Annotated in this window: 60 protein-coding genes and 1 tRNA gene (2 of these 61 only partly in view); 16 read left to right on the forward strand and 45 right to left on the reverse strand. The window is 43.1% G+C overall.

From position 1 onward, the window contains the following. Window positions 1-1015: the 5' portion of an MFS transporter gene (locus AC0YOD_RS16755; RefSeq protein ID WP_475800467.1), read on the reverse strand. Its footprint begins 245 nt before the window's first position; the window shows 1015 of its 1260 coding nt (coding positions 1-1015); it begins with the start codon at window positions 1013-1015; its stop codon lies beyond the left edge, outside the window. 248 nt (window positions 1016-1263) lie between these two features. Between AC0YOD_RS16755 and AC0YOD_RS16760 the strand changes: the two genes are divergently transcribed. Beyond that, complete coding sequence (locus AC0YOD_RS16760) at window positions 1264-1869, forward strand: TetR/AcrR family transcriptional regulator (protein ID WP_475800468.1); 606 nt, start codon at window positions 1264-1266, stop codon at window positions 1867-1869. 116 nt (window positions 1870-1985) lie between these two features. Here the strand turns inward: AC0YOD_RS16760 and AC0YOD_RS16765 are convergent, their stop codons facing one another. The 6 genes from AC0YOD_RS16765 to AC0YOD_RS16790 all read right to left on the reverse strand — a co-directional run bounded on the left by AC0YOD_RS16765 (window position 1986) and on the right by AC0YOD_RS16790 (window position 7412). Continuing rightward, window positions 1986-2594 carry a response regulator gene (locus tag AC0YOD_RS16765; RefSeq protein WP_475800469.1) on the reverse strand — a complete coding sequence of 203 codons (609 nt, stop codon included), beginning with the start codon at window positions 2592-2594 and terminating at the stop codon, window positions 1986-1988. After that, window positions 2591-3712, reverse strand: coding sequence for a sensor histidine kinase (locus AC0YOD_RS16770; RefSeq protein WP_475800470.1), 1122 nt, complete (start codon window positions 3710-3712; stop codon window positions 2591-2593). The genes AC0YOD_RS16765 and AC0YOD_RS16770 overlap by 4 nt, the downstream gene beginning before the upstream one ends. A 34-nt stretch (window positions 3713-3746) precedes the next feature. Continuing rightward, on the reverse strand, window positions 3747-4895 hold the full coding sequence (locus tag AC0YOD_RS16775) for a DUF418 domain-containing protein (protein ID WP_475800551.1): 1149 nt from the start codon (window positions 4893-4895) through the stop codon (window positions 3747-3749). Between the two features lie 314 nt (window positions 4896-5209). Next, window positions 5210-5488, reverse strand: a complete 279-nt coding sequence (locus AC0YOD_RS16780; protein ID WP_475800471.1) for an alpha/beta-type small acid-soluble spore protein — start codon at window positions 5486-5488, stop codon at window positions 5210-5212. A gap of 93 nt (window positions 5489-5581) precedes the next feature. Beyond that, on the reverse strand, window positions 5582-6730 hold the full coding sequence (locus AC0YOD_RS16785; RefSeq protein ID WP_475800472.1) for a sensor histidine kinase: 1149 nt from the start codon (window positions 6728-6730) through the stop codon (window positions 5582-5584). Next, a complete protein-coding gene (locus AC0YOD_RS16790) occupies window positions 6723-7412 on the reverse strand; it encodes a response regulator transcription factor (RefSeq protein ID WP_475800473.1) in 690 nt (229 codons plus the stop codon). The genes AC0YOD_RS16785 and AC0YOD_RS16790 overlap by 8 nt, the downstream gene beginning before the upstream one ends. A 164-nt stretch (window positions 7413-7576) precedes the next feature. Between AC0YOD_RS16790 and AC0YOD_RS16795 the strand changes: the two genes are divergently transcribed. The 4 genes from AC0YOD_RS16795 to AC0YOD_RS16810 are packed head-to-tail and all read left to right on the forward strand — an operon-like array spanning window position 7577 to window position 11818. Continuing rightward, on the forward strand, window positions 7577-8458 hold the full coding sequence (locus AC0YOD_RS16795) for a carbohydrate ABC transporter permease (RefSeq protein WP_475800474.1): 882 nt from the start codon (window positions 7577-7579) through the stop codon (window positions 8456-8458). Between the two features lie 14 nt (window positions 8459-8472). Then, window positions 8473-9330, forward strand: a complete 858-nt coding sequence (locus AC0YOD_RS16800; protein ID WP_475800475.1) for a carbohydrate ABC transporter permease — start codon at window positions 8473-8475, stop codon at window positions 9328-9330. Window positions 9331-9340: 10 nt separating this feature from the next. Continuing rightward, window positions 9341-10459 carry an efflux RND transporter periplasmic adaptor subunit gene (locus tag AC0YOD_RS16805; protein ID WP_475800476.1) on the forward strand — a complete coding sequence of 373 codons (1119 nt, stop codon included), beginning with the start codon at window positions 9341-9343 and terminating at the stop codon, window positions 10457-10459. Window positions 10460-10474: 15 nt separating this feature from the next. Further along, on the forward strand, window positions 10475-11818 hold the full coding sequence (locus AC0YOD_RS16810; protein ID WP_475800477.1) for an ABC transporter substrate-binding protein: 1344 nt from the start codon (window positions 10475-10477) through the stop codon (window positions 11816-11818). 409 nt (window positions 11819-12227) lie between these two features. Here the strand turns inward: AC0YOD_RS16810 and AC0YOD_RS16815 are convergent, their stop codons facing one another. Together AC0YOD_RS16815 and AC0YOD_RS16820 are read right to left on the reverse strand one after the other, a co-directional pair. After that, window positions 12228-14042: a discoidin domain-containing protein gene (locus tag AC0YOD_RS16815; RefSeq protein ID WP_475800552.1), complete on the reverse strand. Its 1815-nt coding sequence runs from the start codon at window positions 14040-14042 to the stop codon at window positions 12228-12230. A 488-nt stretch (window positions 14043-14530) separates the two neighbouring features. Then, a complete protein-coding gene (locus tag AC0YOD_RS16820) occupies window positions 14531-16270 on the reverse strand; it encodes an ABC-F family ATP-binding cassette domain-containing protein (RefSeq protein ID WP_475800478.1) in 1740 nt (579 codons plus the stop codon). Between the two features lie 641 nt (window positions 16271-16911). On the opposite strand from AC0YOD_RS16820, the gene AC0YOD_RS16825 reads away from it, so the two are divergent. Then, window positions 16912-18237: an S-layer homology domain-containing protein gene (locus AC0YOD_RS16825; RefSeq protein WP_475800479.1), complete on the forward strand. Its 1326-nt coding sequence runs from the start codon at window positions 16912-16914 to the stop codon at window positions 18235-18237. 386 nt (window positions 18238-18623) lie between these two features. Here AC0YOD_RS16825 and rlmH read toward each other — a convergent pair whose 3' ends face one another. The 3 genes from rlmH to AC0YOD_RS16840 all read right to left on the reverse strand — a co-directional run bounded on the left by rlmH (window position 18624) and on the right by AC0YOD_RS16840 (window position 21042). Next, entirely contained in the window at window positions 18624-19103 is a 480-nt protein-coding gene (gene rlmH / locus AC0YOD_RS16830; protein ID WP_475800480.1) for a 23S rRNA (pseudouridine(1915)-N(3))-methyltransferase RlmH, read from the reverse strand. Between the two features lie 159 nt (window positions 19104-19262). After that, window positions 19263-19430, reverse strand: coding sequence for a CxxH/CxxC protein (locus AC0YOD_RS16835; protein ID WP_063847536.1), 168 nt, complete (start codon window positions 19428-19430; stop codon window positions 19263-19265). A gap of 247 nt (window positions 19431-19677) precedes the next feature. Next, entirely contained in the window at window positions 19678-21042 is a 1365-nt protein-coding gene (locus tag AC0YOD_RS16840; protein ID WP_475800481.1) for a S1C family serine protease, read from the reverse strand. A gap of 155 nt (window positions 21043-21197) precedes the next feature. On the opposite strand from AC0YOD_RS16840, the gene AC0YOD_RS16845 reads away from it, so the two are divergent. Then, entirely contained in the window at window positions 21198-21419 is a 222-nt protein-coding gene (locus AC0YOD_RS16845; protein ID WP_475800482.1) for a hypothetical protein, read from the forward strand. On the opposite strand, the gene AC0YOD_RS16850 is transcribed toward AC0YOD_RS16845, so the two are convergent. From AC0YOD_RS16850 to AC0YOD_RS16915, 14 genes are all read right to left on the reverse strand, one after another. Continuing rightward, window positions 21388-22194 (reverse strand): MBL fold metallo-hydrolase, encoded by an 807-nt coding sequence (locus AC0YOD_RS16850; protein WP_475800483.1) that lies wholly within the window; start codon window positions 22192-22194, stop codon window positions 21388-21390. The two genes, AC0YOD_RS16845 and AC0YOD_RS16850, sit on opposite strands and share 32 nt — an antisense overlap. Window positions 22195-22227: 33 nt before the next feature. After that, window positions 22228-22983, reverse strand: a complete 756-nt coding sequence (yycI, locus tag AC0YOD_RS16855) for a two-component system regulatory protein YycI (protein WP_475800484.1) — start codon at window positions 22981-22983, stop codon at window positions 22228-22230. Between the two features lie 58 nt (window positions 22984-23041). Beyond that, window positions 23042-24436: a YycH family regulatory protein gene (locus AC0YOD_RS16860; RefSeq protein ID WP_475800485.1), complete on the reverse strand. Its 1395-nt coding sequence runs from the start codon at window positions 24434-24436 to the stop codon at window positions 23042-23044. After that, window positions 24433-26283 carry a cell wall metabolism sensor histidine kinase WalK gene (gene walK / locus AC0YOD_RS16865; protein ID WP_475800486.1) on the reverse strand — a complete coding sequence of 617 codons (1851 nt, stop codon included), beginning with the start codon at window positions 26281-26283 and terminating at the stop codon, window positions 24433-24435. The genes AC0YOD_RS16860 and walK overlap by 4 nt, the downstream gene beginning before the upstream one ends. Beyond that, a complete protein-coding gene (gene yycF, locus AC0YOD_RS16870; protein ID WP_475800553.1) occupies window positions 26280-27044 on the reverse strand; it encodes a response regulator YycF in 765 nt (254 codons plus the stop codon). The genes walK and yycF overlap by 4 nt, the downstream gene beginning before the upstream one ends. Before the next feature lie 213 nt (window positions 27045-27257). Continuing rightward, window positions 27258-28832 (reverse strand): peptidoglycan DD-metalloendopeptidase family protein, encoded by a 1575-nt coding sequence (locus AC0YOD_RS16875; RefSeq protein WP_475800487.1) that lies wholly within the window; start codon window positions 28830-28832, stop codon window positions 27258-27260. 140 nt (window positions 28833-28972) lie between these two features. After that, the gene (locus tag AC0YOD_RS16880; protein ID WP_475800488.1) at window positions 28973-29659 is read right to left on the reverse strand and encodes a hypothetical protein; all 687 of its coding nucleotides are present in this window, start codon (window positions 29657-29659) and stop codon (window positions 28973-28975) included. Window positions 29660-29875: 216 nt separating this feature from the next. Further along, window positions 29876-31162 (reverse strand): adenylosuccinate synthase, encoded by a 1287-nt coding sequence (locus AC0YOD_RS16885; protein WP_475800489.1) that lies wholly within the window; start codon window positions 31160-31162, stop codon window positions 29876-29878. 191 nt (window positions 31163-31353) lie between these two features. Continuing rightward, on the reverse strand, window positions 31354-32715 hold the full coding sequence (gene dnaB / locus AC0YOD_RS16890) for a replicative DNA helicase (protein ID WP_475800490.1): 1362 nt from the start codon (window positions 32713-32715) through the stop codon (window positions 31354-31356). Window positions 32716-32834: 119 nt separating this feature from the next. Then, the gene (gene rplI, locus AC0YOD_RS16895) at window positions 32835-33278 is read right to left on the reverse strand and encodes a 50S ribosomal protein L9 (protein ID WP_475800491.1); all 444 of its coding nucleotides are present in this window, start codon (window positions 33276-33278) and stop codon (window positions 32835-32837) included. After that, window positions 33275-35236 (reverse strand): DHH family phosphoesterase, encoded by a 1962-nt coding sequence (locus AC0YOD_RS16900; RefSeq protein ID WP_475800492.1) that lies wholly within the window; start codon window positions 35234-35236, stop codon window positions 33275-33277. The genes rplI and AC0YOD_RS16900 overlap by 4 nt, the downstream gene beginning before the upstream one ends. An 18-nt stretch (window positions 35237-35254) precedes the next feature. Further along, complete coding sequence (locus tag AC0YOD_RS16905; protein WP_475800493.1) at window positions 35255-36160, reverse strand: DUF2232 domain-containing protein; 906 nt, start codon at window positions 36158-36160, stop codon at window positions 35255-35257. A 243-nt stretch (window positions 36161-36403) separates the two neighbouring features. Beyond that, window positions 36404-36829, reverse strand: a complete 426-nt coding sequence (locus AC0YOD_RS16910) for a CBS domain-containing protein (protein WP_475800494.1) — start codon at window positions 36827-36829, stop codon at window positions 36404-36406. A gap of 77 nt (window positions 36830-36906) precedes the next feature. Further along, complete coding sequence (locus AC0YOD_RS16915; RefSeq protein WP_475800495.1) at window positions 36907-37959, reverse strand: LCP family protein; 1053 nt, start codon at window positions 37957-37959, stop codon at window positions 36907-36909. Between the two features lie 210 nt (window positions 37960-38169). Here AC0YOD_RS16915 and AC0YOD_RS16920 point away from each other — a divergent pair, with 210 nt between their 5' ends. Then, the gene (locus AC0YOD_RS16920) at window positions 38170-38523 is read left to right on the forward strand and encodes a DUF4870 domain-containing protein (RefSeq protein WP_475800496.1); all 354 of its coding nucleotides are present in this window, start codon (window positions 38170-38172) and stop codon (window positions 38521-38523) included. Window positions 38524-38655: 132 nt separating this feature from the next. Here the strand turns inward: AC0YOD_RS16920 and AC0YOD_RS16925 are convergent, their stop codons facing one another. The 7 genes from AC0YOD_RS16925 to AC0YOD_RS16955 form a co-directional block, all read right to left on the reverse strand. Continuing rightward, entirely contained in the window at window positions 38656-39813 is a 1158-nt protein-coding gene (locus AC0YOD_RS16925) for an AI-2E family transporter (RefSeq protein WP_475800497.1), read from the reverse strand. A 169-nt stretch (window positions 39814-39982) separates the two neighbouring features. Continuing rightward, complete coding sequence (gene mnhG, locus AC0YOD_RS16930; RefSeq protein ID WP_475800498.1) at window positions 39983-40339, reverse strand: monovalent cation/H(+) antiporter subunit G; 357 nt, start codon at window positions 40337-40339, stop codon at window positions 39983-39985. After that, window positions 40323-40613 (reverse strand): Na(+)/H(+) antiporter subunit F1, encoded by a 291-nt coding sequence (locus AC0YOD_RS16935; protein WP_475800554.1) that lies wholly within the window; start codon window positions 40611-40613, stop codon window positions 40323-40325. Before AC0YOD_RS16935 ends, mnhG begins: the two co-directional genes overlap by 17 nt. After that, window positions 40613-41092 carry a Na+/H+ antiporter subunit E gene (locus AC0YOD_RS16940; RefSeq protein ID WP_475800499.1) on the reverse strand — a complete coding sequence of 160 codons (480 nt, stop codon included), beginning with the start codon at window positions 41090-41092 and terminating at the stop codon, window positions 40613-40615. The genes AC0YOD_RS16935 and AC0YOD_RS16940 overlap by 1 nt, the downstream gene beginning before the upstream one ends. 5 nt (window positions 41093-41097) lie before the next feature. Beyond that, window positions 41098-42576: a Na+/H+ antiporter subunit D gene (locus AC0YOD_RS16945; RefSeq protein WP_475800500.1), complete on the reverse strand. Its 1479-nt coding sequence runs from the start codon at window positions 42574-42576 to the stop codon at window positions 41098-41100. After that, window positions 42569-42907: a Na(+)/H(+) antiporter subunit C gene (locus AC0YOD_RS16950; protein ID WP_475800501.1), complete on the reverse strand. Its 339-nt coding sequence runs from the start codon at window positions 42905-42907 to the stop codon at window positions 42569-42571. The genes AC0YOD_RS16945 and AC0YOD_RS16950 overlap by 8 nt, the downstream gene beginning before the upstream one ends. Before the next feature lies 1 nt (window position 42908). After that, window positions 42909-45785 carry a Na+/H+ antiporter subunit A gene (locus AC0YOD_RS16955; RefSeq protein ID WP_475800502.1) on the reverse strand — a complete coding sequence of 959 codons (2877 nt, stop codon included), beginning with the start codon at window positions 45783-45785 and terminating at the stop codon, window positions 42909-42911. A 285-nt stretch (window positions 45786-46070) separates the two neighbouring features. Here AC0YOD_RS16955 and AC0YOD_RS16960 point away from each other — a divergent pair, with 285 nt between their 5' ends. Beyond that, window positions 46071-46322, forward strand: a complete 252-nt coding sequence (locus tag AC0YOD_RS16960; protein WP_475800503.1) for a hypothetical protein — start codon at window positions 46071-46073, stop codon at window positions 46320-46322. Here the strand turns inward: AC0YOD_RS16960 and AC0YOD_RS16965 are convergent. Further along, window positions 46276-46572 carry a hypothetical protein gene (locus AC0YOD_RS16965; protein ID WP_475800504.1) on the reverse strand — a complete coding sequence of 99 codons (297 nt, stop codon included), beginning with the start codon at window positions 46570-46572 and terminating at the stop codon, window positions 46276-46278. The two genes, AC0YOD_RS16960 and AC0YOD_RS16965, sit on opposite strands and share 47 nt — an antisense overlap. A 131-nt stretch (window positions 46573-46703) precedes the next feature. Between AC0YOD_RS16965 and AC0YOD_RS16970 the strand changes: the two genes are divergently transcribed. Genes AC0YOD_RS16970 through AC0YOD_RS16985 form a run of 4 tightly spaced genes read left to right on the forward strand, consistent with a single transcriptional unit; the run spans window position 46704 to window position 49618 of the window. After that, window positions 46704-47327 (forward strand): TetR/AcrR family transcriptional regulator, encoded by a 624-nt coding sequence (locus tag AC0YOD_RS16970; protein WP_475800505.1) that lies wholly within the window; start codon window positions 46704-46706, stop codon window positions 47325-47327. 4 nt (window positions 47328-47331) lie between these two features. After that, window positions 47332-48186, forward strand: a complete 855-nt coding sequence (locus AC0YOD_RS16975) for an ABC transporter ATP-binding protein (protein WP_475800555.1) — start codon at window positions 47332-47334, stop codon at window positions 48184-48186. A gap of 11 nt (window positions 48187-48197) precedes the next feature. Further along, window positions 48198-48896: a fluoroquinolone export ABC transporter permease subunit gene (locus AC0YOD_RS16980; protein ID WP_475800506.1), complete on the forward strand. Its 699-nt coding sequence runs from the start codon at window positions 48198-48200 to the stop codon at window positions 48894-48896. Further along, window positions 48893-49618, forward strand: a complete 726-nt coding sequence (locus AC0YOD_RS16985) for a hypothetical protein (RefSeq protein WP_475800507.1) — start codon at window positions 48893-48895, stop codon at window positions 49616-49618. The genes AC0YOD_RS16980 and AC0YOD_RS16985 overlap by 4 nt, the downstream gene beginning before the upstream one ends. Before the next feature lie 85 nt (window positions 49619-49703). On the opposite strand, the gene rpsR is transcribed toward AC0YOD_RS16985, so the two are convergent. From rpsR to rpsF, 3 genes are all read right to left on the reverse strand, one after another. Further along, entirely contained in the window at window positions 49704-49991 is a 288-nt protein-coding gene (rpsR, locus tag AC0YOD_RS16990; protein ID WP_102716091.1) for a 30S ribosomal protein S18, read from the reverse strand. A 108-nt stretch (window positions 49992-50099) separates the two neighbouring features. After that, entirely contained in the window at window positions 50100-50639 is a 540-nt protein-coding gene (gene ssb, locus AC0YOD_RS16995; protein ID WP_475800508.1) for a single-stranded DNA-binding protein, read from the reverse strand. A gap of 36 nt (window positions 50640-50675) precedes the next feature. Next, the gene (gene rpsF, locus AC0YOD_RS17000; RefSeq protein ID WP_475800509.1) at window positions 50676-50960 is read right to left on the reverse strand and encodes a 30S ribosomal protein S6; all 285 of its coding nucleotides are present in this window, start codon (window positions 50958-50960) and stop codon (window positions 50676-50678) included. A gap of 220 nt (window positions 50961-51180) precedes the next feature. On the opposite strand from rpsF, the gene AC0YOD_RS17005 reads away from it, so the two are divergent. Continuing rightward, a complete protein-coding gene (locus AC0YOD_RS17005) occupies window positions 51181-51363 on the forward strand; it encodes a YjzC family protein (protein WP_475800510.1) in 183 nt (60 codons plus the stop codon). Window positions 51364-52751: 1388 nt separating this feature from the next. After that, window positions 52752-52925 (forward strand): hypothetical protein, encoded by a 174-nt coding sequence (locus AC0YOD_RS17010; protein ID WP_475800511.1) that lies wholly within the window; start codon window positions 52752-52754, stop codon window positions 52923-52925. 68 nt (window positions 52926-52993) lie between these two features. On the opposite strand, the gene AC0YOD_RS17015 is transcribed toward AC0YOD_RS17010, so the two are convergent. From AC0YOD_RS17015 to AC0YOD_RS17035, 5 genes are all read right to left on the reverse strand, one after another. After that, the gene (locus AC0YOD_RS17015) at window positions 52994-53173 is read right to left on the reverse strand and encodes a hypothetical protein (RefSeq protein ID WP_475800512.1); all 180 of its coding nucleotides are present in this window, start codon (window positions 53171-53173) and stop codon (window positions 52994-52996) included. A 321-nt stretch (window positions 53174-53494) separates the two neighbouring features. Beyond that, window positions 53495-53585: transfer RNA gene (locus tag AC0YOD_RS17020), tRNA-Ser, on the reverse strand. Window positions 53586-53667: 82 nt separating this feature from the next. Beyond that, window positions 53668-53886, reverse strand: coding sequence for a DUF951 domain-containing protein (locus AC0YOD_RS17025; RefSeq protein WP_475800513.1), 219 nt, complete (start codon window positions 53884-53886; stop codon window positions 53668-53670). After that, on the reverse strand, window positions 53876-54751 hold the full coding sequence (locus tag AC0YOD_RS17030) for a mechanosensitive ion channel family protein (RefSeq protein ID WP_475800514.1): 876 nt from the start codon (window positions 54749-54751) through the stop codon (window positions 53876-53878). Before AC0YOD_RS17030 ends, AC0YOD_RS17025 begins: the two co-directional genes overlap by 11 nt. 33 nt (window positions 54752-54784) lie before the next feature. Next, window positions 54785-55024, reverse strand: coding sequence for a putative Se/S carrier protein (locus AC0YOD_RS17035; RefSeq protein WP_475800515.1), 240 nt, complete (start codon window positions 55022-55024; stop codon window positions 54785-54787). Between the two features lie 133 nt (window positions 55025-55157). Between AC0YOD_RS17035 and yyaC the strand changes: the two genes are divergently transcribed. Further along, window positions 55158-55766, forward strand: coding sequence for a spore protease YyaC (gene yyaC, locus AC0YOD_RS17040; protein WP_475800516.1), 609 nt, complete (start codon window positions 55158-55160; stop codon window positions 55764-55766). 19 nt (window positions 55767-55785) lie between these two features. Here the strand turns inward: yyaC and AC0YOD_RS17045 are convergent, their stop codons facing one another. The 3 genes from AC0YOD_RS17045 to AC0YOD_RS17055 form a co-directional block, all read right to left on the reverse strand. Continuing rightward, window positions 55786-56268, reverse strand: coding sequence for a DUF4446 family protein (locus AC0YOD_RS17045; protein ID WP_475800517.1), 483 nt, complete (start codon window positions 56266-56268; stop codon window positions 55786-55788). A gap of 27 nt (window positions 56269-56295) precedes the next feature. Continuing rightward, on the reverse strand, window positions 56296-57468 hold the full coding sequence (locus AC0YOD_RS17050; RefSeq protein WP_475800518.1) for an aminotransferase class V-fold PLP-dependent enzyme: 1173 nt from the start codon (window positions 57466-57468) through the stop codon (window positions 56296-56298). 106 nt (window positions 57469-57574) lie between these two features. Further along, window positions 57575-57671 carry the 3' end of a ParB/RepB/Spo0J family partition protein gene (locus tag AC0YOD_RS17055; protein ID WP_475800519.1) on the reverse strand. Its footprint extends 755 nt past the window's final position, so 97 of the gene's 852 nt are visible here — the last part of the coding sequence; the start codon falls outside the window, past its right edge; its stop codon occupies window positions 57575-57577.

The following is a 57671-nucleotide window of genomic DNA, read 5'->3' on the forward strand; positions in this document are numbered from 1 at the left end:
GAACGGCCAAATCGAGCAGTACGATACCAATGACCAGTGCGATCAACGATTGTTGTGTATAGCCGATGAACAACCATGAACCGAACAACAACGTTAGGGCCGTACCCGTCGTTCTCTGACCGTAACCTCGATCAGCAAGTTTTCCCGCTCGTGTTGCAGCCAATGCGCCGGCTACTCCTACAAGACCGAATGCTCCAATCGCACTGTGCGAGAGCGATAATGGCGCAGCGCTAAGAGGCAATACAAGTGAAGTCCATAGAATACTGAAATCAGCAAAAATCAACAGAGCGAGAACAGAGCGAATGCGTAGTAATCGTTCTTGCATAAACAACCTAAGCACTGATCCTAGCAATTGGGAATATGACAAGGATTGCACCTCGCGCTCAACCCGAGGCAGGACTTTGTAAAACATACACACCATCACGAGCATCACTGCTGCGGATGCCATATACACGGATCGCCAGCCTGCAAGATCGGTCAGTATTCCTGAAATGGACCGTGCAAGAAGAATACCGATGACAATACCGCTTGTTACCATCCCAACGACACGACCTCGTTCAGCTGGTGCCGCTATTGTTGCCGCGAACGCAACAAGTGTCTGTGTCACAACAGCCAGCAGGCCCACCATAGCCATACCCACAAATAGTACGATGCTGTTGACGGCAGTTCCGACGATCATAAGAGCAATTATGGACAAAAACATCTGACCAATAACCAAGTGTCGTTGGTTCAGTAAATCTCCAAGCGGTACCAACAGCAGCAATCCCAATCCATAAAAAATCTGCGTGATCGTAATGACGATACCGATGATGGAATAATCAATACCGAACTCGCTAGACAGCTGATCGAGTAACGGTTGCGCAAAATAGATATTGGCTACCGACATTCCGCAGGCAACCGCGAACAATAGCGTTACATAACGAGGCATGGGTGCCTTTAGCTCTGATTCAGATGCGATCTGCTGAACCTGCGACGAATCTACCCTCTCTTCAATTGCCTCCTCTTTCTTGTACATTTCTCTTACCTCCTTTCATCAATCAAAATAATAACGTACCGATCGGTATGATTTAATTCCCAGTAAATATAGCCTACAATCGCACTTCTAGTCAATAAAAATAATTAAATTCACTAGTCAAGTTTCTTCATTTGACAAGTATTCTTCCTAAGCATAAAATAATAACATATTGATCGGTATGTAAAATAAAGCAGTCAAGACATCCAAAATCATCAACTATACTTCAAGATGAACGAGAGGTATTCATTATGGCAAGAACACGTGAATTTGACGAAGGAAAAGTATTAGAAGCAGCTATGGAGTTATTCTGGGAAAAGGGATATGAGGCCACCTCATTAAGCGATCTAACTTCCAAGATGGGAATCCAGCGCCCCAGCATATATTCGACCTTCGGAGACAAAAAAGAATTGTTCGAGGCTGCGCTGCGCAGGTACACGATGTCCCGTGCCTCAGATGTACGAGCTAGACTGCAAAGCCATTATTCCGTAAAAGAAGCATTTTCCGCTTTTTTTAAAAACGTGGTGGCTGAGGAATATCCAGGGGATCGAAGTCGAGGTTGTTTTTGCATTAATACCATGGTTGAACTTGCTCCTCATGACGAGAAGTTTGAGATTCTCACCAGAGAACATCAAATGTACCTATCGGTCATATTTCAGGAAACTATTGAACGGGGCATACAGTCGGGCGAGCTCGCGCTCGGTATACAGTCGAAGGCTTTGGCGCAGGCGCTCATCTTATCGTTAATCGGACTAACTGTCATGTTGAAATCCCGACCAGACCCATCATTTGTTGATCAGGCGATCGCTGTCACACTTACTTTGCTCGATTCGAATGAAGCGAGTCCCGCCAAGTAGACGATGTGATGTGTATCGTGTATAAGTTGGTTCCGAAATAATTTCTCTCCGCACTAGCTGAACCGGCAAATTAAAAGGCCATCTCTGTGGGACGGCCCTTTCTGTAAAAATGGCTACTATGAAATCCAACCGCGTTCTTGCGCCTTTTCAGTCGCCTGCTGCCTAGTCTCTACCTCCAGCTTTTGAATGGCAATAGATAAATAGTTCCGAACTGTTCCATCCGTTATAAATAGTTGCTTGGCCATTTCCTTGGTCGATAGTCCGAGCTTGGACAAGCGCAATACAGCCGTTTCCCTTTCGGTCAGCGGGTTTTCTTCCTTCAAGAAAAGAACCGCTGCCAAGTCCGTGCTAATCACTCGATCACCTGCTATTACCTTGCGTATGGACTGGATTAAAAATTCAATCGGTTCATCTTTTAATAAGTAACCCTCAACCTTCAAATCCATTGCCTTTTGCAAAAAACCGGGGCGTGCAAATGTGGTTACGATGATGATTTTCGAGGAACGTTCTTCTTGCCTGAGTCTCTCAGCAATTTCAAGTCCTGAAAGGAAAGGGATCTCGATATCGAGCAAGCACACGTCCGGCTCATATTGCTCTATAGCCTCCCATGCCGTCTGCCCATTCTCTGCTTCCGCTACAACTTCAATGTCCTCCTCCATGGATAATAAAGCTGATAACGTCCCACGAAGCAATTTTTGATCTTCAGCAATGACAATACGTATCACCTTGCTAGTCCCCTCCCGTTGCTCGTCAGTGGAACCTTAAATGTAATGACCGTTCCCTTGCCCGGACTTGCCGTTATATGAAAATCTCCCTGCAGCATAGCCATTCTTTCCCTCATTGACTGCAAACCGTTCCCTTCTCCCTGTCTCAAGCTTCCGTTCCCGTTATCGCTCACTTGAATACAGTAGTATTCAGACTCTATGTATGGTGTTATCGTACACTGATTGGCTTCGCTATGTTTAATAATATTGGTCATGGCTTCTCTAACGGAAAGTGCCGCCATCGTTTCGGCAACGTTGGATAAGGGATTCATTAGCCCATCATCCTTCATAACTAACTCAATGCCTGCCTTTTGTAAAATATCCTTGGATAGCTCCATTTCCTTCTTAAGTGAAACAAATTTCATGTCGGTGACAAGCTCCCTCACTTGCTTTAACGCATATCTTGAGGTGTTCAATATATCATCCAGCTCGTGCTTCGCCTTTTCTGGGTTTTTGTCCACCAATCTCATCGTAAGCTCACTTTTCAACTTAATCATTGTTAGCGTCTGGCCGAGCGTGTCATGAAGATCCCTGGCAATCCGGTTTCGTTCCTCCTCTAGAATATACCTCTCAAGCTGGGCATTGGCGATATCCAGCTTTTCTTTCAAGATATTCGACTTTTCTCTCGAAAAAACAACGATCGGTGTTGCCAACTGGGCTATCATAATTGGGAAATGCATCAATGAAAAAACCGCTAATGGATTGCCCTCATCCACCCAGCCGATTAGAATAAACATAGCTGCAATTCCAACCATCCCCGTGACCATAATAGCCTTCCGATTGGCTCTTCCAAGCAAATCGGCAAACACAAATCCGTACATTAGAATCCAACTGTCGACGTTAATAGCAAGCACCACAAGCAGTGAGCACCCCGCGAGACTGGCCATGAGCAGACGCCAGTCCCGATACCACAATCCTGCATAATGAGTGACAAGCAACAATAGGAAAAGTATAACCTTCAAGGCTAAATTGAAGGTGTCATTTTCGAAGAAGACTTGGTAAATTAAGAAAGCAACCGAAACAGCATCAATAATAAGATATTTTTCGATCTGATCTGCGGGATACATTTTTTTCAGCATCGTTCAAACACACCTTATCCGTTCATTAATCAGTCTATGGTTTCCCGATTAGACTTGAAGTGAATCTTCTCGCTGATTCCATAGGGCCGTACTTGAAACGCTTCAACCATATAGAAGCAAAAATGATTTGGAAATAACAAATCGAAACCCATATCAATACGATAGTTACCGAATTCACCTTGCCGCCTAAACCGAATCCCCATCCATAAAAAATTACTGCAGAAATGACATTTTGCATCACATAGCAGCTGAGTGACATCTTGCCTACCTGTTCAAGCTTTTTCCACAGCCATAGCTTCTCATTTGCTTCTACCAATATAGCGATTAACCCTATATATCCGAGAGATAGGATCGGCGCAAATAAATAGCGTACTGGAAAATCAAAGGAGCCTCCGGGCACAAAAATAAATAAATTAAGCGGAATGCCCAAGCATAATCCGATGCGAAGAAGCTTCTTCCGCTTCTTCTTGCCATTCTCATCAGGAGCAAAAAAACCAGACCTCATCATACGTATGCCTAACAGGAACAGAAAAATGTTCATTGGGATTACAAAAAATGCCTCTGATCGCAGCATGAAAAAATAAGTAAGCCGGAAACCTACCTGCTGAAGCCAACTGCCGTCCTTATATAATAACACTGTTCCTTTCATATCGCCCAAGGACATATGAGCGCCTATTACGCCAAGATAGATTCCTAAACACAAAATAAGCAGCATAATAGCCCCGTGTACTCCTCCAATGATCATCATCGCTCTGCGAATGGCGCGGTCTCCACCTTTTATAATAAAAGCAGTAATGATTGCCGTGATGCCATAGCTCATCAGAATATCATATTCCATCACTAGGGTGAAATGGACAAGTCCCTCTGCTATAAGAATAATAGATGTCCATATATAAACCCCGGGCCAAGCGTTCCCTCTTCTTAATGCCTGCCGGTACTTCATCTCAAGTCCGATCCCGAACATAATCGTCAGCAAACCAAGCAGTTTTCCATTGACCAAGAACAGGACAAAAACTCTTATAAACTCTTGGAAGGATGCCCACCATTCGATTTTGTTAAAGGTGAATACATAATTCAAGTCTCCCATATGAGCAAAGATCCAAATATTCGTTCCCAGTGTTCCCAAAATAGCAAAGCCTCTTAAAATATCCAACAAACGTAATCTGCTGCCATTCTCTTTCATAACGTTCATCATCCCTTCTGTCCCGTTCGTATCTTTATCTTAGCGCTGAACAGAAACAGGCGATATTCACAGCAGTCAGCAACTTGGCATGACAGTGTCATATGAAAGGCTTAGTTCAATGGCTATCGGTCACCTTCTTCAATAAAAAACTCGTAATTTTTTTCATTAAATGAAGATTTCATTCAAGAAAATACTTGGAAATGACAAAAACCCCTTCTCGTGAAAAGGGGTAAGTTATCGTTATTAAAACCACAGAATGTCATTTCAAGTCAGTGCTCAGCAATTTTCACCCACAATCTCAGAACAATTCAGGATTACTCCCTGTTCGCTATTTGCTCCTGGGCGAGACGGATCAATTCCCTAACCATGGAACCGCCAATTTTGCCGCCGACTTGACCTGCTGATTCCGTAGTCAATTGACCATTGTTTCCTGGCTGCAGAGGTACGCCAAGCTCCTTCGCCACTTCGTATTTTACATCGTCCGGTTGATTCGGATTCACAGCATATCCTTCGCGTTTCATTACATCAGCTTTGAAAGCTTGCATTCCCTGTTCGACCCCTGGCACCGCATATTTTCTCCTTCTTCTTGCCATCTTCAGCACTCCCCTCGATGTGTTTCCCTAACATGCCCGGAAGCACAAAATTTCATCCCGATTCCGCTTCGGTGCGAGTTTTGGACCGAGCAGCTATATAGTTAGGATTACATTAAAGCAAGTTCCGCCATCTTCATTATCAGTAACGGTAAGCAAACCATTATGTTTTTTGATAATACTGTAAACAATCGAAAGACCTAAGCCCGCACCAGCAACTTGGCGAGAGCGTGATTTTTCAACACGATAAAAAGGCTCAAATATATGCTTTTTATTATTATCGGTAATACCGATACCTGTATCTTTAATTTTGATCGAAACCTGTTCTTTACTTAATCTGTTTACAATAACCTCAACCGTGCCGCCGTTAATATTGTACTTAATTCCGTTTTCCACAAGGTTATAAAACGCACGATACAATAAGTCGGTGTTTCCAGTAACAATGCTGTTATCACAATCTAAGATCAGCGCAACATTTTTATCTTTAGCTATGTGAAAAAGCTCGGAAATAATATCCTCAAAAATATCCTTTACGTAAATGCTGCTTTGCTCTCCATTATCGTTCATATTTGTCATTTCTAACAGGTTGCCGACGAGGCCTCTTAAGCGATAGGTTTGCTTTTCAATAACGGAAATAAGAGCATCATATTCCTCGTTAGTATGATCCCTTTTCTTCTTAAATACATCAACCTTTGTTTGTAAAATAGCAAGAGGTGTCCTAAGCTCGTGTGCAGCATTTGCTGAAAATCTTCCTTGCATCATAAAAGCATTATTTAGCTTATCCGCCATTTCATTAAATGTTACAGTAAGCTCTGCAATTTCATCCTTTGTAGACGGCACAGATAATGTTTCAGATAAATTATGCACATTTATGTTCTTCACTTGACCATTAAGTGTATTAAGAGGTTTTAATGCCTTGCCCGAAATATAGTAGGTTAAAAATCCACCGCCAACAATAACAAAAATCATATAAATAATGCTCTGAATTCTAAAATCCATTCTTGCTTGTCGGGAATCTTCAGATGGAACGGGAGTGATTATACTACTTGCCGGTGATTGCGGGCTTTCATTAACCTGTCCATTATCGCCGATTTCTTTTGCCGGTATTACCGTAACTGCATCAATCCTTGCAGCCATTGTATCCGCAGATAAATTAAGTATTAGGGTAAGACCTACACAACAAATAATCAAAAGTGCAACGGTCATAACAGTAAGTCGCAATCGAATTGGCATTTTTTTAAGCATTAGCATCATCTTCCTTATCTGATAACAAATATCCCTCGCCAATTTTCGTTCCAATGGGGTCATAGTTTAACACAACTTTCAGCTTCTTTCGGAGAGTTGCAATATGGACCCTTATGGCGCCACTGAAGCTATCCGCATTCTGATCCCATATGTGCTCAATCAATTCTTCTTGGCTAACCACTCTACCCTTGTTAAGCAAGAAATATTCAAGCAATGCAAATTCTTTTTTTGTAAGTGATAGTACATTTTCATTAACAACCGCAATACGTTTTGATAAATCCACCTTCAATGCTCCACAGGAAAGCATACTACTTTCTTGCACAAATTTTCGCCTTAACAAATTTCGTATTCTTGCTTCCAGCTCAGCAAAATCAAATGGCTTCGCTAAGTAATCATTTGCACCTAAGTCTAAGCCTTTTACTTTGTCATTAACACTACCTCTTGCACTGAGAATCAGTACCTTTAATTCCGGCCTTTCATCTCGTATCTTAGCTAAAACCTCAAGCCCATCCCATTTCGGGAGGTTTAAGTCTAGAACAACCAAATCATAATTTATTGCATATAAAAGCTCGTAAGCTGCTTCACCGTTGTCACAGGTATCAACGGCATAACCATCTATTCTAAGCCCCTCTGCAATCGCTTCTTGCAAATCAAGCTCGTCCTCTACAATAAGTATCCTCATATGTAAATCACCTCTTTTACTATTGTACCTAAGAATAGGTTAAATCTATGTTAAGCATTTGATTTTAAATAAAAAAATCACTTAACAGGGATTTAACATCGTTTGTTATACGATGGTTGCATCAAGTTTAGGAGGAACAAAAATGTATATTTTAAAAACAGAAAATGGATGGGGATGCTGTGAGAATATCAATTTTGGATCGTAAGGAGGTTCTTGCGGCTTTCTGTTTTCTTGCTCCGAGCTTAATAGGTTTTGCCTTATTCTATTTAATTCCTTTTGGTCAAAGTATTGCTTTTTCTTTTGAGAATCCAAGCGGAGAATCAGGCTTATCGCTAGCCAATTATCAGAGCCTATTAGCCAGTTCGTCCTTTCAAAAGGCAATGGGGAATACATTCTGGTTTACTATTATTGGCGTTCCCATTCTGATTGTATTGTCACTTTCTCTTGCCATGCTGCTTAACAAACGAGTCTTCTTTCGAAACTGGCTGCGCACCTCTTATGTGCTGCCTTTGGTTGTTCCAGTAGCTTCAATTGTGCTCGTATGGCAGATTTTATTTGATTGGAATGGTTTTTTCAATTATGTATTGGAGTGGCTTGGAATCGATCGGATTGATTGGATGAAATCAGATTGGGCACCAGGAGTCATTATATTTATCTATATATGGAAAAACATTGGCTATAACGTGATCCTCTTCTTAGCCGGGTTACAAAATATTCCTGATCAATATTATGAGATAGCAAACCTAGAAGGAGCAAGCTGGGCTCGCAAGCTCCAGATCACCTTGATTTATTTAATACCGACAGGATTTTTAGTTATATTGATGTCGATTCTGAACTCATTTAAGGTATTTCGGGAAATCTATTTAGTTGCAGGTGACTATCCACATGACAGCATCTATATGCTTCAGCACTATATGAACAATATGTTCCTATCGCTCGATATTCAGAAGCTGTCGGCTGCAGCATGCTTGATGGTGCTCTGCATTCTAGTCATTGTGCTAATACTATTCCGAGTCGAACAAAAGTTCCGTTCGTTTATGGAGTAAGGGAAGGTGTGTAGATGAAACAGAAACAGATAAGAACACTGCTACTCACTATCTTCTTAACCGGAATAGCACTTGTCATGTTGTTTCCTGTTGTACTGACAATAGTAAGCTCCTTGATGACGGAGAAGGAAATTATGCTGAATTACGGCATGTTAGGTAGTACGCAGATCAATGATTTTGCGAATTTGAAGCTGATTCCAGATTGGGTTTCGTTCGAGCAATTTTTTAAAGTGCTTATTTCAACCTCGCAATTTCTTCGTATGTTTTGGAATTCTGTATTTATGGTATTTCCAATCATTATAGGGCAGGTTGTGGTGGCAACATTAGCGGCATTTGCATTTGCGAAGCTGCGATTTCCTGGCAGAGAGCCACTATTTATTGTGTATCTGATAACCATGCTCATGCCGTTCCAGGTGACACTTGTACCGAATTACATCATGTCTGATCGATTGGGGCTTATTAATAGTCCGAGCTCTATTATTTTACCAGGAGTATTTGCAGCATTTGGCGTATTCCTGCTCAGACAATTTATGCTCCAGATTCCAACTGCATATATGGAGGCTGCCAAAATGGACGGGGCAGGATATTTTCGTTCCTTTGTTACGATGGTTCTGCCTATGGTGAAACCCGGTATGGCAGCGCTTGTTGTTCTACTTTTTGCAGATTACTGGAATATGGTGGAGCAGCCACTGATCTTTCTGCAGGATGCTGCTTTGCAGCCATTGTCCATTTTTCTATCTCGCTTGCAGGAAGATGCGTTTGGGGTATCCTTTGCTGCTTCGGTCTTGTATATGATGCCTATGATTCTCTTGTTTCTTTTTGCAGAACGGTATTTTATTGAGGGCATAGAGCTTTCTGGAATTAAAGGATAGGTGGAATGAGATGACAAGTATACCTAAGCGACAGCGTATAACGGCTGCTTTGTTTATATTGTTCTTTGCGATATTGGCTGGCTTGACTTTCTTTAGCAGCACACTCGAAACGATGATGCTGCCCAAAGTGATTACGGAGAAGCTTGTTCCTAAATCATTAGTTCATGATGTTAACGGGAGTGGAGTCTTAACGCCTCAAAAACAGGTGGATTTGGTGAATGAGAGTGGCTCTAAAATTTTGAAGCTTCATGTAAAAAAGAATGAAAAGGTTAAGAAGGGTCAAAAACTCGTGACATTCGACAGCTCTGATCTGGATGAGCAGCTATACCAAGAGGAAATGGCACTTAAAAAGCAAGAGATGAATCGGGAGGTGTTGAAGGAGAACTTCGTGAATGCGATGCGAGACGGTGATGAGCAAGTCATTGTCAAAGCTAAGCGAGATCTTGAACTGGATAATATGGATCTTGAACTGGCAAAAAGAAAATTGAATAAGTTGCGTAAAGAAAAGGCAGAAAAACAAACGCTGACTGCCCCCTTTGATGGCAAAATTTCAAAGCTTATAGAAGAGGACAGCATGAATGCTACACAAGGCGGGGCAATATTGACACTTATGGATAGTGGCAAGGGCTTCGAATTTTTATTTGCTGTCGATTCGGGGAATACGGCATTATTCGAGATTGGGTCTCAGGTTTCTGTTCGATTGGTAAAAGATAATAAATTGGTTAACGGTACAATTCAAGAAATAAAAAATGCCCCTAAAGAAAACGGTGAAGATTCCAGCGAAGATTCACCCAATGAACTCAGTTATCAAGTTGTCGTTTCCATCACTGATGATGGTCTTCAAGGCGGCGAACAAGTAAGTCTAGATATAAAGAAGGAATCAAATGAAAAAGGGTATGTGTTGCCAAAGAAATGGGTTCATAAAGATGCGACAGGAAGCTATGTCTATGTAATTGAGGAGAAGAAAGGCTCACTCGGCAATACGTTCAATGCTCGCAAGGCTTATATTTATACGGGTGATTCAACCGAGGATGAAATCGTAGTAGTGAGCGGGCTAAGTCCACTTGATGAGATCATTATTGAATCTAGTGAACCACTGCAGGAAGGTAATCGAATCCGAATTTATTGAAGGGAATGAATGAATTTGAAGAGAAGAATGGTATTGGCCTTATTAGCAATGATAGTCGTGTTATCGGGATGCTCTAGCAGTAACGTGGGATCAGGAGGAGGTGAAACACCTGACAAAAATTCAGGGGGAAATGATAAAACGATTGAAATTGCAATGATGTCAGCAACTCCTTATTTGGATGAAGCAATTAAACAATATAAAAAAAAGCGTCCAGATGTCCACATTGAAATCAAAGAGTATAAAGCTACACCTCAAATCGAGGAAAACACATCGAGTGCACCATTAACAAAGGGCGATATCGAGAAATATGTACAAACGATCAGCACGCAACTGATGTCAGGCAAAGGAGCAGACATCATCGTAATGAATGAACTGCCCAAGGACAAATATGTCGCCAAGAACATGCTGGTTAATTTCAATGATCTGATGGACAAAGATTCTGACTTTGATCGAAATCAGTACTATCAGAATATCTTTAAAAACTCCCAGAATGGAGATGGTTTGTATGCAATGCCATTCTCATTTGTCCTTGAAGCGTTTACGGGAAATAAAGACTTGTTAGAGCGAGCTAATATTGAAATTAATGATCAAACTTGGACATGGGATGATTTAAAAGAGGCCTTAAAGCAGCTTAAGGAACAAGCTGGTGAAGATTATGTGGGATTTCTTAATCTATTCCCAGTTCAACTGTTATCGGAGTATATAGAGGCTAATTATGATAAGCTGATTAATCAAGGTCAAGCAAATTTCGATTCCGATCTGTTTCGAAATATGATGAAGCAGATCAAATCGATGTATGATGAAGGTGTGCTTAGTGCCGAACCTAATTACGAATATTTCGAATCCTTGTTCGGCAATGCTAACCTTCTCGATCCAACAACAGGCCTAGCTCAAGTGCTTGATCCAAAGTTTAATATCTATCAAAAGCCAACCGTAAATGGACAAAATAACGGAACGCCATTTAAGTCATATTTCACTTTAGGCATGAACAGCAAATCTAAGGTTCAAGATGAAGCTTGGAATTTTATTAAGTTCATGCTTTCCGAAGAAATGCAATCTTCACCAATGGTAGGAGGCTTTCCATTGCATAAGGGAGTTGTGGAGAAGCAGCTCAAGGATGCCAAGCAGCAGGCAGTAGCGGGTACACTTCTTGGACAGAAGGTTGATGCTAATACAGTAGAAAGCAAGATTCAAGAATTGCATAAGCTCATAGAGGGAGCAAGTACCAATTTATCTAGTGATTTCAAGGTCGTTTCCATTGCGGTTGAAGAATTTGATTCCTATATGAGCGGCCAGAAATCAGTTGAAGATGTCAGCAAGCTGATTCAAAACCGAGTTAATACCTACATTAACGAGTAAATAAAGCGTCCCACTTAGATATAGCTAAAACGTAACATTCCATGTATCCATATATGTATGAGAGGGACAGCCCCCCCAATTGTGTGGGGCGCATTGGATCGATACCCGTTCATAACAGAGATCATAGTGGAGCTATATTTCGAACGAGCTTCCCTACAAAGAAAATTGCCCCCGCCAAGCAGGGGCAATTTTCTTTGCCACATAAGTGTGCAAGATGATTTTTTTCGCATCATTTGTGATACGGTTCGCCGTATCATCTATATGGTGAAGTTGAGGGGTACCACCCCTTCTAATTTTTCTACAACTAAAAATTGCTATCCCGGTAGGGCGCCGTGTCTTTAATCAAAAAGCCCCTGAAACGTAAAGTCTCAGAGGCCATACATCTTTACTATTACTTAAGTAGCAAAGGCTATGTCGTGTAACTAGATCCGTATACCTCAAAATCATAAATCCTTGCTGCGGCGTTTGTTGTCTGCGTAGGTGTCGTTACGTTCAGCTTAATATAGCGAGCCGATACTTCCGTTATCTTGTCTACCGTAATACCGCTCGTATTGTTAGTTATGTTGACTACCGTATTCCAGTTCGCACCATCGGCGCTGACCTGGATATTGTAAGCTTTTGTGTTGTAGGAGGCGCTCTCTCCTCCTTCCGATGCGTGCTTGATGACAAATTGGCTCACTTGCTTCACGGAGCCGAGATCGATCTGCAGCCAACGGTTACTGGATTTGGAGCACCATTTGCTATCATTGACGATATTGCCGTCCACAGCTTTATCAGCAATTTGCGAGGCGTTGCACGTACTGTCAACCGTCGCGGATTTATTTAATGCCAAATTCGAGGGTTCGTATACCTCAAAATCATAGATTCTTGCTGCAGCGTTCGTGGTCTGCGTAGGCGTCGTTACATTCAACTTGATATATCGGGCTGGTACAGTAGTTATTTTGTCAAACGTAATGCCACTTAAGTTATTGATTACGTTTACGACCTTATTCCACTTCAGACCATCCGTGCTAACCTGGATATTATAAGCCTTCGTGTTGTAGGAGGGCGACTCTCCTCCTTCCGATGCGTGCTTGGTGACAAATTGGTTAACTTGCTTCACAGAGCCGAGATCAATCTGCAACCAACGGTTACTGGATTTGGAGCACCATTTGCTGTCATTGACGATATTGCCGTCCACGGCTTTGGCCGCGGTTTGCAAAGTATTACATGTGCTATCAACCGTTGCGGGTTTATTTAATGCCAAATTGAAGGGGCCATATACCTGAAACTCGTAGATTCTTGCTATAGTATCTGTGGTTTGCGTAGGCGTTGTAACGTTTAACTTGATATACCTCGCTGATAATGCAGTGATATTGTCTACCGTTTCACTATTCTTATTATCGGTTACGTTGACTGCAGTTTTCCAGTTCTCACCATCGATACTGACCTGGATATTAAACGCCTTCGTGTTAAGGGAGGTTGGCTCTCCTCCTTCCGATGCGTGTTTGATGACAAATTGGCTCACTTGCTTCACGGAACCAAAATCGATCTGCAGCCAACGGTTGCTAGACAAGGAGCACCATTTGCTGTTATTGGTTATGCTGCCGTCCACGGCTTTGACCGCATTTTCCGAGGTGTTGCACGAGCTGTCGACCGTTACCAGGCTATTTAACGCTAAGTTCGGAGTTCTCACCATGATCGTATACGTAACCTTATTCGTACCGGTTAGCGGAGTTACGATGATCTTCATGCCCGTCGCTAGCGTCGTCGCCTTCGTTATTCCGTCTGCATTGTAAATCTCAAACGTCGCATTCGCAGACGGCGTGATTGCGGCCTTCAACGCGGCTAGCTTGACGTCACTCCCGATAATAATCGTCTCATTCACCGTCCCGCCGACGCTTACCGTACCGATCGTCGATGTCAATGCAGCTACTCCACACTTCGCATCTGCGCTTGAGGCCACCCATTTTGCATACAGTGTTAGGTTATCATTGATTGAATCTGACTTATTGTAGGCTTGCGTTAGCGCACTGTCGTAGAACCAACCCGCGAAGCTGTAGCACTCCTTCACTGGAGTATTTTGAAAAATCACCGTGCCTCCGGGCGACACACTTTGAGAGTCAATCGTTGAGCCGCCGTTCGTATTATAAGTCACGACTAGTGGGCGAATTACTCCTGTATCTCCTCCGGCAAATGACGAAGATCCGAATGTCAGTAACGAAACGATGATAGTCACCACCATCAAGTAACCCCTTATCCTCGCTATATTCCTTTTCTTTCCTCGACTAAGACCTGACCTTTCCATCATCGTGCCCCTTTCTCCTACCCTAATAATTATCGCTTTGGATACTGCGAGCTCTCCCGCACTAGCAGCCCTTAGCGTTTCGTTCGTACAGCACCTTTAAATGACATGTCATGAGGAGGCTGGAGCGTATTTAAAGCATACGACTGTTGCATCATTCATTATGTTATTCACAATACGCAAAAGAATGTTTGTTTATCGTTGCTACTGCTTGAATAAGGTAGAAATTACGCTCCTTCCTAATTTTCATTGCTATTCGACGCAATTTGAATGCTGTAGATTAAGATTTCGATATTTATACTGGAAATATCTGTAAATAAAATGCTGAGCTGTTAAAAAATTAATGCAGCAAAAAGACACTGAGATTTCTATTCATCAGTGTCTTTTGCATGGATACTTTTCGACCATCATCATGAGAGGGTTCTAATTTATAGCAACTTAATCAGCTCTTCTAGCTCATCAACTAATACTTTTGCGAGTTCAAAATTAGTATCTTTTAAAGCCAATTCTATTTTCATTTCAACTGCTTTTTTATTTTGTTCCGCTTCTAAATAGTTTTTATCAAAATGACTCGCATAAATCATCTGTTTAAATTTTTTCATAGTCAATTTTCTAATCGTCTTATTGTCAATGATTAATACATAATCCATACCATTTACAACAGAATAGAAATCATGAGATATCATGAGAATCGCACCTTTATAATCAGCAATGGCATTCTCCAATGCGATTTGTGTATAGGTGTCTAAATGGCTTATCGGTTCATCAAGAAGCAATACGTTTGCTTTACTAGCAGAAACTTTAGCCAATTGAAGAATATTTTTTTCTCCACCCGATAAAGATGCTATCTTCTGATCAACGATTTCGCCTTCAAAGCCATAGTGTGAAAGATATGATCTAACCTCATCATACGTGCTAAACCCAGCATCGATGAATTCTTCTAATATTGTATTAGAATCCTTTAGCACTTCGCCTTGAAGCTGTGATAAATAGGCCACTTTAACATCCGCATGAATTTCAATGGAATCATGATTATTGTTAAAGATATCTCGGAGTAAAGTCGTTTTCCCGGTACCGTTTGGACCGATAATGGCTACTTTATCTGTAGATTTTATCTCAAAGCTAACATTGTCTAACAGCAGCTCATCAAAGGAAACACTATAATTATTGACATTTATAACAATGGTGTCTTCAATCTCATGATCAATATCAAAACTGATATCCGGTTGCTTAATATCAACAAATGGCGCTTTAATTCTACGCGCTTCCAATCTCTCTTGAACCCTTACTCTAGCTTTTAAAGCCCTACCTCTAGATGCTTCTGAATTAATAGTTGCGATCGCTCTAAGATTATCGATGATGTTATCGTATCTCTCAATTTCTTCTTGTTCAGCGACTGCGATTTCTTGCAACTCAATTTTTGTCTGAAGTAATGAGAAGTTATACTCAATATATCGCCCATCAAACTCTTGGATCTCAGTGTTTTCAAGGTGAATAATTTTGTTGAAACAATGATTCAATAGATATCGGTTGTGCGTAACAACTAGCAGCATTCCTTTGTGGGAATTAATAAGTTTTTTAAGCGCATTTAAGTTTTCGAAATCTAAAAATACATCCGGCTCGTCCATAATCATGAGGTCGGGACGATTAAGCATTTCCTTCATGACTTGAATAAGCTTGAATTCTCCACCGCTCAGGTCGGATACCCTAAGATCTCTACGCTTCATAAGGTTTGCTAAATTAAGTTGCTTATGAATGGTACTTTCAAAATCATCCCCACCCATTGCATCCAATGCGTCTAAAGCAAATTGATACTTTTCGAGTAACGGTTCAATATCTGATGATGTTTCCATTTCCGTACAAATCGATTGTATTTCATGTTGTAGCTTAATAAATTTTTCTCCGATGTATTCAAAAACGGTTGTTTCTTCCGTTCTGTCTAGTTGGGAGAACTGACTTACATACCCAATTGTGCAGGTTGGATCTATTTCTAACTTGCCTTCGAACAAATATCTTTCTGGATCCATCAGTATATCGATCAGTGTACTTTTCCCACTGCCACTTGTTCCAATAAAAGCGCAATGCTGTGCCTCTTCTAACGTAAATGAAATCTTTGAATATAGTTCTTTTTGTGGAAATGAAAAGGATAAGTTTTCAACTTTTATCATCGTATTACCTTTCTGAATAACTAAATTTGCGACTATTATTGAAAGTATTATAGAGCATAGGTTCAGAGTTTAACGTTGTGAGAGTAACACTGTTTACAAGCAATCTCAATCCATTTATATCCCATCCCTTGAGGTTCAAAGTTCCTTGCTATCTCCTTAACCGTCTTCATAAAAGCGCCGGAATGAACTCGACTTTGATCTCTGCCGGTTGTAAATGTACCTTATTCATCTTATCTCGCTCCGATTCGAGTTGTACAATAAAAACTTGCCGTTACTTATGATACGGTTCACCTTAACAACTGTAAAGCGAAATTCACAGCGACATTCGACGACAGCATAATGATGCAATAATACAAGCAGTTGTTTGTTTACGGAAAACTGCTTGTGGAAGAGTTGCTTGTCAATTTTCTATATGGTACAACGTTGGAAATGTGGTGAACGGCGCATATATGAGAAAATATTTCTGTAGCATTGCGGATGCAGGGTGCGTAAACATACAAATTTCAGGAAATTCATTTTACTTTACACAATTTTGTACAAAAAGATAGACATTCTGTCGATAATTATCTTAGTATGGGTTTGAAGGGACATTGACGATTAACCCAGACGGTAGAGTCTAAATTTATTAAGGAGGAAGCTCTGTGAGAAAGAAATTGTTTGTTTTATTTTTGGTTTTATTAATGTGCACCTCTGGCATTGCGGTTTATGCAGAGGCGAAGACTTCAGCAGACTTCACTGATCTAAAGGATTTGGATGCGGCAACGAAAGCCAAGTTTGATGCCATGATTTCAGCAGGAATATTTGATGGTGTAAGTGACACCACATTTGGATTGAAAGATGAGATGAATAGAGCACAATTCGCCAAAGTTGCTGCTTTGCTTACCGGTCTTAAAGTTGATAGTTCCTTAAAAACGTCTACATTTTCTGATGTAAAAGCTGACGACGCAGCAAATGGTTATGCATTACCTTATATAGAAGCATTAAAAACAGCAGGAATAACAGATGGCTACGGTGAGGGAACATATAACCCTGCAGGAAAGGTTACAAAAGAGCAATTAGCAACATTTCTAGTCAGAACATTGGGTAAGGATGCAGACGCTAAAGCCAATACTGGTACAGATACAACAGTGAGTGGTTGGGCACAAGGATATGTTGCAACGGCTCTAGAATTGAAGCTTTTGTCTAACGGAACAGATGGTAAGTTTGGTGGTCAAGCAAATGCAACACGTGATTTACTTGTTACTAGTGCATACGAAGCGAAACAGCAATATGTGGCACCGAAACCGACACCTACACCGACGCCTACACCTACACCGACGCCTACACCGACGCCTACACCAACACCTACACCGACGCCTACACCGACGCCTACACCGACGCCTACACCAACGCCTACACCAACGCCTACACCGACGCCTACACCGACACCTACGCCTACACCGACACCTACGCCTACACCGACACCGACACCGACACCGACGCCTACACCGACGCCTACACCAACGCAAACACCTATGTCTCCACAAGCCGCGTTGGATGCGATTAATGCTTACTATGGCCAGCCAGAGCCAAATGTCGTTGCGCCTGACGAATCAATATTTGACATTGCTGGAGTAACAGGTGTCACTCAGTCGAACTTAATCTATATTGATTATGCATTGAGCATGGACGGGACATCTCCATGGAACGTAACTGAAATACAAGCGATCGTTAATGAAGTCCATGCAGGACTCGCGCTGACCGCGATCAGTGAATACATTTTGCAGACTAGCGAAACGCCTAAGCCTGACAAAACAACATTTGCCGTTGCAGGAATAACCGGAGTAACTGCTGAGAACTTGGACCTAGTCTTGGACGCCATTGAATCGGCCTATAATGAACTCAGAAGCCCATTTGAAACACCTTTTTCTTTAACTAGCAAAGAAGATATCCAAGACGTCGTTGACTCTGTGATTAACCCAGAATAATTGCAGGGAATAATTATACTAGTAACCATACAAAGGAGCCGTTAATGAAAGCAAGTTTTAGTTTGCTTTGAAAACAGCTCCACAGCGAGAAAATGTTTTAACCTAAAAAATAGCGGCGTAAGGGAGGTTTTCCCTTCGCCGCTATTTTTTTGATTCAATTTCTAGCACCGCCCCAAACGAACGTGCATTTATAGATCATGATCTCCTTGGCCAAGCTCTTTACTGCTCTTTGGTAAACGAATTGTTACCAAGGCTGGTCAGCATGATAGCAGGTCGTATTATTCAAGCGATGGGAACAGGTTTAATAATTCCATTATTAATGAATTTAATCCTTAGGTTTGATTGGGATGATAGTGCCTGGGACTGCGCCTGCCACAGATTTCGCCCTATTTATGATACGGTTCCCCCCGGTTTATCTTCACAGCCCGATAAATCTGCTCAACCATCACCAGACGCATAAGCTGGTGCGGCAAGGTCATGCGCCCAAAGCTCAGCTTCTGCTGGGCGCGCTTCAATACAGCGGGAGACAATCCCGTACTCCCGCCTATAACAAAAGCCACGTGGCTGCGCCCATACGTGGCTAATTTATCGAGCTGGCCAGCGAGATCCTCGCTTGACCAGAGCTCGCCCTCCAGCGCGAGCGCGACAACATGCGCATCCGGCTTCAGCTGCGCTAGAAGCCGCTCGCCCTCTCGCTCACGCACAATCGCTTCCTCCGCCGCACTCATCGTCTCCGGCGCTTTCTCATCGGGCACTTCCGTGAGCGTAAGCTTCACGTAAGGCCCTAACCGCTTGGCATATTCCGCTATGCCAAGCACCAAGTACTTTTCCTTCAGCTTGCCTACGGCAGCTATCTGTATATGCATGATGCACGACACATCCTTCTATATGCTCGGATTATATTCATAATCCGTTATATCTCTCGGATGCGCTACTCGACATCCTTCTACATGCTCGAATTTTGCTAACAATCTGCTATATTTCTCGGATTTTCTTACTCTACAAAAACCTACCCTTAATTTCCCCTAAACCACCAAAAAAGTAGCTGGTTCTTCACAAAAATCGCATTTACGCGGTGGATCCCAGTCCGCAAATTGTGTTTCCTTCAAATCGACAACATCCGGTGCATCCTCATATTCATCTACAAAACGGTCTAATGCTTTCTCGATATGCTCTTTACATACACAATACATATTTACACGCTTCCTATCCCTAGTTGATGGTCGTCCTAATTATCTACACACAGCATATCAGAAAATGCCTTGCCATGTGAAGACAGCAATTAGACTCCCCTCCAAGCTAGTCCATTCTTACCCTCATTTATCGCTCTCATCAGTCTTTATTTTCATCTCTAAATAGCTTTTCCCTCTACATAACCAAATAAAAAACCGCAGCACACAAATGGTTGCCCATCTGCATACTGCGGCGCGTATAATCCCTTTATTCTTCTGGCACATTCTCAGCAAGCTTGAATTTCGTTACCTTCAAAGCACCATCGCGGTAATAAGAAATTTCAATCTCGTCGCCAATTTTCTTCTTACTGTATAAATATTTGCGAAGCTCAATCGTACTGCCTATTGGCTGTTTATCCAGCTTCACGATCACGTCATTGAACAATAGTCCGGCTTCCTTAGCTGGTCCGACTGCCTCAAGCACGATTACACCTGCATAGACCTCGTCAGGCAGCTTAAGCTTCGACTCGCCAATGCCATCTTCTAGATTGCCCTCTTTACTATCCTGGGCAGATGTGTCGTCCTCCGATTCAGGCAGCACGCCATCACCATAAGTATCCTCCATCGTCAGCTGCTGCCAGTATTGCTCTAGATCCATCGAGTACACACCAAGATAAGGGCGAGGCACATAGCCGTTTTTAATGAGGCTCTCTACAATTGGCATCGCCAGATTAATGGGAATGGCAAATCCGATTCCCTCAACGCCAAAATCAGCGATCTTCATGCTGTTAATGCCAACGACACGACCATTCAAATCGATCAAGGGTCCGCCGCTGTTTCCTTGGTTAATGGAAGCATCAATTTGAATAACCTCTTGCTCCCAGTCGTATACGCCATCCTGGTTGAGCGATACAGGCACAATTTGCTTTGTTTTGCTTACGCTGCCTGTCGTTACCGACTCGCCGAGACCAAGCGGATTTCCGATTGCAATAATATATTCAGCAGCACGGAGCGCAGAAGAATCTCCAATTTCTGCAACCACCTCAATACCTTTAGCATCAATCTCAAGTACCGCTAGATCCGTAATTTGATCTTTTCCGACAATGCGGGCTTCCCGCTTCTCGCCGTTCATCAGTACGACCTTCACGGATTGTGATCCATCTATAACATGATAATTGGTTACGATGATTGCTTTTCCATTGCTTTTACTAATAATAACACCTGAACCAACGCCGGCCTCACGAAGTACGCCGCTATCCTCATCAGATTCCTTCGACGATTTGTCGTTGCCCAGGCCTAGCTTATACATTTGCTCGTTAATGACGCTTACGACGGCCGGCCTCACCTTTGCCGAGGCCTGAATAGGACGTTCAAGCGGATCAACCGTTTGAATGACACCCGACGCTGGAACGGATGCCCCTCCACTGCCGATACCATTTCCACCACCAAAAAACACACCGAACAGCAAAGTTGCAGCTACAGCGCTAGTGAAAGAGGATACAAATGCAATGCGAACAGTAGACCACTTTTGTCCGCCTCTTTTACTTGGAAACGAGAAGTCTCCTTTCTTGCTCTCACGCGCAGCACGCCTGGATACTTTGGTGGAATAAAAATCGTCGTCGAATAAGCTCATTACGATCGCCCCTCTCGATGCCCCTAGCATCAAGACTATTTTTTCAATCTAGGAATATTTTCGGAAGAAATGACTAAAATAATAATAGATTCGAAAAATTCAAACACGTAAATACTATATTTGATACTTAATACCCTCAAAGGAGAAATGTAATCATGAAAACGAAAACGCCCGCCGCTTGGGAACATGTACAACTTGTTGCCAAACTAGCCGATTTGAAGGATGATCACTATCGTACCGTTCTCACTTTAAGCGCCATGCTAGAATTGTTCATAGACAAAGGCATATTTACGAGAGAAGAACTAAGCGCCAAAGCCGATGCTTTAGACTCACAGCTGGAATCCCTTATTTCTGCCGCAACTCATCCCATGGTGTAGGTCTGTCGTGATACGTAGCACGGAGAGGATTCTCTTCCTTCTTATAAAATATTCCGTGATCCTCCATAATAGAATTCACGGTCAGCATCGCCAAATCCATTAGATTATGATCAAGGCTTAAATGAGCCAAATAGACACGTTTCGTTCGATCCGTCATGAGCTCCAGCAAGGCTTCACCAGCCGCCACATTAGATAAATGACCGACGTCGCTCAATATGCGCCGCTTCGTGTTCCACGGATATCGGCCCATACGCAGCATTTCTGTATCATGGTTCGCTTCCAGTACAAGCACATCAGAATCTATGATATGTTTTTTCACCTTCTCACTAACATACCCAAGATCCGTTGCAAGACTCAGCTTCTCGCCATTCTCTACAAAGCAGTATCCTACTGGCTCAGCAGCATCATGCGAGATCGGATAAGACTGCACAGCCAAAGATCCGAACGTTACCTCTTCACCTGTCTCCATAAATATCCGTTTCTCTGCAGCAATCTTACCAACATGCCGCTCCATCGCATCCCAGGTAGCCTCATTTGCAAAAATCGGAAGCTCATACTTTCTTGCGAAAGCACCCAAGCCCTTAATATGATCGGAATGCTCATGCGTGACGACCAAGGCATCTATATCATGGCCTGCTATTCCTCGTTCACGCATCAGCTCATCCAGCTTCTTCGCACTCATCCCCGCATCCACAAGCACGCACTTATCATTGCCTTGCACGATAGTCGCATTGCCTGTCGATCCGCTCCCCAACACTGTAAATCGCAGTCCCATAGTTACCCTGTCCTGTCCCTTCTCCTGCTCCGTTTAACGTAAACCGTTCGGTGCAGCTTCAGCCTTTACTTCATCTGTTGCAACTTCCCCGCTAATCGCGTGGACATAGAACGGTGGAGCATTCTCTAGTAATACACGCCAAGATGGTGTGGCAACCTGCTTGTCCGAATCAAAGATTTGACCGTGATAGCCAAGTTGAATATCGGTAATAACCGCACCGTCTGGCAGATATGTTTCAATTAAACTGCCCACTACCTTAACTGCAGGCAATACCTGCTTCTCCTCGCCAATGCCAACCAATTCTACTCGGTCTTGCTGGAAGGAGGTTATTTTCTGATTGCTGATGTTCAGCTCAAGTTTGACATCAAACATGGGGTGACCTTCCACTACCCGGTGTAATAGAAATACATCCACCCCGCTGTTTTTCAAATCAAATACATATTGGTCGAGATCTGGTATTCGACTTCCGAGTGTTTTCATTAACTCAGTTTGGGAATAGATCACCTTACTGTCGACCGGCTTTTCCAGCATAATCGGCAGAACATTATCTCTACTGCCCGACTGAAGCAAATACGTTAAATCGCCAAGCTTGGGCGTTTCCAGCGGAAGATTGGCTTCCAGTGATATGCGCTTTTGCTGCATGAGCAGCACTTTATCCTGCGGCAGCTCAGCCGTATTCACATTTACGTTCAGCTGTTCTCTAATATCTAACCAGAGCTGATACCCTAGCAGGATATTAAGCAGCAGGAATGATATAATAAGCACATTTTTCGCTCGTCCCCAATCCACTCGCCTTCACCCCCGCTCCATACTAGTCCAATTCTACTCCTGCTCTCGCCATTTAACACTATAATTTCTTCTCATCTGCCGAATCAGCATCCCCAGCAGTCGATGCGGCCTCGTCCCCTGCGCTAGAACCGGTATCAACCTTCTTCGGCTCATGCCCAACAGGGTATGCTTCAAGCAGCATTTCCTCTGTTCCGTCCGCAAGCCGTACAGCCCATACAGGTAAGAAGCGCAATAAATTATTATCAATTGGCAATGCTTGAAGCGCCGGAAATAATGCAGTTACCTCGTTCCGCCTTGCGTAGTTTTTCAGTTGCTCCTTCAATACATCACCACCAGGCAGCCATCTAACTTGACGTGATTCCGATTGCTGTCCTAATGTAATCATCGACCGCTCATATTCGGTCACTACGCCCTGCTGGAGAGTAAGCCGCATATAACCATATCGGAATGGCGGCGTCTCGATAACCGGATACTGCTCCACATATTGTTTAAAGCGAATATACTTGCCTCCACTGCCAGACTCCGCATTGACGAAGCGATGAACGCCGTCCCAGCCGCCATGCTGATTAACAAAATCAACCGATGCATAGACGTTGTCACTAAGCAGATTTTCCACACTTTGCGGAGCAGCGGGATCGGTGTAGCTAATCCACATGCCATTTTGCTCCACCTGCAATCCTCTTTTGCCATCTGTGAAAATTTGCGACCCGCTCCGATCTTCAAAGCCCTTTGTCGTGCTTGAATCAGAGAACATTCTGCGCTGCATTAAATCCGGTGAATACAGCTCATATGGAAATACGAGCTCTGTCGACTGAATAGGATCGACCGGAATATACAATTCGTCGCTTGTCATCGTATACTTAGGCTGAAATTGTCCGAAGCCTACATAATCCTGTACATCCCGTACAGTTAGATCCGCACGAATGGATTCATAAACCTTCTCACCGTCGACACTGAAGAAGAACGTGCGTATCTCCTCTGTTGCCGACGTTTTGAATATCCATATCCGATCAATGGTCTCATTAGAGAACAGCAGATCACCCTCGACCTTAAGCAGCTTTTGCAGCAGCTCCACCGGGATTCCCTTATCGAACCTAAGCTCAATCCCGATATCATTTTTCCGAACCTCGTCCCAATTCAGCACATTAATCGGGCTGCTCTGAAATCCTTTAAATTCTCGCCCTTTAATCCGTTGATTCAGAATCATCTCATAAAACTGAGTGCCCGGATAAATAACGGTATGCTGGTTCCCGCCCATATGAATGATAAGCTCTTCGGGGAAAACAACGCTCTCTACACTCTTTGCCGCCCCCATAGGCTCAGCATTAACATAATCCTGATCGCTCCTAACCGTTGCACCAAGACCCGGCATGCTGTATGCAAGCAAATAGCTTTGCAAAAGACTAAGTGCTACGAGAACAATTAGCAAAGTGGTCTTCACTCTCTCCATCATGCGGGATCTCCTCCTTCTTGCAGCAGTGGAAGAGTAAATGTAACGGTTGTTCCTTCATTCAGCTCGGAGTGAAGGGAGATTGTACCGCTATGCGCCTTTACAATTTCCCGGGCAATGGAGAGACCTAATCCCGTTCCGCCCATATTGCGTGAACGCGCCTTATCTACTCGGTAGAAACGATCAAAGATACGATTCAAATCCTTTTTCGGTATACCAATTCCCGTATCCTTAACACTAATGGCAAGCGAGGAAGAGTCGCTCATTGTCTTTGCCATTAGTTCAATCTTCCCGCCATCAAGCGTATATTTGATCGCATTGGAAAATAAATTATCGAGCACCTGATCAATTTGATCACGGTCAAGCCATGCTGATTCCAAACCTCGCTCCACTTTAACTGAAGCTTTGATTGATTTCTGCCTAAGCTGGAATGAGAAACGGTCTGCAACCTCATCCAGCATGTCATGGACATTCGTTTGTCTTCTTCTAAGAGGTGCTTGATTGGAATCCAGCCTCGATAGATGCAGCAAATCAGTAACCAACCTGATCATACGCTCGGTTTCATTGCGAATAACACCAACGAACCGCTCGGAAAGCTCTCGCTCCTCAAGCGCACCGTCATTGAGCGCTTCCGCATAGCTCTTAATGGTGGTAAGCGGTGTGCGCAGCTCATGCGATACATTGGCAACGAACTGCCGCCTCGATTGCTCAAGCTTCTCTTGCTCGGTTATATCTTGCAATACCGCAATTGTTCCCGTAATGCCCTTGTCACGACGATGAATGGGTGTAAAGGTCGCTTTCAAAATACCCTCGTTACTGGTGGTATTATCCTGCTCGTCTAGATCATGCTCAATAAGCAAAGTCTGACCGCGGCCCTGCTGCAATTGGAGCAGCTTTTGCTCGGACAGCTCGAACAGCTCCGATAATTCAAAGCCCTCGCAGCTCGGAACCTCCAGCATTTCCAGTGCGCGACGATTCCACACAATAATCTTCCCATGCTCGTCCGCCGCAACGACACCGTCACTCATATTAGAGAGAATGGAAGTGAGCTTTTCATTTTCTTCCTCATTAACCGAGAGGGCTTCCTTTAGACGTATCGTCATATCATTAAACGCCATGCTCAGCCTGCCAATTTCATCATCGCCAAGCACCGGCACCTTGAAATCAAATTTACCATCAGCCACTGCCTCTGCTTGTCTGGTAAGACCCTGAATCGGACTCGTAATGGTATGAGCCAGCAAGACACCAAGCACGCCCGTCAAGCCCAAAGCAATCAGCGTCCCTGAGAAGAAAATTTGATTAACTCGATTCACAGTCTCATACAAATCATTCATCGACGCTACCACGTACACCGCTCCAACGACCTTATCATTCAGCGTGACGGGCTGTGCAATCATTTTTTTCCTAATATTATCATCATCGATAATTTCTTGTTCATTATCAGGAATGTTCTGAAGCGCCCGACTGACAGCAAGTGATTTATTTTTCTTGCTCCCGATATCAGATTGATGACCTTGAAGCGAGGTTGCTACCAGCCTGCCAGTGGAGTCCAATACCTGTACCTCGGCACCGCTGATGCTGAATAGATTTCTTACGACTAAATTCAATTCCTCAGTAGTGCCCTCCGAAGAGTCGCTCTCCATGTCCGGCTTAGCTGCAAGACTGGGAGCTGCGAATTTTGATAAAATATCAGCTTGTTCCTTCAGGTTAGTCGTAAAGCTGGATATGAGCGAGTTTTTGACTGTGCTTATAAAATAAACACCTATTAGTTGCATCGCAACCAAGATGAGCAGCAAATAAATAATGACCAGCTTTACTTGAATGGTGCGGAAGAAGCTCTTGCCCTTCATCCTGGCCCAAAGCCTCCTGATTTGGCATTACGCATCATATAGCCTAATCCGCGCCGAGTCATAATATATTCAGGTCTGCTGGGATCATCCTCAATCTTCTCACGCAGTCTGCGAATGGTCACATCCACTGTCCGTACATCTCCAAAATATTCAAAGCCCCACACCGCCTGCAGCAAATGCTCACGAGTCATGACCTTGCCGCTATTGCGAGCCATATAGTAGACAAGCTCATATTCACGATGAGTAAGATCTAGAGGCTCACCGTCTTTATAGACGACATACATATCTGTATCCACAAACAAATTGAACAGCCTGAAGCCCTGCGGCTCCTCTGAGCTGTCAGCAGCACTGCTTCCAGCAGCCTCACCGCTTATTCCTGCTGTAGCTTCTACCGGTTTTTGCTGCCTCCGCAAATGCGCCTTAACCCGCGCCAGCAATTCACGCGTGCTGAACGGCTTTGTCACATAATCATCAGCGCCTAATTCCAGTCCAAGCACTTTATCAATCTCTGTATCTTTAGCCGTAAGCATAATGATAGGCATATGCAATTTGGTACGCACCTCACGACATACATCCATGCCATCCTTCACCGGCAGCATCAAATCCAGAAGGATGAGATCAGGCTTCTCTTCAAAGGCCAATCTTACCGCTTCGCCACCATCAAATGCGCAGATAACCTGATGCCCTTCTTTCTCCAAATTAAACTTTATGATATCTGCTATCGGCTGTTCGTCATCGACCACTAATATTTTTCCGTGCATCGTTACACCCGCCCGTCGCTTGTCCATTTTCATTCATTGTCATTCTTTTGTATTGCTTCTATTTTAACACACGTTATCCCTTCCTTCACAATGAAACTTCCCTCATCACAGCAATAGTTTTCCACCTTCAACACATCGAAAGGACATCCAAAAAAAAGAAACACTTAAGCAGCTGCTTAAGTGTTTCTTTTTGTATATTTATGGGTATAAGTCCTATAAGTACTTTAATGGATTTTGTAAAACGCCATTTTTGTGAACCTCGAAATGCAAATGAACGCCCGTGGAATTACCGGTACTGCCCATTATTGCAATTTTATCACCCTGCTCGACAATATCACCTTTACTAACACCATAAGAACTTAAATGACCATAAACGGTTTGGTAGCCGTTCTTATGATTAATAATGATTGTCTTTCCAAGCCCAGGCTTGGTACCAACAAATTCAACTACGCCTGTATCCGAAGCGTGAATATTTTTATTTCCTGTTAAATCTATACCGTTGTGCATGCGGCCCCAACGTTTTCCGAACTTACTAGTCAGATTTGAGCCCGATACCGGCATCGCGAAGTGACCCGTGCCTTCTCCCAAAATCACTTTTGTGCCACGCATAACGATTTTCGGTTTTGCTTCTAAAATAACTTCCTTCGTTAAAAGCTCTTCCGTAACAACATAACCGTTCTGCTTTACAATTTTGTAAGTCATACGCTTGGAGCCTGCTTTGCCTTCTGTAATTGTCTTCGACTCTCCGGCACGCATGTCTGGATTTTTCTTAATTTCGACTGGCGGGTCAATCGTTTCGACTTCAACAAGATTCTCAACCGTCTGTACCGTTAGCTGAGGCTGAATTACAGTTAGATCCAGTACATCGCCAACTGTCAGTTTATCATCTTTGATCCATTTGTTATTCTCATAAATAACTTGCGGTGAAATGCTAAATTTCTGCGCGATACAGCCAACACAATCACCAGCTTGTACCGTATATTGAGTAGGTTTATTGGTTCCTTGAACTAATAGCTTATAAATCGATTCGGCTTCCATAATGTCAGAGGGATCCGTATCTACTGTTTCTGTTAAAACTGTCTCCATGAAATCAACTTCCGTAACCTTACGACCTGGCTCTTTGGAAACAGGTGTTGGTGCTACTGCAGTAGAGGCTGCTTCATCCGGATTGTACGCTAGCGATCTTACTTCTTTCGTATTTTGCTTTGCTGCTGCTAGAGCCGGCGCATATTTGCTTTGCACTCTAATCAAAATATCATTTGCGGTCTGCTCGTCCTTCACGACACCAATTACTTTACCGTCAACCTTCACCTCAACGCCAACAGCATGAGAGGAAAATAACCCTTCCAGCTTTGCTAGAGTTGCTTCTGTTTCAGGGGCTGCTTTGAAAGCACTATCAACTTCATATGTAATGGTGCCTGTATCCAAAATCATGTTGATATCCGGATTCGCTTGCTGAACCTCTTCTGTCTGAAGTAGAACAAGCTGCTCGACTGCATCTGGATCATTTACGGCTCCAATAGCTGTTCCGTTTATATATACGTTATAAAATTCGACTGTGTTTGCTTGAACATATTGGATTCCGCTAAAACCTGCTACTGTGAGGAGTACGAGCGCCCCGCCCGTGAACTGAACCGACTTTTTCCGCCATAACGGCGTAGCTGTCTTATCGTTAACGGCTTGTTGCTGTAACTTGCCATTCAAGTGTTGCGATCGGTCTTGTCGAAAGAATTGAATCGTCTGATCCCAAACCTTCTTAATCCGACCCTTGTCCCTGAAAACGGTCATGATAGTCTCCTTCTCGCGTAAATGCAACTTTTTTTCTAAATTATGACAATAAAAAAAGCGAAAGATCCTGTCGGATCGCTCGCCTAATACTTTATCATACCCCCAACAATTGGGGCAACCTTTACACTACGTTCAAATTATTAATATTTTTTCAGAATCTCCATCATTTCCCCATATTCGGTCTTGTCGAGATGCTGTGCCATAATTTGCTGAATGGTCGTAAGCTCTTGCTCCGTAAGACCATTTTCTACATATTGAGAGATCGTTTGCCAGGAATCCTGCGGTAATTTGCTCATGAATAGAGCAAATAATTTTTCTTTATCATCATCAGTCATTTGGCCCTTTACCTCAGTTAGTTCCTCTGTTGTCAGTGCCGTTTCTGTCCCATCAGTCGACACGCTGCCCTCTTCTAATTCCTTCCCATCGGTTGCAGCGCCGCCGTTCGCTTGTGTACCGCCTCCAATACCAATATCCGTCAAGGGCGGTGTTTCCATATCACCAAAAGCATCAACGGCCACTGGTGGATCGCCATGGTCATCCCCTAGAGGGTCGGCTTCCGTCCCTTTCTCATCTGCCGGCTTCGTATCGCCATTATTGGCAGTATCTGTCGCCTTATCAGTCTCTGAAGTCATTAACGGATCTGCTCCCCATAGCTTGCCCCATACGCCAGACATAGCCATCGGAGGAACCTCCAACGGCAAATTAAATTGCTTCAATAGTGTTTCCACATAGCTAGTCACGATATATCCCGTTGTCCATATGGACAGAAAACTCAAAATCATCCCTGCCGCTACTAGCTTGGACAGCCATCCAATTTTTTTTAGCATGCATACACCTACCCCTTCATACAGCAGCCCGCAAAAAAATCATTTGCAGACAATCATTTCCATAATCTGTTATATACCATTATGGTCAATAATTAGACTGTGCATTCGGCTAAGCCTGCATATTCATAGAGTTTATTATACATTTTGAATCAAAAAGAGCTTTTTTGATATAAAAAAAAGAGGATGGCACTAGGCCAACCTCATTGGAGCTTTTTTCTATTCGTAAATTGGACGAACCGGGTTAGTTTGCTCACGGTTGCGGCCTACTGAGAAGATAGCAATTGGAATGCCTGTCAGCTCAGATACACGATTCAAGTAGTTGAGTGTGTTTGCAGGAAGATCCTCAAGCGTTTTAGCGCCAGTAATATCCTCTGACCAACCTGGGTACTCCTCATAGATCGCTTCGCACTGGGATACCATTTTCAGGCTTGCTGGGTAAGTATCGATCACTTTGCCATTCAATTTGTAGCCTGTGCAAATTTTCACTGTTTCAAGACCCGTTAGAACGTCTAGCGAGTTCAATGACAAGCCTGTAATTCCGCTTACGCGGCGTGCATGACGCACAACAACCGTATCGAACCAGCCTACACGACGCGGGCGGCCTGTTACTGTACCATACTCATGACCTTTGTCACGAATCAATTGGCCGATTTCGTTATCTTGCTCAGTAGGGAAAGGACCATCGCCTACGCGAGTTGTGTATGCTTTTGCCACACCGATAACTTGTTGAATTTTCGAAGGACCAACGCCTGAACCGATACAAACGCCGCCAGCCGATGGGTTAGAAGACGTTACATATGGATAAGTTCCTTGGTCAATATCAAGCATAACGCCTTGAGCGCCTTCGAACAGAACCTTCTTGCCCTCATCAATAGCATCATTAAGAACAACGGATGTATCTGTTACATACGGACGAAGAATTTCTGCGAAGCCTAGATATTCGCTAACGATAGTGTCTGCATCAAGCGGCTGACCAGCGTATACTTGCTCAATCAGTTGGTTTTTCTCAATGATAATGCTGCGAACTCTTGCTTCGAATTCTTCAGCGTCCATTAGATCAGCGATACGGATACCGTTACGCGCAGCTTTGTCCATGTAGCATGGGCCAATTCCCTTACGCGTTGTACCGATTTTGTTATCGCCTTTGCGATCCTCTTCCAGTGCGTCAAGAACGAGGTGGTAAGGCATAATAACGTGTGCGCGATCGCTAATTTTCAGGTTCTCTGTTGAGAAACCATTGTCATGAATATAATTGATTTCTTGGATCAATGCTTCAGGATTAATAACCATCCCGTTACCGATGACACAAGTTTTATTATGATTAAATATACCCGATGGAATCATCGTTAATTTATATTTTTTGTTATCAATAAGGATCGTGTGTCCGGCATTGTTTCCACCTTGGTAACGTGCGACGACGTCGGCACCCTCTGCCAAGAAATCAGTGATTTTTCCTTTTCCTTCGTCTCCCCACTGCGTTCCAACGACAACAACCGTAGACATAATTCATACCCCCGTCCGGTGTTTATAAGCACCGAAAATTTGAGTCTCATTTCTATAAAGCCGATTATTCTTCTCAAAAAATGCACGACATTTAGACAAAAAGACAGCATTAACATTGTAGCAGTCCCTATTTAAGAAGTCAAACAGAAAAACGAACAATCACAGAGCTAACCATGTGATTGTTCGGGAATTCATGATGCGTGCGACGAATCCTGATGCGCACGATCAATACTAACGAATTTATTATATTGTTTTAGGAAAACAAGCTCTACGGTTCCAACTGGACCATTACGCTGCTTGGCAATAATAATCTCGATAATGTTTTTCTTCTCGGACTCTTTATCATAATAATCATCCCGGTAAAGGAAGGATACAATATCAGCATCTTGCTCAATGGAACCGGATTCCCGAAGGTCAGACATCATCGGACGTTTATCTTGTCTTTGCTCAACACCCCGACTTAGCTGTGACAGTGCGATAACCGGCACTTCAAGCTCACGCGCAATTTGCTTAAGCGTACGTGATATTTCAGATACCTCTTGCTGCCTGTTCTCGCCCGCTTTACCGCGGCCCGAAATGAGCTGCAAGTAATCGATAAGGATCATGCCAAGGCCTTTTTCCTTTTTCAAACGACGGCATTTTGCTCTAATCTCAGCAACCGTAATACCAGGTGTATCATCAATAAAGATTTGAGCCTCGGAAAGAGAACCAATCGCCATCGTCAGCTTCTCCCAATCATCGCCCTCCAGATGACCTGTCCGCATGCGCTGGGCATCGACATTAGCCTCCGCACAAATCATCCGCTGCACAAGCTGAGCCGCTGACATCTCCAGACTGAAGATAGCGACGGTTTCGCGTGCACGAACGCCGACATTTTGTGCAATATTGAGTGCAAACGCGGTTTTACCAACGGATGGACGAGCGGCAACGATAATTAAGTCACTGCGCTGGAAGCCGGCAGTCATCCGATCCAGATCTGTAAAGCCGGATGGGATCCCTGTCGTGCCGCCCTTATCCGTGTAGAGCTGCTCAACCTTCTCGAATACTTCCATCAATACATCGCGAATAGAGATAAATCCGCTTCCTGAGCGACGATTCGATATTTCAAGAATCTTCTTCTCTGCATCACCGAGCAGTACGCCGACATCATCGGAATTTGCAAATCCATCCGATACGATATTGGTGGCTGTTCGAATGAGTCTTCGAAGCATCGATTTTTCTTCAACTATCTGTGCGTAATAATCAACATTTGCCGCCGTAGGAACGGCATTAGCCAGCTTAGCTAAATAGCTGACACCGCCAATCTCCTCAAGCAAATGTTGATCCTGCAAATGCGCAGTCAGCGTTACGAGGTCAACCGGCTGGTTGTTCTCGGCAATCTCGACCATCGCTTCATAGATCTGTCTATGTGAACCGCTGTAAAAGTCTTCACTGCGCACCCGCTCCATCGCCGTAATGAGAGCTTCAGGCTGCAGTAAAATGGCTCCAATGACAGCCTGTTCTGCCTCTAAATTTTGCGGTGGAACACGGTCAAACATCAGTTCATTACTCATTTAGCGCTCCTTTAAAAGTTTGCGTTAGCAAATTTACTTCGTAAGCATAATCTTAAAATTTGCGTAAGCATTTTCTTAAGTTTGCGTAGCAAACTCAATTCGTAAACATGCTTTTTCAATTATTCCTCAGTTGCCTGTACGCTTAGCTTCGCTTTCACTGCCGTGTGAAGCTTAACAACCACTTGTGTAACACCTAGCGTACGAATTGGATCTTCTAGCTCAATTTTGCGTTTGTCGATTTTAATGCCTTGCGCTGCCAGCGCTTCAGCAATTTGCTTGCTTGTGATGGCACCGAACAATCTGCCGCCCTCGCCAGCCTTAGTTTTAATAACAACTGTCATCTCATCCAGACGTTTGCCAAGTGCCTTCGCATCCTCAAGCTCTTTTTCTTTCAGCTTTTGTGCTGATGCATTTTGCAATTCAAGTGTTTTCAGGTTGCCGTCAGAAGCCAGCTTCGCCAAGCCTTGCGGCAATAGAAAATTACGTACATATCCTTCGGAAAGATCCTTTACTTGCCCTTTTTTCCCTTGCCCCTTAACATCCTGCAAAAAGATTACCTTCATTCAAATAACCCCTCTTCCTTTTCAATTTCGTCTAATACCTTCTTCAGACGCACTGCCACATCCTGAACAGTGCCCTCCAGCTGCGCGGCAGCATTCGTCAAATGACCGCCACCGCCCATTTGTTCCATAACAACCTGAACATTCATATGACCCAGCGAACGGGCGCTAATGCCAATAAGTCCGTCCGGCCGCTCCCCAATAACGAAGGAAGCTAATATATCCGTCATATTCAACAGCGTATCCGCAGATTGTGCAATGAGCAGCTGTGAATATTTACGACCGCTTTCTGTTACAGCAATGGCTACATGCTCATATACCACTTCAGCATGCTTAATAATTTCAGCTTTGCGTACGTACTCCTCAAGGTCCTCCTTGAGCATTCGCTGGATCATTGTAGAATCTGCGCCATTACGGCGAAGAAATGAAGCAGCCTCGAACGTCCGCGCACCTGTACGAAGCGAGAAGCTCTTCGTATCTACGGTGATGCCGGCAAGCAGTGAGGTTGATTCCCTTACATCCAGAACGACACGATCATGAATGTACTGCAGCAGCTCTGTTACAAGCTCGCAGGTGGATGAAGCATAAGGCTCCATATAAACCAAGATAGCATTCGCAATAAATTCCTCGCTGCGACGATGATGGTCAATAACCACAATGCGATCAGTTTGGCACAATAGCTTCGGTTCCTTCACCATTGATACGCGGTGAGTATCAACAACTACAGCCAAAGTTTGTGGTGTAATCAGTGAAAAAGCCTGCTCAGGAGATACGAAGCGCTTGGACAACTTCTCATCCTCGCGCAGCAGCTCCATCATTTTCTCAATGGCGGGGTTAACGCCCTCCAACACGATATAAGCTTCTTTGCCGAATAGCTGTGCTGCCTTCATAACGCCGATTGCTGCACCGATTGCATCCATATCCGGCATCTTATGACCCATAATAACAACATTATGGCTCTCACGAATTAAGTCGCGCAGCGCATGTGCAACTACCCGAGCACGAACCCGCGTCCGTTTCTCAACCGCATTAGACTTCCCTCCGTAGAAGGACTGACGGCTTCCCACCTTAACAGCTGCCTGATCACCGCCGCGCCCAAGCGCAATATCAAGACTTGTATGCGCCCATTGGCCAAGCTCGATCACATGATCTGCACCTGCCGCAAAGCCGATACTGAGTGTAACGGGAATCTTATGATCACCCGTTATTTCCCTCACTTCATCTAGTACAAGAAATCTGGATTGCTCAAGTACCTTGAGCGTCTTCTGATCCGTGATGAGCAGAAAGCGGTCAGACGTCAGCCTTTTCAAGTAAATATGATATTTCTGCGCCCATTCCGTAATTTCTGTGGTCACCTTCGCAAGCATCGTGCTGCGCTGATGATCATCTAGTCCTTGCGTAACTTCCTCCAGGTTATCAATCATGACAACACCGAGTACGAGCTTCTCATCATCATATTTACGGCCTAGCTGCCAAAATTCAGTTATATTTTTTACATACAAAATATGTTCCTTTGGCTTGAAAATAAGCTGGTAAACGTTTGTGCCAACCGTAGCCTCAATCGTGCCCTCTCGTTCCTTTACCTGCTGTAATGCCGGAAATAGCTCAGGTAGCGGTATGCCTATAACGGATTCCCGCTCCAGTATCTGTGCAATATAAGGGTTATGCCATTCGACTGAACGGTCTTCATTATAGAGAATAACTCCGAAAGGAAGCTCGCCGATGACATCATTGCCAGCCTTCTTCACTCGGTAGGATAATGTTCCCAAATACGATTTTAAATCTTTACGGAATGCTCGCTCAGCAAGTACCGTATAAACGGCCAGAGCCCCTGTTAATAAAAGACCCAATAGACCCAGCACCCACTGAAAATAAGCAAGCGTCGCTGTCATAAGTACCATTAAGGCGAAAGCCCAAATTTGATGCATCCCGTGCCACCGTGTAACCAAAAACTTTGGCATTTCCGATCCGCTCCTGTGCTATGGTTTCGTAAACGACTTGCGGATTGGAAAAGCGGTATCGAGAACGCCGATTAAGCTTAGCGGCGGAAATAATAGCACCGGAATGGCAATGATAATGGGTACCGCTTTGTTCCAGCCTCGCTGATGAGCAATGAAGAAGAAAAATCCAACTGCTTGAAAAGCAAAAACATAACTAAGCAATGGAACCAAATTCAATACTGCAATCGCAAAGAAAGATTCGTTTGTCGTTGATAAAAACATTTCTACTACATAAGCAATTAAATAAATAATAACGAGTATACGCGGCAACCGCCATTCCCTCGCACGTAAAAATCTTGGTACATCTGGTCCGCCGCTCCACTTCACCGCTCTTCGAGCAATAAATTGTGTCATAGCTGTGTAGCCAAAAGAAATCATAATAAAAGCAACAGGAATCGAATTAACCATTGTACGAACAATTTGATCCGTAAATCCAGGATTCATATCCTTTGGCAATAAGCCTTGTGCAAGCAAATTGTCGAATGAATCTCTTACCGCACTGCTCATTTCTTTAATGAGCGAGATATCAAAGAACACTTGGAATATCAGCATTTCAATCATTAGCTGGGCAAGAAACACAACACCCACAATCCGTATTACCCTCGAGGCAGGAGCTTGCTTCATATACAAGTGACCCATCACGATTGACGGTATGAGAAAGAAAAATCCGATAATGAGTGTGGCTGGTCCTCCAATAAAGAACGACAGCACCCAAACGGGCAGCAAATGCAGTATAAATGACTTTGGAGTCAATGTCGTATACAGCACGACGTACGGCACCATCAACAGCAACAAAGAAATGACATTAAAAAGCGGCAGTAATAGGGACAATAATAAAAGGAGTGCTATAAAGCTCCAAAGCACTGGTTTCAAGCCGGTTTTCAAACCGTTCACCTCTTGGTTAATTAATCTGGTTTCTTACGAAACTTTTACAACTCATTATAGCATAAAAGCTAAACTTATCGCTTACATTCAAAGTTAATGTCTCATACAGCAAGACAGGTTGCCCTGATGGAGGCGACAAAATAAAAAGACGGAACAACTGCGTGCCCCGTCTCAATTATTATTTATATTACCCCATGACCTTTTCAATTAGTATCGATTCGGCCAAATATTGAACACCGTTGATTAGTCCTGCAAAATGTTGTTTTTTTCCTCAATAATCTTTTGGCAATAGTCTATAATTTCGCTCCGACGCACAATGCCAATAAACCGATTCCGATCATCCACGACCGGCACAAAGTTTTGCTGCTTGGCAAGCGAGATCAGATCATTCATATTCGCATCGATTTGAACCGTTTTATTTTGCAGGCGCCGTGGAACATCCATCAGTTTCACTTTATTCATCTGCTCCAGCGGCATTCCCGTATGGTTCTTGATGAACCAAAGCAGATCGCCTTCTGTTATGGTACCCGCATATTCGCCATCATCATTAATAATTGGTACAGCCGTATATCGGTGGTACTCCATTTTCTCCAGCGTTTGTCTTAGCGTCGCATCCTGTGGCAGGCAAACGACCTCCTGCTTTGGCAATAAAAAGAACGCAATATTCATTCCCCTAACCACTCCGTTCCGATTGCTCATCCCACTTCTATCTATTCAATACGTCATCCACCTATAAAACGTTGCAATTATTGTGCATTAGGCAGCTGTTCAGAGCTGGATAGAGATTTGACCTCTTTTTCTTTATCCACTCTATATTTTTCCGGTAAAATTAGCTGAGCTGCAGGCGTACTGGCATCTAGCCAGTTTTTAATCATCGTCTGCACTTCCGCTAAATCCTCTTCATCAGCAAAATAATACCACGTACCGCCAGCCTTCAAGCGGTGGCCCTCGCCAAGCAAGGAGTGACTGTAAATATTGCGGGATTTGGCTAGCAAAATACTTTGACTAAAATCCACTAGCTGATCCGGACGCATATTTGTACTAAAGTTCTCACCCATAATATCGATAAGATCCGGTATTTTAGACCATTGATTCATTTGCTTTGCTTTATCCATGAGCAGTGACAAGAAAATTTGGTGACGTTCCGTACGATTCATATCACCGCCAGCATCCTCACGATAACGGACATAATTAAGCGTATCCTGACCATTATAAGTGGATTGCCCTGCTTTTATGACAAATTTCTCATGATCCGCTTCCTTATTCACGATATCCTCTTCAATGGGAAGCGATATTCCTCCCAATTTATCAATAACTTGACGGAATCCTTCGAAATTAATAGAAGCGTAATATTGAATAGGAGAATCAAAGAGATTCTCTACCGTATCCATTGCCATACCCGCTCCGCCAAATGCGTAAGCATGCGTAATTTTATCCTCTTTACCTCTGCCTACTATTTCTGTATACGTATCGCGCGGAATCGATACCATCAACAAAGCACCGTCATTTGGACGTACAACCGTATATATCATCGTATCCGAGCGTCCCGTTTCCTTCCCGCGTTGGTCAACGCCAAGCAGAAGCACGGAGAATGGATCGAGTTTCTTATTATAAGTGCTTGTTTGTACTGGCTCTCGGCCCTCTATAGGCTTATAAGTCTGCTCTAACTTCTTCTCAAGCTGTCCTTGCACAAACCAATCAAATCCTAGTGACGCGAGTGCTCCTCGGTTAAAAAAGGCTGCAATGATTAAGACCGATAGCACCGCTGCTGATGTATATAACCATTTACGTTTTTTCATAGTTATGATAAATTCTCCTATCTACTCTATTTCTTTTAAAATATATGCATTTTCATTTTAGACGAAAAGAGGAAGAAACAGGTTACAAATCTTTTACAATATAAATATTCCAATTTTAAATACTTTTTTTATATGAAAAAGGTCTATTGATATCGAATGACGAATACATTCATTGCAAGAATATGTTAATTATGAAAGGGTGATATTGTCATGCTGCCTCCATCCTTACAGCCTGATAGCTCTTCAACTGGACTAGATCCTAAAGTAGCAGGCTTGCTTTGTTATCTCGGAGGTTTTATAACCGGTATTATTTTTTTAGTATTAGAGAAACAAAGCCGCTTCGTTCGTCTGCATGCGGTGCAATCCATTGTGGTGTCCGTAGCTATTATTATCATCAGTTTCTTGCTTGGCGCAATCCCAATCATCGGTTGGCTGCTCGGTTTTCTATTTTGGCCAGTCAGTGTCATCCTTTGGATTGGACTTATGGTTCTTACATACCAAGGCAAGCTATACAAGCTCCCTATCATCGGTGATTGGTCGGAGCAGCAATCTCGCAAGCTTTAATATATCATTATTTGCGGATTGCTTCATACCCTATCTTACTGGAAGCATAACCATCCATCATGACTAACGATATAGAAACAAAAAAATGGACGGCACTCAGCCGTTCATTTTTTTATGTGCTCTGACAGAACTTTATTCCTTTTTTTCTCCGCTTTGATCGGCTTGATACAACGAGGAGTGCTCCTTGAACCATTGGAACAAATGAATGGCAATAACCTTTAGCACCGCGTATCCTGGAACAGCGAGTACAATCCCAACAAGTCCGAATAAATTGCCTGCTGTCAAAATGACAAAAATAATCGTGATGGGATGGATACGCAAGCTCTTGCCCATAATTTGAGGCGATATGAACTTCCCTTCAATGAGCTGAACAATGGTCCAAATCACGATCATCTTCAGCAGCATCACTGGTGAGGTAACCATCGCTACAATTAGCGCAGGAGTAATGGCAATCGCAGGACCTAAATAAGGAATGATACTCGTGCAAGCAGCCACTAGAGCTAGAACAAGTGAGTATTCAAGACCTATAATTAAATAGCCAATGTACAAAAGAATCCCGATACAGAAGCTGACAATAATTTGCCCTCTAATGTAGCTGCTGATTTGATTGTTCATCTCTGCCATTATACGTTTGGAATGAGACTGTACCTTGCCAGGCAGAAAATTAACGATGATTTGCGGCAAATGCTTACCATCCTTGAGCAAATAAAACAAAATAAACGGCAGCGTTACAATGGCTAGTATGATCTCTTTTAATGCCCCTACAAAAGTGCCCAGGCTCGTTAAGGTTCCATTAATAACATTCGTGACTTTTTCAGTCATATTTCCTGTAAGATCAGTAGGGTTAAGGTTAAACCATTCCTGTACTTGAACGAAGCCGGCGCTGTCTACAAAATACTCAAACTTTTCACGCAGCTGCTCACCGTAATGAGGAAGATTATTAACAAAGCTCATGACCTGATCGCTCAAAAACGGTATCACAATAACAAGTACAATCGTGATTAAACCGGCAACAAGCAGGAAGAGGAGAATAATAGAATAGACACGCTTGACGCCCTTGCGGTCTAAATAGTCTACAGCAGGATTCAACAAATAGTAAGCAATTCCGGCCAATATAAGAGGCAACAATAGCGTCTTAATTAGAACAGACAGCGGTGTAAAAATGTATGATATTTTTGTTAATACCAGTATATTTAACCCAATTAACAGCAATACAAGCAGAAACAAAACAAATTTATTGTTTAAAATAAATTTTTTGAATCGTTCTGTACCTGATCGAACGTTATCCATCCCCTAGTCCCCTCTTCCTTCTTTTACAATTTGCTCTTTTTTTATTTATTGTATCATTTCTATAATTAAGAACGCGAATGAGCCAAAATGGATTCATTTTTTTGCTTTGAAGAAAAAAGAGAGTAAAAAAACAGCATCCCAGAATTTTATATCTGAAATGCCGTTTTTCTTATTTGCTCTTTTCTTTTTTCAAATCTGCCGCCCAATCATCCTGCGTGCTTCGCTCCCAAAGGGGCACACCCGAGAGGTATGCCGCCCTTCCGTTCAAATGACCGGCAACAGGACTCGTAATAAATACAAATACGATGCCAAGCAGCAGCTTTGCGCTTACATGCTCCAAATAAAAAGCAAAGTATAGGAAAGCACCCACTAATATGAAGAGAACCCCAAGCGTTGCACTTTTGGTTGCGGCATGCGAGCGCAGATACACATCAGGCAATCTGACTAAGCCAAAAGCGCTTATTGCGCTGATTATGGCACCTGCCAGCACAATTAAGCCAATAATAATCTCACCGATTTGATTCATCATCTCCGGTTTCAATGACAACCCCTCTTTCGATATACCGGGCAAAGGCAGTCGTCCCGATAAAGGTCAAAATACCAATGACCAATATAATGTCAAAATACGCATAGGTTTTTAACAGCATACAGATGATTGCGATCATGGAGAGCAGTAAAATTCCTATCGTATCCAGCGCTGCAATACGGTCGGCGATGGAAGGGCCCTTCAATAGCCGATACATGCAGCCAACGATCGCAAGCGACAAAATAGCTAAAGATAACAACAATAAATTAGACATCACGACCGCGTCACCTCCATGATCGCTTTTTCAAATGTACCTTTTATTTGCTTGGACAGCTCATCCGCATCCTCAATATCCATCGCATGAATATACAGTATCTGACCATCCTTCGATACATTTAGAGTTAAGGTACCGGGAGTTAGGCAGATGAGACAGGACAGAATGGTAATCTCCCAATCCGATTTCAGCTCTGTCTCAAGTGTGAATATGCCTGGCCGTATAGCAAGCTTCGGCTGAATGATTTGCAGCATAACAGCGAAGCTTGAAATAAACAGCTCTTTGATGAACAGAACAAGCAGCTTAATGACGGCCCATAATCGTTTTAAGTAGAAATCATGCGGCCAAAATCGGCTGAGCAGTCCGATACAGAGGATACCCAGAAGGTACCCAATCGTAAAGCGCGGAATCGACCAGTCATTGTATAGAAACATCCAGACGAAGGCAATGATCAGGTTTAATAATAGTTGTAAGGCCATCTCATCTACCCCTTCAATACAGCATCAATGTAAATTGACGGATTCATAAGCGTATTTCCTGCCTCTGACACGAGCTGATACACCCACTCTGAACCAAAACCCATCAAGAGCATAATGATGAACAGGCACCCAGCCGAGAGAAGCAACCCTTTAGAGGGAGCAGCCGCTGCATTGGGTTGCAACTTCTCCACTCCCCAGAATACCTTCATGAATAATCGAACCAATGAGTACAGTACAATCAAGCTTGATAACAGCGCGACAGCTGTCAGCCAGTAATATTGCTCCTGCAAGCCTCCTTGCAGAATGAGCAGCTTACCGGCGAAGCCGCTCAGCGGCGGAATGCCCGCTATGGCAAGCGTTGTGATGAAGAACATCCATCCCAAGGCTGGATGCCTCTTCATCAGCCCGCCCATTTCCTTCAGGCTGCTCGTACCTGTTGCTTTTACAATCATGCCTCCTAAAATAAACAGCAGCGCCTTAGCGACCATATCATGCAGCAGATAAAAGACGACTCCATCCCGTGCAGAATCAGCCGCAGCTGCTAGTCCAAAAGCAATAAAACCCACTGAAATGATGACATTGTAATTTATTATGCGATGTACATCTGAATAGGCTACAGCACCGAATGCGCCAAAAATCATCGTTGCAGCCGCCATCCAAGCAATCCAGCTGTGCGTAATCCCAGGATCATGGTAGAAAATAAGCGTAAAGGTTCGTATGAGCGCATACAGTCCTACCTTTGTCAGCAAAGCCCCGAACAGGGCAGATACCGCTGCAGGTGGAACGGTATAGGAGCCCGGAAGCCAGAAAAAGAGAAACAAGCCTGCTTTTAATGAGAAAACAATCATGAACAGAACAGCAATGACATTGAGTACGCCGTCTTGGCCTGCCTCCGCTACTCGCAAGGATAAATCAGCCATATTGAGCGTACCTACTACACCATACAAGTAAGCTACAGCGGCAACAAATAACGTGGATGACAAAATATTAATCAGCATATATTTAATCGTCTCTCGAAGCTGTCTTTTTGTTCCGCCTAGTACTATCAGAGCATAGGAGGCAATTAGCATAACCTCGAAGCAGACGAATAGGTTGAACAGATCCCCCGTTAAGAATGAGCCGTTAACGCCAACAAGCAAAAATTGAAAGAAAGGATAGTAGTAATAACGCTCCCTCTGTTCTCCAACTGTCCCGAAGGAGTAGATCAAACAAAAGACCCCAACAATCGTAGTCGTAAGAACAAGCAAGGCTGACATCATATCGGCTACAAATACAATTCCGTATGGAGGTGCCCATCCTCCCATGTGCAGAGTCTGTATACCCTCCGTTCTCACCTCGTAAAGTATCATTCCAGCAGCGAAAGCTGTTCCCAATAAGCTGATTGCGCTAAGCAATCTTTGTACCGGTATGTTATTTTTGAAAAAAATAAGAATAGCCGCTGTGAACAAAGGGATAAGAAGCGGAAGTACAAGCAGATTATTCATCTTCCTTCCCCCTTAATTGCTCCATATCATCCGTTCCAAGCTTCTGATATGCCTTATAGGCAAGCACGAAGAAGAAAGAAGTCACACCGAAGCTAATAACGATAGATGTTAAAATAAGCGCCTGAGGCAGCGGGTCCACATAGGACTCCGCTTTTTGCCCCAGCAGCGGTGCCGCCCCCGTTTTTAAACGGGACATCGTGAGCAAGAGCAAATGAATGCCATGCGTGAGGAGCGAGGTACCCAGAATAATGCGCAGCAAGCTCTTCGATAGGACCAAGTAAACGCCGACGGTAAATAACACGCCGATCGCAAGTGACATATATAGTTCCATTCTACTTATCCCTCCCTATTGCCAGGATAATGGTCATCGTAATGCCCACAACCGTTAGATATACGCCTAGATCAAACAGCATCGCCGTAGCAAGCTCAACGTGTCCAAGCAGCGGAAGGTCCTGATAACCGAACGCATGGCTCAGAAATGGTACGTTAAACAAGAAAGAGCCTATTCCTGTCAATAAAGCAACCAAAATTCCGATTGCCGTCAATTTGCGGAAATTTATCGGAACGACCTCTTCAATGGTTTTACTGCCGAATGCCATTGCCAACAGAACAAACGCGGCTGCCGTCATTAACCCCCCGATAAATCCGCCTCCAGGCTCATTATGTCCGGAGAAGAACAGGTACAGAGAGAAGGTCAAAATAATGAATATGACAGCCTTTGCTATTGTCTTCAAAATAACATCATTGCTCCGTACTCCGTTAAATGGCAGCTTGCTCTCGCTCTCCCAATAACCTGAGGCAATCACCTCATCCGAGCCTTTTAGATTCAATTTAATCAGGGCGTAAATACCAAAGGATGCAATGCCAAGCACAACAATTTCCAGCATCGTATCAAAACCACGGAAATCTACGAGAATGACATTGACGATATTTTTACCGCCTGCCAGATTATAGCTCTCCTTGATATAGAAATCCGATATGGACTCAAACGTCCTGCTGCTGCTTGCGCTCAGCGAAATCAGTGTCATAACCGTACCTACACCAATCGCGATAATAAAGTTTGAGAGCTTGAATTTTAATTTCTCGAGCTCCTTCTTAAGCTTAGGCATATGGTAGAAGCAAAGCAGGAACAACGTAACTGAAATTGTTTCAATAATCATTTGAGTCAAGGCGAGATCCGGTGCGCGGAAGATAACGAAAAACAAAGTAACCATATAGCCAGTTGTGCCAGTTAAAATAATGGCCATCATTCTCGTACGCGCGAATGGAACAGCGATGACGGAGACGACTAAAGCAAAGATGATAACAGCCTCATAGATCGACATTGGAGCATACCCTGAAAAGTCAAAATTGATATTGTTGGACAGACTCATTGTAAGCACGATCGAGACAATCAGAAATAAGAAAATATAAATCAAATAGTGACGAATGGAGCCTGTCATATACCGATCCGTCAGGCCTCTTGCCCCTCTATCCAGCAGCTTAAGCCCGCCATCATACGATTTATTCAACGATAACCCGCTAAATAGCGGCTGATGAAGAACGCTCACCCGATAATATAGACGATACAGCACTACACCTACTGCAATAACGCCAATTGTCATAAATATTTCAGTCGTCCAGCCATGCCACATTTGGATAGCAGTATCAAATTTATCACCCGGCTGCAGCATGCTTGGATGTATAGCCGCCATAGCAGGCTCAATGATCGTGTATGATAACAAATTCGGGAACAATCCGAAAAGCACAGCCAAGGATGCCAGCAAGACAGGTGGAAGCAGCATGCCTAGTGGAGCTTCATGCGGCTTTTTCTCCAGCTTTTCAAATTGCTTTTTACCTGTAAAAGTTTTGAATAGCAGTAGCATGCTGTATAGGAATGTGAAGATACTTGCAACCCAAGCGATTACAGGGAAAAATACACCGAGAAACTGCATATTCAGGACGTCCATCTCCATAATGTTGAGCACAGCCGTAAAGAACATTTCCTTACTCAAAAAGCCGTTAAACGGCGGCAGCCCTGCCATGGAGAAGCTTCCGATCAAAGTGATCGAGAACGTAACTGGCATGACAGACATTAAGCCGCCTAGCTTACGGATATCTCTCGTCCCTGTCTCATGATCGACAATGCCTACGACCATGAACAAGGCCCCTTTGAATACAGCATGATTCATTAAATGGAAGATACCCGCCATAGTAGCTTTTGCATAAAATAGCGAGTCGCTTGTGCCCGAATAAATCGCTGCTGATGAACCAAGCCCAAGTAAGCTCATGATAAGACCGAGCTGACTAATGGTTGAAAAGGCGAGCATCGCCTTCAAATCGGTCTGCTTGAGCGCTCGATAAGAGCCATAAATTAAGGTGACGATGCCCGTTGCGGACACAAGCCAGAACCAGCCCGCTTCTCCTGCGAATATCGGACTAAAGCGCGCTACTAAATATAAACCAGCCTTAACCATTGTCGCTGAGTGCAAATACGCACTAACAGGCGTAGGAGCCTCCATAGCATCGGGTAGCCAAATATGGAATGGAAACTGCGCGGATTTGGTGAATGCACCCAGTAGAATAAGAAGCATCGCAGGAACAAACAAGCTATGATCCGTTATGGTTCCTACATTCGCAATAATCTCCCTAATACTGAACGTTCCTGTCATGACATAGAGCAAAATAAATCCACTCACCATGGCCAACCCGCCAAACACCGTTATTAGCATGGACTTCAATGCGCCATATAGTGATCTTTCCCTTTGGTTCCAGAACGCAATGAGCAGGAAAGACGAAATGCTCGTCAGCTCCCAGAAGCCATATAGCGCAATCAGATTTTCAGATAGTACAACGCCGAGCATGGCGCCCATGAATAACAGTAAATAACTATAGAACTGACCGATTGCTTCCTTCTTCTTGTTCATATAGAAAATGGAATAAAAAATAACTAATGCCCCTATTCCAGATATGAGAAGCGAAAATAATAAACTAAGTCCATCCAGATATATCGTGAAATTTATACCGAGTGAGGGTATCCAAGGTACAGTAGCCGTAATCTGTTCCCCATTCTGAATGTCTGACAATCGTCCCATAAAATAAATAAATAAGAGGACAGGCGCAGGCGCCATAAACCAGCCGGTATGAATGCGCTGTGTCATTTTATATAGAAATGGGCTTGCTAGCGCAAATATAAAAGGCAAAATAATGATTACATGCAGCAAAGACAAAATTCATCCTCCTTAACATTACGTGTTTATCTATACAGCATTTCCAACCTTTCGCAAAAGTAAGTGTTTAATGACAAAATAGGGAAAAAACGCAAAAAGAGCCCGCTGTTGGCAGGCTCCTCCGATTAAAGCAAATATGCAATTTAGTCATTTATTGTTTAATTCCTGTCACTAAGTATATCGTTGCAGGCTTTTCTTGTCAAAAAGAAAATGAACGATTATACAGCTCAAGAATGAATTGGCATCGGAATGGGGATTACTTTTAAGTAAAAGGAGTGAACCCTCATGCTTATTCGAAAAACAACGATTTCCGTTCTTATCTTGATACTTATCGTGGCTGCAGGCGGCTATTGGAATCATAGGCTGACAGAACGTCGCTCTAATCCATCCACACCTCTATCTCCTTACACCTATACGATTTATTCAACCCCGAGCTCAACCTATACAACAAAACGATTTATCCCCTTCTCCTCTAGAGAATATGTAAGAATTATTCATCGGAAGACGGATGAACAAGCGCCATATAAGCTTCAATGAAGGGCTGCGGATCTCCTTGCACCATATAGGAAAATACCCCTTGTTTGGTATGCAGGTATAATAATCCCCCGTCTCCCCCAATTCGCCGATAGGATAAATCAAATACATCGATAATGGGGAACTCCCTATGCTTTGTTACAATAGATCCTTCATACAAATACATGATACGATCCTGTACAACTACTTTTTGCTCCGTGCCGCTTACTTCTCTCTCCACCTTATAATAAGGCTGTATCGCAATATATTTCATAATACCTCCCTCTATTTGATGTTACGTACACTATAACAAATAAGAAACCTCCTTGACAGAAGATGGTGTTCCCATTTATTGTGAATATATATTAAAATTATTCATAAGTTCAAATAGGTGGTGGTGCATAGATGCCAAAAAAATTTAATGACCAAGAAAAAGATTGGTTGCGTCAAAGGCTGCTGGAGCAGGGCAAACAAAAATTTGAAACCTTAGGCTTAAAAAAGACGAGCGTTGAGGATTTAACAAGCGCAGTTGGAATCGCTCAAGGTTCGTTTTATTTATTTTTTGGATCCAAAGAAGAATTGTTTTATCTTATTTTGCTGGATGAGGAAAAACGGATTCGTCAGTACCTTCTCGAGACCTTTCTTACCGACGAGCCCGTTACGAAGGAAAAGCTCAAGCATTTTATGAAAGAAGCCTTCCGTCTCTTAAGCGAAAGTCCTCTAATCAAACAAATATATTTGGAAGGTCAGCTGGAGCAACTGATTCGAAAGCTCCCGCCAGATTTATTAGAGCAAAACTTTATTGAGGATCAGGATGCTTTCATGCCCATAATTCGCAATTGGCAAGCTTCTGGTTTATTAAGGGATGTACAATCTGAACTCATTACCAGTCTGTTTAGATCACTTATTCTTCTATCCTTGCATAAGAAGGAAATTGGTGAGCGATTTTATGGGGATACGATAGATTTATTAATTGAGATGATTGCAGAAGGCATGTTTGCTTCTCATGTGAATAAGGAGGCCAACTGAGATGATCATTGGAGTGGAAGGACTGCGCTATACCTATCCAGGAACAACAAGACAGATTTTACAGGGGCTTAGCTTTGAAATTGGTCGAGGTGAAATATTCGGATTTCTTGGTCCCTCAGGTGCAGGAAAAAGTACAACGCAGAAGATTTTAATTGGTGCGCTGAGAGGCTATGAAGGACGCGTAACCGTACTTGGAAAAGAGCTTCGATCCACCAAGCCTCACTATTACGAACAAATAGGCGTCGCATTTGAGTTCCCCAACTTTTACAGCAAGCTTACTGTTCTTGAAAATTTAGTCCTATTTCGTTCTCTGTATGGGGGTGAAACAGATGAACCAACCGTCTTGCTGCATCAGGTAGGGCTCCAAGATTCAATGCATGTGAAGGTTTCGGAGCTATCCAAGGGGATGAAGATGAGACTTAATTTTTGCCGTGCATTGCTTCATCGTCCATCGCTATTATTCCTTGATGAGCCGACCTCAGGGCTTGATCCCGTCAATGCCGCCGTTATGAAACAGCTTATATTAGAACGAAAGGCAGCAGGAACTACAATTGTTATTACGACTCATAATATGCAGGCTGCAGAAGAGCTCTGTGATCGGGTCGCATTTATTGTGGATGGGCAAATAAAGCTCATTGACTCGCCTAGGGAGTTAAAGCTTCGTCAAGGTGACCGAAAGGTTCGTGTGGAGTACAACACGGGAAAGGGGTTGCAAATGGAAGAGCTTCCTCTTAATCAGTTGGCGGATAATAGTCGATTTCAGCATATTGCTCGAAATTACGAGGTGCAAACCATTCATTCATTAGAAGCCACTCTTGATAGCATTTTTATTGATGTGACTGGGAGAACATTAGTATGAGGCTCATCCGAATGGTTCAACATGATATTCGGTTTCAGTGGCGCCATCGCTTTTATCACGCTTATTTTTTAGTATGCTGCGTTTATTTGCTCCTGCTGCAATGCCTACCAGCCATATACAAAGAAAAAGCAGCAATGATACTCACTTTCTCAGACCCTAGCGCACTTGGATTGATCTTTGCGGGTGGTATTCTTCTATTGGAGAGGGATCAAGGCATTCTTGACAGTCTCTTCGTTACTCCGCTTAGGCTGACCGAATATTTGATTTCCAAGGCCATCTCCTTATCCTTGCTTTCCCTTGCTGCTGCATGGGCTATTCATAGCTTCTCTCTGGGACTGCCGAACTCACCCTTCTTGTTTTCAATTGGCGTTCTATTATCCTCGAGCTTTTTTACCTTATTATCTATTGGTATTGTCGTACGAACGCAATCTATTAACGGATTTATATTATTGTCTCAGCTATATGCATTGCCTTTTGTCCTTCCTCTACTAAGCATGCTGGACTGGGGCCCTCGGATTATCTATGCACCCTTTCCAACCTACGGCTCACTTCTATTGCTAAGCTCCATCTATCGCCCCGTTACTCTGGCAGAGGGTATCTATTCAATCAGTATATTGTTAATTGGAAACCTAGGCGTTTTCTTGTGGGCTAAACAATCATTCCAAAATCATATTTTGCACCGTATATCGGAAGGATCGAGGTTGTCATGAGAAAATATATGCCGCTTATTAAGAATGACCTCAAGCAAATAACGAAAGATCCCATGCTAATGGCCAGCTTATTTGGTCCAATAGCCGTCATTTTTATTGCTCGTTTTGTATTCCCTTTACTTGCGATTCCTCTAGAACAAAGGTTGAATTTTTCCCTGTATGCGTATTCTGATTTTATAGCTGCCTTTCTCATGCTTACTATCCCTCTATTGTCAGGAGCGATGGCAGGCCTGCTTATGCTCGATGAACGTGATGAGAATATAATTAGCTACTACGCAGCAACGCCTCTTACGCGCCATGGCTATATTTTTTACCGCCTTACCTTGCCATGCCTGATATCCACACTGCTTATTCTTGCTTTTCTTTTATCTTCAGGGATTACAACGATACAAATAGATCATCTCTATGCACTCATTCTTCTAATTATTGAAGCTCCTTGTATTGCGCTGTTTCTAGTTGCGTTTGCCAGCAATAAAGTAGAAGGATTAGCCTTAGCTAAAATATGCGGACTGCTCTTTGTAGGTCCTGTAGCTGCTGCCCTTGTTCCCTATCCATGGCAGTATCTGGCCTTATGGCTTCCAAGCTACTGGCCTGCCAAATCCTTTCTATTGAGCACATCAAATGAGCACTTTCATTCTTTCATCGTATTTGGGGTCGGGCTTTGTTTTCACCTTGTTCTTTTAAGTGTTTTAAGACGAGCTTTCTCAAGGCGCATAGACTAATTTTCAGTATATACATATAAAAAAGGGACTGTCCCGAGCAGCAAAATGCGGCTTGATGACAGTCCCTCTTATAATCCTATACGACCTATTCAGTCGTGTAAGGAAGCAATGCGATTTGACGTGAACGTTTAACTGCGATTGTAAGCAAGCGTTGGTATTTCGCGCTTGTTCCAGTCACACGACGTGGCAAGATTTTGCCGCGCTCGCTGATAAACTTTTTCAACAAATCAACATCTTTATAGTCAACTTTAGTGATTTTGTTTACAGTGAAGAAACACACTTTACGACGTTTGTTACGTCCGCCTTTACGTCCGCTGAACTTACGTTCTGGACGCTCGTCGCCGCCGTTATCTCTTTGTGGTTTGAAAGCCATGATATTTTCCTCCTTGTCGTTGAAAATTTTTCAATTACACTGCTGCTTTATCTAAGATAAAGACAGTGTAAAGGTCCATTAATACATAAACAAATCATTGTTTATCTATTAAAAAGGCAAATCATCCTCTGATATATCAATCGGGCGACCGTCATCCTTGAACGGATCACGGTTGTCGTTACGTGAGTTATTACCAGATGGTCGGTTACCGCCGCTTTGGGAAGCGTTGCCGCCGAAAGATCCTCCACTGCTTGTACCGCCGCCGGAACCGCTAGCACTACCACCATAGCTGCTTCCGCCTTCTTCACGCGCTGCTCCGCCATCTTTGTTGGATTCCAAGAACCGTACATTATCAGCGATAATTTCCGTTACGTAGACACGTTTGCCTTCGTTATTCTCGTAGTTCCGAACTTGGATGCGACCTTCAACCGCTGTTAAGCGGCCTTTACGCAAGTAATTGGCGCAAGTCTCGGCTAGTTGACGCCACGTTACAACCGGAATAAAATCCGCTTCACGCTCACCTTGACCACCGCTCGTAAACGGACGATCTACAGCTAGCGTAAATTGTGTAACCGCAACACCTGCAGGCGTATAGCGAAGTTCTGGGTCTCTCGTTAATCTACCAATTAGTATAACACGATTCAACATCGTTTCTGACCTCCCAATCGAGCAATCCGGTTTGGATTAAGCCACATCTCTGACGATCAATGAACGGATAACTTCATCCGTAATCTTCATGATACGGTCAAGTTCATTCACAACTTCAGTAGTTGCGTTGAAATGTACCAGTACAAAGTACCCATCACGTAGCTTATTGATCTCATACGCAAGACGTTTCTTTCCACTTACATCTTGCTTTGTGACTTCACCGCCATTGGAGATAATGCCATGGAATTTGTCAACGATAGCTTGAAGGTTTTCTTGCTCAACGTCTGGACGAATAATGTACATTACTTCATATTTGCGCATATTGTTTCACCTCCTCTTGGACTAACGGCCCCATAAATGGAGCAAGGAACGAGCTTTGCTCGCATCTCTATACTATAACAAATACAGACGCCTATGACAAGTAAAGCTTTTAGCCGTTATCTGCTACTTATGCAATTTCCCCTTCCTGCAAATACTACAGCGACGAGCGGAAGACACATTTGCCCGCTTGCTTAAATAAAAAAGCTGGAGGCTGATCAGTATGGGTGAAGGAACAATGTTCTCGCCAGGAGACAAAGCACCAAATGACGGTACTTATATTGAAGACGGCGTAAACTCATTTCATATGGGCATTCAAAACCCGAAGAAAATACACCTGAACAAAGGTGACCACTTTCCGGACACAACGAATCATGAACGAAAATGGAAGCGAATGGGACGTTAAGTGTTTGATGAGTTCTAAGTGATTGATGAGTTCTTGATGATTACTAAATCAGTGCTTGATAAGCGCTTGATAGCACTTAATAAGTACTCGATATGCACTTGATGAAATACTTGAATAATTATCACCCGCTTCGGTCATTCTAATTATCGACGGTGTAAGAGAGGTGTGGTTCCGTTGAACCATTTTGGCAAGCGTAATGAGTGGTACTCGTCTTCTGGCGGTATATCTCCTGTTTCGCACTGAAATATAAGCAGCGTATTATGGTAAAACATGTACGGCTTATAATTCTTCAAAAGCCTCAAGAGAATTTCGTTCACACGGTGTAAAAGCGAAGGCTTATGCCCTTGATATTAATCTTTGGCATATAACATTCCGAGCATCCTTACAGATTCCGTCTCGGCGGATGCGTATGATTGTGCTCAATGGGTTTTAATGAAGCCAACGCTGATTTATTCCATTTAACGAATGATTTCTTCAAGGTTTACATGTTTGTTGTGTTCTAATCTCAACCATCAACCACCGTCATGAAGAGGGCTTACTGGGCCCTCTTCTCTTTTTTTTGTGCGAATATGGTGATATTTTTGTCAGATGAATTATTATCCGCAACAACTAACAAGTACTTCAGTTTTCACGTCTCGGTCCTTTTTTTCTATTCGTAGTGTTTTCCTAGTTTCTTTACAAGCTGTGACATTAACGGACTTTAGATCCGTTATTTGAACAATCCATAGGGTATTACAGCTAGAGTGGACTTCAGATTCGTTATTAGTTCCAAAACACCCTCCAACCACCCTAGTTATTGCAAATAGCAGATCTTATGTCCGTAACTAAGCAGAATATGAGACATTTGGTATAAATAGAGGAACTTATGTCCGTCATTCCTTAACCATGTCATGTCCTTTGATTGTTTTTAGCTTCTTTTTTAGCTTTCTTAGCGAGTTGCAGCACTAATGGACATCTAATCCGCTATTTCAAAAAATCCAAAGGGTATTGCAGCGTGTAGCGGACCTGAGGTTCCTTATTTGTGCTAAAACACACTGTAAACGCATTAATTATTGCAAATAGCGGATCTTATGTCCGTAACTAAGCAGAATATGAGACATTTGGTATAAATAGAGGAACTTATGTCCGTCATTCCTTAACCATGTCATGTCCTTTGATCGCTTTTAGCTACTTATTTAGCTTTCTTAACGAGTTGCAGCACTAATGGACATTAGAGAAAGCAGCAAAAGAAGCACCACCCATCCCCATCGCCCCATTCACAATCGCAATAGAAAAGCCCATGAATTGAATTTATATCTTGTTGTCCTTCGACGACTAAAGCCGCAACAATAGCAATAATACTGACGTCTATTATAAGTAAATAATTGTAAATTTAAGGAGATGAACTTATGGATGATCGGAACAATGAAAATAAACCGCATGAGGCGCAGCCTTTACCTTTTAATCATGAACCAGTTGCCGCCACCGTTAATAAAGATCTATTACCTATCCAAATCATAGAAGCTGGCGGTCCGCCAAAGAAAATCGATTACAGTATTACAGTACCCTTCCAAAGCCTATAAGAGTATTTAGCTATGTCGTTACAGTCATATTGCTTATTTTCACTCTAATTACTATATTCGCTCGTTAATTAATCTTCTTTACCCTTATGACTTATGATCCCAACTGCCACCGCTTGTAGTGGATTCGAAAGCATCGTTTCCCCTTCACTTTTACTTACTGTTACTCTCCCACCAACACTCAGGTCATCATACAATGCTGCATCATTTACGTGAAAACACATTACATTATCATAGTCGCTTTTACTCATAAAATCGGACAGCGACTTCGTCTCAGCTTATTTTGCAGTAATGTTTTAAAACACAGACACAGTCGGAATGTTATTGCTGTGGATCTCTTTTGCAAGTATGTAATCACTATTTACTTGTTCCGTACCCCAGCCAGTCAGCCAAGCCAGCTAAAAGCAGCCATTGCGATAATTGTGGGCACGAATGCTCATCTCACCGAAATACCTCCTAAAAGTCCACTTATCTAATTCATCAAAACGCAGTTTTTCCCTATTAACAATAAAAAAACCCCCTACATGTATTCATGTAGAAGGTTAATTAGTTGGTTATGTAGTTAGAAAAAATGGCGGAGAAGGTGGGATTCGAACCCACGCACGGTTTGACCCGCCTAGCTGATTTCGAGTCAGCCCCCTTGGGCCTCTTGGGTACCTCTCCATATGTTGGTGACACAAAAAATATTGTATCACACAGCTTGTTATCACGCAAGTAATTTTACAATTGTTTTCAGTTCCTAGTGCTAAGCTTCAGACACCCCATCTTGCTCTCCTTTTGAACGCAAAACCTTCTTCATATTCTTCTCAAACTTTGCTCTAGGAATGAGAACACTATGCTTGCAGCCCACACATTTTATACGAATATCCATGCCCATTCGAATGATTTCCATCTCATTTGATCCGCAGGGATGCTGCTTTTTCATTTGAACAACGTCGCCTAGCTCAAACTGCTTACGCTCCATCTTTTACGTCCCCTTTTTCATTGCGGTGATAGGTTACCATTCTCGGGTATGAGATCTCTATTCCGCTCTTATCCAATGCTTTCTTGATTTCTATATTCAGTTTGCGAACAACGATTGCATGCGTATTCGGACGACATTCTGCAATAACGCGAATCATCACACCGGTTGCAGCAATAGCCTGAACGCCGAGCACCTCTGGTGCGTTAATTAGATTATCCTCTTTTACACTTATCATCGTATAACGAATAACTTCAAGCGCCCGTTCCACTTCCTCCTCGAATGCAATCGAAATATCAACCACAGCAACTGTGTTGTTTATCGAGAAGTTGGTTACTTCATTAATCATACCATTAGGGATGATATGCACTTCGCCAGTCCAGCTTTGTACTCTCGTCGTACGAAGTCCGATCATTTCTACCGTTCCTTTGAATTGCCCAGTTTGAATAACATCACCTACACCGAACTGATCCTCAAGGACAATGAAAAATCCTGATATAATATCCTTCACTAAGCTTTGTGCACCAAAGCCTATAGCAAGACCTAGTACACCTGCACCAGCGAGCAGCGGCCCCAAATTAAAACCAAATTCGGACATGATCAACATAGCTGTTATGAAATAAATCACATATGAAGCTACGTTTTTCAATAGCTTTCCAACTGTGTTCATTCGCCTTGCATGATTGGATAATCGCTTGTTCTCACTCTCTAAAACAATCCGATCAATCGTTTTATGGATGATCCATACAATTACTCGTCCTACAATGAGGAACAACACAATACGAAGCAGCGTACTGCCTACTGATTGCCACCAATCATTGTCTGTCAACCATTTAACGGTATCCGTATATAGTTCTTTGATTGACATCGTAATTCCTCCTTCTATCCAAACAATCACGTTTTATATCTCTATTTGTTCATACCCATTTCCTTCTGGTCTGAATATCCCTCTAATCTCTACGTTTTCTTGTATAATAACCTCCTTCACTAACATTAAATCATTTTCAGGAAAATGAATGGATAATGCACATCCGGCTGTTATTTCTTTTGGTGTAGGGCAAATATCAATATCGACCTCTGCATATTCAAGAAGCATCTCTGCTCGCAGTGCTTGCTGAGTCGAATCAAATGCGATTAACATGAGTTTGGCCTCCAAACGCTCACACAGTAAACTCTCTTCATCAACCTTATCAAAAATATCAAACCTATCTGACGTATAAAATGTTTATCCCATCCATATACTAGTAACATACTAGTATTATCGGAGGGATTCTATGAAGCTTCCATTTATGAAAGAGACACCTTTAAAGGTACCCTACACAACTGCAAACGTCATTGGCATGCTAGTCAATCGTGTAACATCTCTCCTGGAGGAAATGTCTGAGGGGCGCCCTATTGTAGTTGTCTGCATTGGTACAGATCGCTCAACTGGTGATGCATTAGGCCCACTTATTGGCACATCGCTGTCCAAATATCGCAGTCCTCATTTTCATCTATTTGGCACATTAGAAGAGCCTGTTCATGCCATGAATCTGGATGAAACTCTAATTGATATTAACCGTCGATTTCACAAGCCCTTTGTTATTGGTATCGATGCTTGCTTAGGTCAAGTTTCCAGCGTAGGCTGTATTCAAGTAGGAGTCGGTCCTGTTCGTCCAGGTGCCGGGGTTAATAAGGATTTACCCCCTGTCGGCGACATTCATCTTACCGGTATCGTAAATGTTGGTGGCTTTATGGAATATTTCGTCCTGCAAAACACGCGTCTCCATCTGGTTATGAGAATGGCAGACATTATTTCTTTAAGCTTATTTACCGCTATTTCAAATAATGCTCACCTTATACCTAACGCTTGTGAACAAACTGCTGCTTCCGATCATAGTTGAAATCGAATAAGGCTCTTACTTACTTGGCTTCTAAAATAGCCTTATATTCTTCTGGCGTCAGCGGGTAGGTTGATTCCCCTTTATCAAGCGGCTTTGCATATACATACGTATTTTCTCTGCTATGAATACCAGAGAAAACAGCGCCGTCCTTCGCATCATTTACAATGGCAATAGAAAAGCTCAAATCACTTCCCTGTTCTGAAAAAGCATTATATCGAATGATACCTATTTTCGCTTTTTGCTGTGGAATGATTGACTTCACTTCTATTAGCTGCGCTTGCAATTGATTCACCATTTGGCTTTGCTCAGCAAGGCTTTCCTTAAGTTCAACAATTACATCTTCAACGTTCGTTACACCCGTGTTCCCCATGACCGCTGTATATTGCTTTCTTAGCTTTTTCAGCCGCCCTCCAATAACTACAATCCAAATGAATAAACCTATTACAACCAATGCCAGTCCTACCGTTACCGCATTCATCGGGTTTGTTGTCCAATCATTCATCGCTGCTGTCCCGCCTCCATATTAATTCTAAGCCCCAAATTGTTGCGATATCTCTTTTATAGCTTCTGTTAATGCATCAACATCTGATTCCGTTGTATAAATGCCAACACTTGCACGAATAGCCCCTGTATCTGACGTCCCTGCACAAGCATGCGCAAGCGGTGTGCAATGAAAGCCTGCTCGGATGGCAATCCCATAATGCTGATCCAGAATAAATGACAGCTCGGATGGATCAACACTTTGGAGATTAAATGCAACGATTCCTGTTCGCTGTTCCCCTATCGCTGGTCCTAACAGCTTCACACCTTCTATTGCTTCCAATCCATGCAATAATCGTTGTGCCAAAGTCCATTCTTTATGATGGATATTTTGGACTCCCTCTTGCAGTACATGCTGTACACCTTTACTTAACCCGGCTAACCCTGGGGTGTTTTGCGTACCTGCCTCATAACGATCCGGCCTTACGTAAGGCTGCTCAAGCGCCTCTGATTGACTCCCAGTTCCTCCATGCAATAAAGGCTCCAATTCTATGTCAGGATCAATGTACAAGCCTCCTGTGCCCTGTGGACCAAGCAAGCCTTTATGACCCGGAAATGCTAGCATATGAATACCCATCGCTCTTACATCAATAGGTAAAATGCCTGCGCTTTGAGCCGCATCGACAAGCAGTTTGATATCATGCTTCCTTACAATCTCCGCTATGTCAGCAAGAGGCATAATGGTGCCTAATAAATTTGAGCTATGATTTACTATAACTAATGAAGTATTCGGTCGAATGAGTTTATTCAAATCATCTACATTGATATTCCCGGTCATGTCCCCTTCTATGTAAGTAACCTCGATACCAATCTTCTGTTCCAAGTAGTACAGGGGACGTCTTACTGAATTATGCTCAACGGATGTGGCAATGACATGATCTCCTGGTTTTAGGAAGCCTTTAATCGCCATATTCAAGGCCATCGTCGTATTGGATGCAAATGCAATGTCATTTGGATTCTTTATGTTAAACAACTTTGCAAGCTGCTTCCTCGCATCAAACAACACCCGACTTGCCCGAACCGCCATTGCATGGCTACCTCGACCTGGATTTGCTGCATCATTTAACATGACACTCATAACCGCTTCTGTTACAGAAGCTGGCTTCGGCCAAGAAGTCGCTGCATGATCCAAATAAATTACAGATTGTTCCTTGCTGATCAATTCCATTCCCACCTTTCCTAGCTACCTGCTGACAACAATGGCATACCTAAGTTTAATCCTTCAAAAGAAAGATTACAACTCAGGTATGCCATTGTTTGTAGATGAACTAAGCCATGTTTTGTAGCAATTCTAGCAATCTCTCTAAATCCTGTTTGCTGTAGTATTGCAGCTCTATTTTACCTTTATCTTTTTGCTGTTTAATT

The sequence above is a fragment of the Paenibacillus sp. J31P13 genome (genome assembly GCF_056269295.1).

Coding starts and splice junctions, on each gene's coding strand:
- AC0YOD_RS16860 (WP_475800485.1), bottom strand. CDS start 24,436: ATGATGGAGAGAGTGAAGACCACTTTGCTAATTGTTCTCGTAGCACTT.
- AC0YOD_RS16970 (WP_475800505.1), top strand. CDS start 46,704: ATGCCAAAAAAATTTAATGACCAAGAAAAAGATTGGTTGCGTCAAAGG.
- AC0YOD_RS16815 (WP_475800552.1), bottom strand. CDS start 14,042: ATGGTGGTGACTATCATCGTTTCGTTACTGACATTCGGATCTTCGTCA.
- AC0YOD_RS16965 (WP_475800504.1), bottom strand. CDS start 46,572: ATGAAATATATTGCGATACAGCCTTATTATAAGGTGGAGAGAGAAGTA.
- AC0YOD_RS16820 (WP_475800478.1), bottom strand. CDS start 16,270: ATGATAAAAGTTGAAAACTTATCCTTTTCATTTCCACAAAAAGAACTA.
- AC0YOD_RS16880 (WP_475800488.1), bottom strand. CDS start 29,659: ATGCTAAAAAAAATTGGATGGCTGTCCAAGCTAGTAGCGGCAGGGATG.
- AC0YOD_RS17030 (WP_475800514.1), bottom strand. CDS start 54,751: ATGTCAATCAAAGAACTATATACGGATACCGTTAAATGGTTGACAGAC.
- yycF (WP_475800553.1), bottom strand. CDS start 27,044: ATGCACGGAAAAATATTAGTGGTCGATGACGAACAGCCGATAGCAGAT.
- AC0YOD_RS16915 (WP_475800495.1), bottom strand. CDS start 37,959: ATGAAAAAACGTAAATGGTTATATACATCAGCAGCGGTGCTATCGGTC.
- AC0YOD_RS17025 (WP_475800513.1), bottom strand. CDS start 53,886: ATGGAGCGTAAGCAGTTTGAGCTAGGCGACGTTGTTCAAATGAAAAAG.
- AC0YOD_RS16795 (WP_475800474.1), top strand. CDS start 7,577: ATGGATGGGGATGCTGTGAGAATATCAATTTTGGATCGTAAGGAGGTT.
- AC0YOD_RS16805 (WP_475800476.1), top strand. CDS start 9,341: ATGACAAGTATACCTAAGCGACAGCGTATAACGGCTGCTTTGTTTATA.
- AC0YOD_RS16925 (WP_475800497.1), bottom strand. CDS start 39,813: ATGGATAACGTTCGATCAGGTACAGAACGATTCAAAAAATTTATTTTA.
- AC0YOD_RS16945 (WP_475800500.1), bottom strand. CDS start 42,576: ATGAATAATCTGCTTGTACTTCCGCTTCTTATCCCTTTGTTCACAGCG.
- AC0YOD_RS16935 (WP_475800554.1), bottom strand. CDS start 40,613: ATGTCTAATTTATTGTTGTTATCTTTAGCTATTTTGTCGCTTGCGATC.
- AC0YOD_RS16775 (WP_475800551.1), bottom strand. CDS start 4,895: ATGAAAGAGAATGGCAGCAGATTACGTTTGTTGGATATTTTAAGAGGC.
- dnaB (WP_475800490.1), bottom strand. CDS start 32,715: ATGAGTAATGAACTGATGTTTGACCGTGTTCCACCGCAAAATTTAGAG.
- rplI (WP_475800491.1), bottom strand. CDS start 33,278: ATGAAGGTAATCTTTTTGCAGGATGTTAAGGGGCAAGGGAAAAAAGGG.
- rlmH (WP_475800480.1), bottom strand. CDS start 19,103: ATGCATATACAGATAGCTGCCGTAGGCAAGCTGAAGGAAAAGTACTTG.
- AC0YOD_RS17045 (WP_475800517.1), bottom strand. CDS start 56,268: ATGAATGATTGGACAACAAACCCGATGAATGCGGTAACGGTAGGACTG.
- AC0YOD_RS16920 (WP_475800496.1), top strand. CDS start 38,170: ATGCTGCCTCCATCCTTACAGCCTGATAGCTCTTCAACTGGACTAGAT.
- walK (WP_475800486.1), bottom strand. CDS start 26,283: ATGAAGGGCAAGAGCTTCTTCCGCACCATTCAAGTAAAGCTGGTCATT.
- AC0YOD_RS16760 (WP_475800468.1), top strand. CDS start 1,264: ATGGCAAGAACACGTGAATTTGACGAAGGAAAAGTATTAGAAGCAGCT.
- rpsR (WP_102716091.1), bottom strand. CDS start 49,991: ATGGCTTTCAAACCACAAAGAGATAACGGCGGCGACGAGCGTCCAGAA.
- AC0YOD_RS17010 (WP_475800511.1), top strand. CDS start 52,752: ATGGATGATCGGAACAATGAAAATAAACCGCATGAGGCGCAGCCTTTA.
- AC0YOD_RS16885 (WP_475800489.1), bottom strand. CDS start 31,162: ATGTCTACGGTTGTTGTCGTTGGAACGCAGTGGGGAGACGAAGGAAAA.
- AC0YOD_RS17005 (WP_475800510.1), top strand. CDS start 51,181: ATGGGTGAAGGAACAATGTTCTCGCCAGGAGACAAAGCACCAAATGAC.
- AC0YOD_RS16790 (WP_475800473.1), bottom strand. CDS start 7,412: ATGAGGATACTTATTGTAGAGGACGAGCTTGATTTGCAAGAAGCGATT.
- AC0YOD_RS17035 (WP_475800515.1), bottom strand. CDS start 55,024: ATGTTAATCGCATTTGATTCGACTCAGCAAGCACTGCGAGCAGAGATG.
- AC0YOD_RS16875 (WP_475800487.1), bottom strand. CDS start 28,832: ATGACCGTTTTCAGGGACAAGGGTCGGATTAAGAAGGTTTGGGATCAG.
- rpsF (WP_475800509.1), bottom strand. CDS start 50,960: ATGCGCAAATATGAAGTAATGTACATTATTCGTCCAGACGTTGAGCAA.
- AC0YOD_RS16940 (WP_475800499.1), bottom strand. CDS start 41,092: ATGGCCTTACAACTATTATTAAACCTGATCATTGCCTTCGTCTGGATG.
- AC0YOD_RS16800 (WP_475800475.1), top strand. CDS start 8,473: ATGAAACAGAAACAGATAAGAACACTGCTACTCACTATCTTCTTAACC.
- mnhG (WP_475800498.1), bottom strand. CDS start 40,339: ATGAATCAAATCGGTGAGATTATTATTGGCTTAATTGTGCTGGCAGGT.
- AC0YOD_RS16910 (WP_475800494.1), bottom strand. CDS start 36,829: ATGAATATTGCGTTCTTTTTATTGCCAAAGCAGGAGGTCGTTTGCCTG.
- AC0YOD_RS16985 (WP_475800507.1), top strand. CDS start 48,893: ATGAGAAAATATATGCCGCTTATTAAGAATGACCTCAAGCAAATAACG.
- AC0YOD_RS16840 (WP_475800481.1), bottom strand. CDS start 21,042: ATGAGCTTATTCGACGACGATTTTTATTCCACCAAAGTATCCAGGCGT.
- ssb (WP_475800508.1), bottom strand. CDS start 50,639: ATGTTGAATCGTGTTATACTAATTGGTAGATTAACGAGAGACCCAGAA.
- AC0YOD_RS16850 (WP_475800483.1), bottom strand. CDS start 22,194: ATGGGACTGCGATTTACAGTGTTGGGGAGCGGATCGACAGGCAATGCG.
- AC0YOD_RS16845 (WP_475800482.1), top strand. CDS start 21,198: ATGAAAACGAAAACGCCCGCCGCTTGGGAACATGTACAACTTGTTGCC.
- AC0YOD_RS16960 (WP_475800503.1), top strand. CDS start 46,071: ATGCTTATTCGAAAAACAACGATTTCCGTTCTTATCTTGATACTTATC.
- AC0YOD_RS16770 (WP_475800470.1), bottom strand. CDS start 3,712: ATGCTGAAAAAAATGTATCCCGCAGATCAGATCGAAAAATATCTTATT.
- AC0YOD_RS17015 (WP_475800512.1), bottom strand. CDS start 53,173: ATGAGTAAAAGCGACTATGATAATGTAATGTGTTTTCACGTAAATGAT.
- AC0YOD_RS16785 (WP_475800472.1), bottom strand. CDS start 6,730: ATGCTTAAAAAAATGCCAATTCGATTGCGACTTACTGTTATGACCGTT.
- AC0YOD_RS16835 (WP_063847536.1), bottom strand. CDS start 19,430: ATGTATTGTGTATGTAAAGAGCATATCGAGAAAGCATTAGACCGTTTT.
- AC0YOD_RS16980 (WP_475800506.1), top strand. CDS start 48,198: ATGGTTCAACATGATATTCGGTTTCAGTGGCGCCATCGCTTTTATCAC.
- AC0YOD_RS16900 (WP_475800492.1), bottom strand. CDS start 35,236: ATGCCAAAGTTTTTGGTTACACGGTGGCACGGGATGCATCAAATTTGG.
- AC0YOD_RS16950 (WP_475800501.1), bottom strand. CDS start 42,907: ATGGAACTATATATGTCACTTGCGATCGGCGTGTTATTTACCGTCGGC.
- yyaC (WP_475800516.1), top strand. CDS start 55,158: ATGAAGCTTCCATTTATGAAAGAGACACCTTTAAAGGTACCCTACACA.
- AC0YOD_RS16780 (WP_475800471.1), bottom strand. CDS start 5,488: ATGGCAAGAAGAAGGAGAAAATATGCGGTGCCAGGGGTCGAACAGGGA.